This is a genomic window from Cryobacterium adonitolivorans, from assembly GCF_004402695.1.
Taxonomy (GTDB): Bacteria; Actinomycetota; Actinomycetes; order Actinomycetales; family Microbacteriaceae; genus Cryobacterium; species Cryobacterium adonitolivorans.
Genome location: NZ_SOFL01000043.1, coordinates 56,516 through 112,002, shown reverse-complemented (window position 1 = coordinate 112,002; position 55,487 = coordinate 56,516). Strand labels below are relative to the sequence as shown.

At 68.4% G+C, this 55,487-nt stretch carries 48 protein-coding genes (1 of these 48 cut by a window edge); 35 read left to right on the top strand and 13 right to left on the bottom strand.

Annotated elements, in window-relative coordinates:
* A partial coding sequence (locus tag E3O42_RS13270; RefSeq protein ID WP_241984826.1) for a 13E12 repeat family protein occupies window positions 1-660 on the bottom strand: 660 nt, incomplete at its 3' end.
* Between the two features lie 107 nt (window positions 661-767).
* A complete protein-coding gene (locus E3O42_RS13265) occupies window positions 768-1,409 on the bottom strand; it encodes an iron ABC transporter ATP-binding protein (RefSeq protein WP_134454381.1) in 642 nt (213 codons plus the stop codon).
* A 58-nt stretch (window positions 1,410-1,467) separates the two neighbouring features.
* Here E3O42_RS13265 and argS point away from each other — a divergent pair, with 58 nt between their 5' ends.
* From argS to E3O42_RS13220, 9 genes are all read left to right on the top strand, one after another.
* Window positions 1,468-3,144: an arginine--tRNA ligase gene (argS, locus tag E3O42_RS13260; protein WP_134454380.1), complete on the top strand. Its 1,677-nt coding sequence runs from the start codon at window positions 1,468-1,470 to the stop codon at window positions 3,142-3,144.
* A gap of 16 nt (window positions 3,145-3,160) precedes the next feature.
* Window positions 3,161-3,955, top strand: coding sequence for an LmeA family phospholipid-binding protein (locus E3O42_RS13255; RefSeq protein ID WP_134454379.1), 795 nt, complete (start codon window positions 3,161-3,163; stop codon window positions 3,953-3,955).
* Between the two features lie 145 nt (window positions 3,956-4,100).
* Window positions 4,101-5,537 (top strand): diaminopimelate decarboxylase, encoded by a 1,437-nt coding sequence (gene lysA / locus E3O42_RS13250; RefSeq protein WP_134454378.1) that lies wholly within the window; start codon window positions 4,101-4,103, stop codon window positions 5,535-5,537.
* The gene (locus E3O42_RS13245) at window positions 5,534-6,871 is read left to right on the top strand and encodes a homoserine dehydrogenase (RefSeq protein WP_134454377.1); all 1,338 of its coding nucleotides are present in this window, start codon (window positions 5,534-5,536) and stop codon (window positions 6,869-6,871) included. The genes lysA and E3O42_RS13245 overlap by 4 nt, the downstream gene beginning before the upstream one ends.
* A complete protein-coding gene (gene thrC / locus E3O42_RS13240; RefSeq protein ID WP_134454376.1) occupies window positions 6,871-7,992 on the top strand; it encodes a threonine synthase in 1,122 nt (373 codons plus the stop codon). The genes E3O42_RS13245 and thrC overlap by 1 nt, the downstream gene beginning before the upstream one ends.
* Window positions 7,989-8,942, top strand: a complete 954-nt coding sequence (thrB, locus tag E3O42_RS13235) for a homoserine kinase (RefSeq protein WP_134454375.1) — start codon at window positions 7,989-7,991, stop codon at window positions 8,940-8,942. The genes thrC and thrB overlap by 4 nt, the downstream gene beginning before the upstream one ends.
* Before the next feature lie 297 nt (window positions 8,943-9,239).
* Complete coding sequence (gene rho, locus E3O42_RS13230) at window positions 9,240-11,879, top strand: transcription termination factor Rho (RefSeq protein WP_166787995.1); 2,640 nt, start codon at window positions 9,240-9,242, stop codon at window positions 11,877-11,879.
* Entirely contained in the window at window positions 11,879-12,958 is a 1,080-nt protein-coding gene (gene prfA, locus E3O42_RS13225; RefSeq protein WP_134454374.1) for a peptide chain release factor 1, read from the top strand. The genes rho and prfA overlap by 1 nt, the downstream gene beginning before the upstream one ends.
* Before the next feature lie 83 nt (window positions 12,959-13,041).
* Complete coding sequence (locus E3O42_RS13220; RefSeq protein WP_134454373.1) at window positions 13,042-13,524, top strand: GNAT family N-acetyltransferase; 483 nt, start codon at window positions 13,042-13,044, stop codon at window positions 13,522-13,524.
* A 7-nt stretch (window positions 13,525-13,531) separates the two neighbouring features.
* Here E3O42_RS13220 and E3O42_RS13215 read toward each other — a convergent pair whose 3' ends face one another.
* The 3 genes from E3O42_RS13215 to cysK all read right to left on the bottom strand — a co-directional run bounded on the left by E3O42_RS13215 (window position 13,532) and on the right by cysK (window position 16,240).
* Entirely contained in the window at window positions 13,532-14,554 is a 1,023-nt protein-coding gene (locus tag E3O42_RS13215; RefSeq protein WP_134454372.1) for an isopenicillin N synthase family dioxygenase, read from the bottom strand.
* A gap of 127 nt (window positions 14,555-14,681) precedes the next feature.
* Window positions 14,682-15,260: a serine O-acetyltransferase EpsC gene (gene epsC / locus E3O42_RS13210; protein WP_134454371.1), complete on the bottom strand. Its 579-nt coding sequence runs from the start codon at window positions 15,258-15,260 to the stop codon at window positions 14,682-14,684.
* 41 nt (window positions 15,261-15,301) lie between these two features.
* The gene (cysK, locus tag E3O42_RS13205) at window positions 15,302-16,240 is read right to left on the bottom strand and encodes a cysteine synthase A (RefSeq protein ID WP_134454370.1); all 939 of its coding nucleotides are present in this window, start codon (window positions 16,238-16,240) and stop codon (window positions 15,302-15,304) included.
* A gap of 218 nt (window positions 16,241-16,458) precedes the next feature.
* Between cysK and prmC the strand changes: the two genes are divergently transcribed.
* Window positions 16,459-17,319 carry a peptide chain release factor N(5)-glutamine methyltransferase gene (gene prmC, locus E3O42_RS13200; protein WP_134454397.1) on the top strand — a complete coding sequence of 287 codons (861 nt, stop codon included), beginning with the start codon at window positions 16,459-16,461 and terminating at the stop codon, window positions 17,317-17,319.
* A gap of 81 nt (window positions 17,320-17,400) precedes the next feature.
* Here the strand turns inward: prmC and E3O42_RS13195 are convergent, their stop codons facing one another.
* Window positions 17,401-17,883, bottom strand: a complete 483-nt coding sequence (locus tag E3O42_RS13195) for a hypothetical protein (RefSeq protein WP_134454369.1) — start codon at window positions 17,881-17,883, stop codon at window positions 17,401-17,403.
* A 71-nt stretch (window positions 17,884-17,954) separates the two neighbouring features.
* Between E3O42_RS13195 and E3O42_RS13190 the strand changes: the two genes are divergently transcribed.
* From E3O42_RS13190 to E3O42_RS13130, 13 genes are all read left to right on the top strand, one after another.
* Window positions 17,955-18,656, top strand: a complete 702-nt coding sequence (locus E3O42_RS13190) for an L-threonylcarbamoyladenylate synthase (RefSeq protein ID WP_134454368.1) — start codon at window positions 17,955-17,957, stop codon at window positions 18,654-18,656.
* Window positions 18,653-19,879, top strand: a complete 1,227-nt coding sequence (locus E3O42_RS13185) for an MraY family glycosyltransferase (RefSeq protein ID WP_134454367.1) — start codon at window positions 18,653-18,655, stop codon at window positions 19,877-19,879. The genes E3O42_RS13190 and E3O42_RS13185 overlap by 4 nt, the downstream gene beginning before the upstream one ends.
* Window positions 19,876-20,367 carry a Cg1360 family ATP-synthase-associated protein gene (locus E3O42_RS13180; protein ID WP_134454366.1) on the top strand — a complete coding sequence of 164 codons (492 nt, stop codon included), beginning with the start codon at window positions 19,876-19,878 and terminating at the stop codon, window positions 20,365-20,367. Before E3O42_RS13185 ends, E3O42_RS13180 begins: the two co-directional genes overlap by 4 nt.
* A gap of 180 nt (window positions 20,368-20,547) precedes the next feature.
* Window positions 20,548-21,330, top strand: a complete 783-nt coding sequence (gene atpB, locus E3O42_RS13175) for a F0F1 ATP synthase subunit A (protein ID WP_134454365.1) — start codon at window positions 20,548-20,550, stop codon at window positions 21,328-21,330.
* 57 nt (window positions 21,331-21,387) lie between these two features.
* The gene (gene atpE, locus E3O42_RS13170) at window positions 21,388-21,618 is read left to right on the top strand and encodes an ATP synthase F0 subunit C (protein ID WP_088455448.1); all 231 of its coding nucleotides are present in this window, start codon (window positions 21,388-21,390) and stop codon (window positions 21,616-21,618) included.
* Between the two features lie 11 nt (window positions 21,619-21,629).
* Window positions 21,630-22,187, top strand: a complete 558-nt coding sequence (locus E3O42_RS13165; RefSeq protein ID WP_134454364.1) for a F0F1 ATP synthase subunit B — start codon at window positions 21,630-21,632, stop codon at window positions 22,185-22,187.
* A 5-nt stretch (window positions 22,188-22,192) separates the two neighbouring features.
* A complete protein-coding gene (locus E3O42_RS13160) occupies window positions 22,193-22,990 on the top strand; it encodes a F0F1 ATP synthase subunit delta (RefSeq protein ID WP_134454363.1) in 798 nt (265 codons plus the stop codon).
* 87 nt (window positions 22,991-23,077) lie between these two features.
* The gene (gene atpA, locus E3O42_RS13155) at window positions 23,078-24,715 is read left to right on the top strand and encodes a F0F1 ATP synthase subunit alpha (RefSeq protein WP_134454362.1); all 1,638 of its coding nucleotides are present in this window, start codon (window positions 23,078-23,080) and stop codon (window positions 24,713-24,715) included.
* 88 nt (window positions 24,716-24,803) lie between these two features.
* Window positions 24,804-25,703, top strand: a complete 900-nt coding sequence (locus E3O42_RS13150) for a F0F1 ATP synthase subunit gamma (RefSeq protein WP_134454361.1) — start codon at window positions 24,804-24,806, stop codon at window positions 25,701-25,703.
* A gap of 18 nt (window positions 25,704-25,721) precedes the next feature.
* A complete protein-coding gene (atpD, locus tag E3O42_RS13145) occupies window positions 25,722-27,185 on the top strand; it encodes a F0F1 ATP synthase subunit beta (RefSeq protein WP_104163241.1) in 1,464 nt (487 codons plus the stop codon).
* Between the two features lie 2 nt (window positions 27,186-27,187).
* Complete coding sequence (locus E3O42_RS13140) at window positions 27,188-27,454, top strand: F0F1 ATP synthase subunit epsilon (protein ID WP_103431195.1); 267 nt, start codon at window positions 27,188-27,190, stop codon at window positions 27,452-27,454.
* 23 nt (window positions 27,455-27,477) lie between these two features.
* Window positions 27,478-28,248: a YaaA family protein gene (locus E3O42_RS13135; protein ID WP_134454360.1), complete on the top strand. Its 771-nt coding sequence runs from the start codon at window positions 27,478-27,480 to the stop codon at window positions 28,246-28,248.
* 9 nt (window positions 28,249-28,257) lie between these two features.
* Window positions 28,258-29,259 (top strand): malate dehydrogenase, encoded by a 1,002-nt coding sequence (locus tag E3O42_RS13130; protein ID WP_134454359.1) that lies wholly within the window; start codon window positions 28,258-28,260, stop codon window positions 29,257-29,259.
* Window positions 29,260-29,265: 6 nt separating this feature from the next.
* Here the strand turns inward: E3O42_RS13130 and E3O42_RS13125 are convergent, their stop codons facing one another.
* Both E3O42_RS13125 and E3O42_RS13120 read right to left on the bottom strand, forming a co-directional pair.
* A complete protein-coding gene (locus tag E3O42_RS13125; RefSeq protein WP_134454358.1) occupies window positions 29,266-29,880 on the bottom strand; it encodes a DNA-3-methyladenine glycosylase I in 615 nt (204 codons plus the stop codon).
* The gene (locus tag E3O42_RS13120; RefSeq protein WP_241984824.1) at window positions 29,877-30,404 is read right to left on the bottom strand and encodes a methylated-DNA--[protein]-cysteine S-methyltransferase; all 528 of its coding nucleotides are present in this window, start codon (window positions 30,402-30,404) and stop codon (window positions 29,877-29,879) included. The genes E3O42_RS13125 and E3O42_RS13120 overlap by 4 nt, the downstream gene beginning before the upstream one ends.
* A gap of 132 nt (window positions 30,405-30,536) precedes the next feature.
* On the opposite strand from E3O42_RS13120, the gene E3O42_RS13115 reads away from it, so the two are divergent.
* The 3 genes from E3O42_RS13115 to E3O42_RS13105 are packed head-to-tail and all read left to right on the top strand — an operon-like array spanning window position 30,537 to window position 35,187.
* Window positions 30,537-31,499, top strand: coding sequence for an aldo/keto reductase (locus tag E3O42_RS13115; protein ID WP_134454357.1), 963 nt, complete (start codon window positions 30,537-30,539; stop codon window positions 31,497-31,499).
* Window positions 31,499-33,232, top strand: a complete 1,734-nt coding sequence (locus E3O42_RS13110; protein ID WP_134454356.1) for an ABC transporter ATP-binding protein — start codon at window positions 31,499-31,501, stop codon at window positions 33,230-33,232. The genes E3O42_RS13115 and E3O42_RS13110 overlap by 1 nt, the downstream gene beginning before the upstream one ends.
* Window positions 33,229-35,187 carry an ABC transporter ATP-binding protein gene (locus E3O42_RS13105; protein WP_134454355.1) on the top strand — a complete coding sequence of 653 codons (1,959 nt, stop codon included), beginning with the start codon at window positions 33,229-33,231 and terminating at the stop codon, window positions 35,185-35,187. Before E3O42_RS13110 ends, E3O42_RS13105 begins: the two co-directional genes overlap by 4 nt.
* 81 nt (window positions 35,188-35,268) lie before the next feature.
* Here the strand turns inward: E3O42_RS13105 and E3O42_RS13100 are convergent, their stop codons facing one another.
* A complete protein-coding gene (locus tag E3O42_RS13100; protein WP_241984823.1) occupies window positions 35,269-35,910 on the bottom strand; it encodes an acetate uptake transporter in 642 nt (213 codons plus the stop codon).
* A 133-nt stretch (window positions 35,911-36,043) separates the two neighbouring features.
* Between E3O42_RS13100 and E3O42_RS13095 the strand changes: the two genes are divergently transcribed.
* The gene (locus tag E3O42_RS13095; protein ID WP_134454354.1) at window positions 36,044-37,273 is read left to right on the top strand and encodes a DUF4192 family protein; all 1,230 of its coding nucleotides are present in this window, start codon (window positions 36,044-36,046) and stop codon (window positions 37,271-37,273) included.
* A 6-nt stretch (window positions 37,274-37,279) separates the two neighbouring features.
* Here the strand turns inward: E3O42_RS13095 and E3O42_RS13090 are convergent, their stop codons facing one another.
* From E3O42_RS13090 to E3O42_RS13075, 4 genes are read right to left on the bottom strand one after another with little or no spacing between them, the layout of a single operon-like run.
* On the bottom strand, window positions 37,280-37,696 hold the full coding sequence (locus E3O42_RS13090; RefSeq protein WP_134454353.1) for a VOC family protein: 417 nt from the start codon (window positions 37,694-37,696) through the stop codon (window positions 37,280-37,282).
* Window positions 37,697-37,705: 9 nt separating this feature from the next.
* Window positions 37,706-38,164 (bottom strand): helix-turn-helix transcriptional regulator, encoded by a 459-nt coding sequence (locus E3O42_RS13085; RefSeq protein ID WP_134454352.1) that lies wholly within the window; start codon window positions 38,162-38,164, stop codon window positions 37,706-37,708.
* Between the two features lie 32 nt (window positions 38,165-38,196).
* Window positions 38,197-39,621: an aspartate aminotransferase family protein gene (locus E3O42_RS13080; protein WP_134454351.1), complete on the bottom strand. Its 1,425-nt coding sequence runs from the start codon at window positions 39,619-39,621 to the stop codon at window positions 38,197-38,199.
* Window positions 39,622-39,626: 5 nt separating this feature from the next.
* Complete coding sequence (locus E3O42_RS13075; protein ID WP_134454350.1) at window positions 39,627-40,109, bottom strand: Lrp/AsnC family transcriptional regulator; 483 nt, start codon at window positions 40,107-40,109, stop codon at window positions 39,627-39,629.
* Between the two features lie 122 nt (window positions 40,110-40,231).
* Between E3O42_RS13075 and E3O42_RS13070 the strand changes: the two genes are divergently transcribed.
* From E3O42_RS13070 to E3O42_RS13035, 8 genes are all read left to right on the top strand, one after another.
* Window positions 40,232-41,659 (top strand): gamma-aminobutyraldehyde dehydrogenase, encoded by a 1,428-nt coding sequence (locus E3O42_RS13070; protein WP_134454349.1) that lies wholly within the window; start codon window positions 40,232-40,234, stop codon window positions 41,657-41,659.
* A 48-nt stretch (window positions 41,660-41,707) separates the two neighbouring features.
* A complete protein-coding gene (locus E3O42_RS13065) occupies window positions 41,708-42,778 on the top strand; it encodes an FHA domain-containing protein (RefSeq protein WP_134454348.1) in 1,071 nt (356 codons plus the stop codon).
* A 48-nt stretch (window positions 42,779-42,826) separates the two neighbouring features.
* Window positions 42,827-43,672, top strand: a complete 846-nt coding sequence (locus E3O42_RS13060) for a PP2C family protein-serine/threonine phosphatase (RefSeq protein WP_134454347.1) — start codon at window positions 42,827-42,829, stop codon at window positions 43,670-43,672.
* Window positions 43,673-43,805: 133 nt separating this feature from the next.
* Complete coding sequence (locus E3O42_RS13055; RefSeq protein WP_134454346.1) at window positions 43,806-45,299, top strand: serine/threonine-protein kinase; 1,494 nt, start codon at window positions 43,806-43,808, stop codon at window positions 45,297-45,299.
* Window positions 45,296-51,232 (top strand): Ig-like domain-containing protein, encoded by a 5,937-nt coding sequence (locus E3O42_RS13050; protein WP_134454345.1) that lies wholly within the window; start codon window positions 45,296-45,298, stop codon window positions 51,230-51,232. The genes E3O42_RS13055 and E3O42_RS13050 overlap by 4 nt, the downstream gene beginning before the upstream one ends.
* A 59-nt stretch (window positions 51,233-51,291) precedes the next feature.
* Window positions 51,292-52,272 (top strand): AAA family ATPase, encoded by a 981-nt coding sequence (locus E3O42_RS13045; protein WP_134454394.1) that lies wholly within the window; start codon window positions 51,292-51,294, stop codon window positions 52,270-52,272.
* Window positions 52,262-53,431 (top strand): DUF58 domain-containing protein, encoded by a 1,170-nt coding sequence (locus tag E3O42_RS13040; protein ID WP_134454344.1) that lies wholly within the window; start codon window positions 52,262-52,264, stop codon window positions 53,429-53,431. The genes E3O42_RS13045 and E3O42_RS13040 overlap by 11 nt, the downstream gene beginning before the upstream one ends.
* Window positions 53,428-55,487, top strand: partial view of a transglutaminase-like domain-containing protein gene (locus E3O42_RS13035; RefSeq protein ID WP_134454343.1) — the 5' portion only. 277 nt of this gene lie beyond the right edge of the window; only the first 2,060 of its 2,337 coding nucleotides appear in the window; it begins with the start codon at window positions 53,428-53,430; its stop codon lies beyond the right edge, outside the window. Before E3O42_RS13040 ends, E3O42_RS13035 begins: the two co-directional genes overlap by 4 nt.

The window sequence follows — 55,487 nt, the reverse complement described above, 5'->3', positions numbered from 1 at the left end:
GCCGTCGACGTCGGGCCGCACCACCAGTCGGCGCTTGGCGAAGCCGGCGTCGGCGCGCTCCTGCAGCGGAACCGGGTGCATCCGCTCGAGGATCCGGCCGGCGACTCGGGCGAACTGGGTGGAGGTGAGCTTCTCCGCGGCGGGCAGTACCTTCGCTTCGAACGCGGGCAGGATTACCTCGGGAACGCCCTCGGTGAGATCAAGCATCTTCAGGGCGTGGCCCCAGGTGATGCTGCCGCGGCTGAGCGCCGCGTGGAAGGCGGGGAGCTGGCGGGTGAACCGGGCGGCGTTGAAGATCATGATGCCCGCCGTGGTGGCTGTCAGACGCAGTGCACCGCCGGCTTCGGCGGCCATGCACCGGCGGGCGAGTTCGTCGTCGTCCCAGGCCGGGCCGTGCGCGCCGGTGTCGGGATCGTTCCGGCCGGACTCGACAGGGTCACCGCCCAGGCCCGCGATAATGCGCGGCTCATGGCCGAGGCGGTCCAGCTCCGCCAGCAGGCGGGTGCGCTCGGCGTAGCAGGCGGCCAGCGCCTTTTCGTTGGTGATCAGCGGGTTGATGACGGCGCTGATCGCCGCCGCGACAGGATCCACCGCGGGATCCACCGCGGGGTCCGCGGCGTCATCTGGGGTGTCTCCGGGTGTGGCAGCTGAGGTGGCCATCGGGACAGTGAACCACCCACCACCGACACTCCCAGGCCCCACAAACCAGCTGTGGAAAGGTCGTAAAAGACCGGCCTGTGGAGGAGGGGCAGTCCTGGAGGGCAGCGCTACAGGTTGCCGAGAACCGTGCTCACGATGCGCTCGGCGTCGCCGGGCTCGATCATGTCGGGCGAGGTGACGGCCACCCAATACCCCCCAGTGAAGACCTGGGCGGTGCCGGTGTCGGCGGTGAAGTAGCCCTCCACGTCGGGGGCGCTGCCGTAGGTCGGCACGATCTCGCCGCCGGCCAGGGCCGCATCCTTCAGAGTGTTGGCGAGCGCCTCATTCGGCATGGCCAGCGCAACCTCGATGACCTCGCCGCTGGACTGGTTGAGCCAGCCGCAGGAGATGCCGTTATAGGTGGTCGCCGTGACAGCCGCGTCACTCGACGCGGAATAGCCCGGGTCGACGCCCATATTGGGGTTGAGGTCGTAGACGTCGTCCGCCGAGAGGACCTGGTCGCAGGTCTTGTCGACGGCGGTGCCTTCGGCGACGGGCTCGGGGGTGGCTGACGCTGTGGGCTCCTCGGTGGCAGTGGGCTCTGACGTGGCCGCGCCGGACGGCTTGGCCGTGGCCGAGGCGGTGGGCTCGGCGTCGCCTGCGGGTGCGCATCCAGCCAGGGCGATCAGAGCGAGCGAAGCGCCGGTGAGGGCGAATGCGGCGCGCAGTCGGCGGCCGGTGGCGAACGAGGACGAGCTGGAGTGGGTCACGCGTTGACCTTACCAACTGGGATGCCACTAGCTGGGACGCCGGGTAAGCTTGATCGCCGTGACCCCTGCCGAACTCTCCCAATCCCTGCTCGACCTCGTCAACTCCCTGGTCGAGCGCCGACGTGGCGAGGGGGCGGAGATCGCAGACCTCGGTCTGGTCGTCGCCGACATGTCGCTGGAGCGCCCGCGCAACCGCGACCACGGTGACTGGGCGTCGAGCGTCTCGATGAAGATCGCCAAGCCGCTGGGTACCAACCCCCGCGCCGTGGCCGCCGAGCTCGCCGCCGGCCTCGAAGCCATGCCAGAGGTTGCCTCCGTGGAGATCGCCGGCCCCGGCTTCATCAACATCCGTCTCGAGGCATCCGCCGCAGGCGCCCTCGCCCAGACCATCGTGAACGCCGGCCCGGTCTATGGCACCGGCCACCTGTACGACGGCATCAAGATCAACCTCGAGTTCGTCTCGGCCAACCCCACCGGCCCCATCCACATGGGTGGCGTGCGCTGGGCGGCCGTTGGCGACAGCCTCGCCCGCGTGCTGATCGCTGAGGGCGCGGATGTGACCCGCGAGTACTACTTCAATGACCACGGCTCGCAGATCGACCGGTTCGCCCGCAGCGTGCTGGCCGCCTACCTCGGCGAGCCCACCCCCGAAGACGGCTACGGCGGAGCGTACATCGGCGACATCGCCGACAAGGTCGTGGAGATCTACGAGGGCGACATCGCGAGCCTGCCCCGCGATGATCAACAGGAGATCTTCCGCTCCATCGGCGTGGACCTCATGTTCACCGAGATCAAGGAGAAGCTGCACGGCTTCGGCGTGGACTTCGACGTGTTCTTCCACGAAGACTCCCTGCACGAATCCGGCGCCGTCAACCGCGCCATCGATCGTCTGCGAGAGCAGGGCCACATCTTCGAACAGGATGGTGCCATCTGGCTGCGCACCACCACCTTCGGCGACGACCGCGACCGGGTCATCATCCGCTCGAACGGTGAGCCGGCCTACATCTCGGGCGACCTGGGCTACTACCTCGACAAGCGCGAGCGTGGCTTCGACCAGAACCTGATCATGCTCGGCGCGGACCACCACGGTTACATCGGCCGCATGATGGCCATGGTCGAGGCGTTCGGCGACGTGCCAGGGGTGAACCTGCAGATCCTCATCGGCCAGATGGTCAACCTGCTCAAGGGCGGCGAGCCCGTGCGGATGTCCAAGCGCGCCGGCACCATCGTCACCCTCGATGACCTCGTCGACGCTGTCGGCGTGGACGCCGGCCGGTACTCGCTGGTGCGCTCCTCGAGCGACTCGCAGCTGGACATCGACCTGGACCTTCTCGGTAAGCGCACCAACGAGAACCCCGTGTTTTACGTGCAGTACGCACACGCCCGCACCTGCTCGGTCGGCCGCAACGCCGTCGACTCCGGCGTGACCCATAGCGCCTTCGCCCCCGAACTGCTCACCCACGATAGTGAATCCGCCCTGCTCGGTGTGCTGCAGGAGTACCCGCGGGTGGTGGCCCAGGCCGCCGAACTGCGCGAGCCCCACCGGGTGGCCCGCTACATCGAAGAGGTCGCCGGCTACTACCACCGCTGGTACGACAACTGCCGGGTCATCCCGCTCGGCGACGAGCCGGTGACCGACCTGCACCGCACCCGGCTGTGGCTGAACGACGCCACCGGCCAGGTCATCCGCAACGGCCTCGGCCTGCTCGGCGTCTCGGCGCCGGAGCGCATGTAGGCCGGAGCGATCTTTCGTGACGAGCCCGACTCTGCCGAAACGCCGCCGACCCGCTCGCGGGCTGCTGGTGACGCTGATCGCGCTGATCGCGCTCGTGGGCATCTTCTTCGCCGTCGACGCGGGGCTGCGCGGCTACGCCCAGAATCGCGTCGCGAGCGAGATCGACGCCGGCCTGCCCGCGGGTGTCACCGGCGACGTCGACGTAGCCATCGGCGGTGCCTCGGTTATCGTGCAGTACCTCACCGGCAGCTTCGAGCGGGTGGAGCTGACCGCGCCGGCACTGTCCGTCAACGATGTGCCGGCATCCGTCTCGGTCGTCGCCACCGGCGTGCCCACCGACACGACCCAGCCCATCGGCCACGTCGATGGCACCGTCGACCTCGATCAGGCCGCCCTCAACGCATTGCTGCAGATCGCGCTGGCCGAAGCGGATGCCGACCCGGCCGCCCGCGACGCCGAATTCGAGCTCGGCACCAACGAGATCACCTATACCGGGGAGCTGAGCGTCTTCGGGCTGCCGATCGGCTATCAGGCCACCGCGACTCCCAGTGTCACCGCCGACTCTCTCGTGCTCACCCCCACCGACGCGCAGGTCACCTCCGGGGCCGGCAGTCTCGACGTGAGCAGACTCGTTGAGCTGGCGCTCGGCACCCAGCCGATCAGCCTGTGCGTGGCCGAATACCTGCCGCAGGGCGTCACACTCACTGACGTGCAGACCACAGCCGAGCGCGCACGCATTACGCTGGAGTCGAGCACATTGACGCTCACCGAACAGTCGCTCACCACCCTGGGCAGCTGTTCCACCGCTTGATTCGGCGCGCGCAACTCGCAGTCGCTAGAATTCCGGTAGATTCCCGCGCCTCTTTCGGCGCGTCTCTTTGCTGGCTTCAGGGACCAATCCGGGTTCGCTCGCCACTTCGTGAGACACCCACTTGACTCCTGTGAGGTTTTCACCCGTGGCCCATAATCCACTCGCCCCCGAGTGGCTCAGCTCCCCAGCTGATGCCAACACGCTCGCCGACGGCCTCTGGCCGGCCTCCGCGCAGCGCTCCGACGCCGGTACCATCACGATCGGCGGCGTCAGCGCCCCCGAGCTCGCGGCCCAATTCGGCACCCCGCTCTACGTGATCGACGAGACAGATGCCCGCAGCCGCGCCGCCGGGCTACGCGCCGCGTTCGACACCGAGTTCGCCCGCATCGGCACCACGGTGCGGGTGTACTACGCCGCCAAGGCCTTCCTTTCCACCGAGGTCGCCCGCTGGATGGTCGACGCGGGCCTCAACATCGACGTGTGCAGCGGCGGCGAACTCGCCGTGGCCCTGGCCGCCGGCGTCGAGCCCGGCCGGATCGGCTTTCACGGCAACAACAAGTCGCGCACCGAGATCGACGACGCCACCCGCGTGGGCGTGGGCACCATCATCATCGACAGCCCCATCGAGATCGACCGGGTCGCCGAGGCCGCCGGCCGGCACGGGGTCGTGCAGAACGTGCGCCTGCGCGTGAACAGCGGCGTGCACGCGCACACCCACGAGTTCCTGGCCACCTCGCACGAAGACCAGAAGTTCGGCGTGGTCTTCGAAGACGCCCCGGCCCTGGTCGCCGCGATCCGGGCCCGGCCGAGCCTCAACTTCCTCGGCCTGCACTGCCACATCGGCTCGCAGATCTTCGGCGTCGACGGCTTCGCCGAATCGGCATCGCGCCTGCTCAGCCTGCATGCCGAGCTTCTGACGAGCGGCCCGGTGCCCGAACTCAACCTCGGTGGCGGCTTCGGCATCGCCTACACGAGCGCCGACGACCCCAGCCCGATCGCCGACCTGGCCGCTGGCCTGGCCGACATTGTCGCCGCTGAATGCGCCCGCCGCGACATCCCGCTGCCCGTGATCGCCATCGAACCGGGCCGCGTCATCGTCGGACCGGCCGGCGTGACCCTCTATGAAGTGGGCACCATCAAGCCCGTGCAGATCGGCGAGCACACCAGGCTCTACGTGAGCATCGACGGCGGCATGAGCGACAACGCCCGCCCGGCGCTCTACGGCGCCGAGTTCTCCGTGCGGCTGGCCGACCGGGTGTCGCATGCTGCGCCCGCGTTGGTGCGCATCGCCGGCAAGCACTGCGAAAGCGGCGACATCGTCGTGGACGCCGACTACCTGCCCGGCGATGTGGCGCCGGGAGATTTGGTAATGGTGCCCGCGACCGGCGCGTATTGCTGGTCGCTGGCGAGTAACTACAACTATGTGGGACGGCCTCCTGTCGTGGCCGTGGCGGGTGGGGCCGCCAGGGTGATTGTTCGGGGGGAGACGATCGAGGATCTGCTGGCCAGGGACGTGGGGGTCTCGACAGGCTCGACCAGCGGACTGCGCTCGACAAACGAAATGAAGGAAACAACCCGATGATCGAATACCGCAATCTGCGCGTCGCCCTGCTCGGCGGTGGTTCGGTCGGTGCCCAGGTGGCCCGCCTGCTGCTTGAGCACCGCGACGAGCTCGCCAACCGGGTGGGCGCGAGCCTCGAGCTCGTCGGCATCCTGGTGCGCGATCTCGACGCCCCGCGCACCGTCGACCTGCCCCGCGAGCTGTTCACCACCGACGCCGACTCGCTGATTCTCGGCGCAGACATCGTCATCGAGCTGATGGGCGGCATCGAGCCCGCCCGCAGCTACATCCTCGAGGCGATCAACTCCGGCGCCGACGTGGTCACCGCGAACAAGGCGCTGCTCGCCCAGCACGGCGCGGAGCTGTTCGAAGCCGCCGACCAGGTGGGCGCCCAGCTCAACTACGAGGCCGCCGTGGCCGGCGCCATCCCCATCGTGCGGCCGCTCCGCGACAGCCTCGCCGGCGACACCGTCAACCGGATCCTCGGCATCGTGAACGGAACCACCAACTTCATCCTCGACCGGATGGATGTGGCCGGCGACAGCCTCGAGGATGCCCTGGCCACCGCCACCGACCTCGGCTACGCCGAAGCCGACCCCACCGCCGACATCGAAGGCTACGACGCCGCGCAGAAGGCCGCCCTGCTGGCCAGCCTGGCATTCCACACCAATGTCCCCCTCGAGAAGGTCTACCGGGAGGGCATCACCAAGGTCACCCCGCAGCAGATCGAGTCGGCGCGGAAGGCCGGTTACGTCGTGAAGCTGCTCGCCATCTGTGAACGCCTCACCGACCCCGAGACCGGCGAACAGGGCGTCTCTGCCCGCGTCTACCCGGCCATGGTGCACCGCGGCCACCCGCTCGCCGCCGTGCACGGCGCCAACAACGCCGTCTTCGTCGAGGCCGAGGCCGCTGGCCCGCTGATGTTCTACGGCGCAGGCGCCGGGGGAGTGCAGACCGCCTCCGCAGTGCTCGGCGACCTCGTCTCCGTCGCCCGCCGCCACGTGATGGGCGGCCCGGGCTACGCGGCGTCCAGCCACGCCGACCTGCCGGTGCTCGACATCGGCAAGGTCACCACACGCTACGCCGTGACCCTCGAGGTCACGGACGAGCCCGGCGTGCTCGCCACCATCGCCGGGGTGTTCAGCAAGAACCACGTCTCGCTCGCGCAGGTCGAACAGTCGATGACGCTCGAGCAGCCCGGAACCGCCAGTCACGAGCCCGTGTCGGGCACAGCTACCCTAGTCATTGGAACCCACGAGGCCACGGAGGCTGCGCTTGCCGCGACCGTGAACGACCTTGCCGCCAACAGTGTCGTCACCAATGTCGAATCCGTTTTGAGAGTTGAAGGAGTCTGATGTCCAGCGAACGAGAGACCGGTCAGCACCAGTTGGTTAAGACCCAGTCCCGTCAGTGGCGCGGTGTGCTGCGCGAGTATGCCGACAGACTGAACGTCAGCGACGCCACCCCGATCATCACGCTCGGCGAGGGCGGCACCCCGCTGATCCCCGCCGCGGCGCTGTCCGCACGCACCGGCGCCAAGGTGTGGGTCAAGTACGAGGGCATGAACCCCACCGGGTCGTTCAAGGACCGCGGCATGACGATGGCCATCTCCAAGGCCGTCGAAGACGGTGCCAAGGCCGTCATCTGCGCCTCTACGGGCAACACTTCCGCGTCGGCGGCCGCCTACGCCACCCACGCCGGCATCAAGGCCGTCGTGCTGGTGCCGGAGGGCAAGATCGCCATGGGCAAGCTCAGCCAGGCCATCGCGCACAACGCGCAGCTGCTGCAGGTGCAGGGCAACTTCGACGACTGCCTCGACATCGCCCGCGACCTCAGCAAGAACTACCCCGTGCACCTGGTCAACTCGGTCAACCCCGACCGCATCGAGGGCCAGAAGACCGCCGCGTTCGAGGTCGTCGAGGTGCTCGAAGACGCGCCGGACATCCACATCGTCCCGGTCGGCAACGCCGGCAACTACACGGCGTACTTCCGTGGCTACAGCGAAGAACTTGCTCGCGGCGCCACCACGAAACTGCCCCGGATGTTCGGGTTCCAGGCCGCGGGCAGTGCCCCGATCGTGCTCGGCCACCGTGTCGAGCACCCGGAGACCATCGCCAGCGCCATCCGCATCGGCAACCCGGCCTCGTGGGACCTCGCTTTGAACGCCCGCGAGGTGAGCGACGGCTACTTCGGTGCCATCAGCGACGAGAAGATCCTCGAGGCCTACCGCATCCTTTCCGCCGAGGTGGGCATCTTCGTGGAGCCGGCCTCCGCGATCAGCGTCGCCGGCCTGCTCGAACGTGCCGACGCCGGCCAGATCCCCGCCGGCGCCACCGTGGTACTCACGGTCACCGGCCACGGTCTGAAGGACCCGCAGTGGGCGCTTCGCACCGCGGACGGAAGCGACGTGAAGCCCACGATCGTGCCCGTCGACACCGTCGCCATCGCCGAGCTGCTGGGTCTGGGCCAGAAATGACCACGGCGCTCCCCGTCGTGGGACGCAATGCGCTGGCGGGCCGTTCGGTCGTCGTGAAGGTTCCGGCCACCACCGCGAACCTCGGCCCCGGCTTCGACACCCTCGGCCTGGCCCTGGCTCACTACGACCACCTGCAGGTTGAGGTGACCGACGAGTCCGGCGTGTTCGTCGAGGTGCACGGCGTCGGCGCCGGAGAGGTGCCCACCGACGAGACCAACCTCGTCGTGCGCGCCATCGCGCACACCTTCGCCGCCTACGGGATTCCACTGCCGGGACTCAAGCTGGTCGCCGAGAACGTGATCCCGCACGGCCGCGGGATGGGGTCATCCGGTGCCGCCATCGTCTCAGGGATCATGGCCGCCAAGGGCCTGCTCGAGGGCATCGTGGAGATCGACTCCGACGCGCTGCTGGTGCTCGCCACCGAGATGGAGGGGCACCCGGACAACGTGGCGCCCGCCCTGTTCGGCGGCCTGACCATCGCCTGGATGACGCCGGAGGGCCCGAAGCACAAGAAGCTGATGGTGCACCGCGGCGTGTCGCCGATGGTCTTCGTGCCAGTGCACGCCATGTCCACCGCGTTGGCCCGCAGCCTGCAGCCGGAGTCGGTGCCGCACGAGGATGCCGTCTTCAACCTCTCGCGTTCCGCACTGCTGATCGCCGCTCTCATCCAGAGCCCGGAACTATTGCTCGCCGCCACCGAGGACAAGCTTCACCAGAGCTACCGGGCAGCGGCCATGCCGGAGACCAATCGCCTGATCACCCTGCTGCGCGCGCACGGCTTTGCGGCTGTCGTCTCCGGCGCCGGCCCGTCGATCCTGGTCCTGGCCAGCGATCCCGGGCAACGCCTGGTGGCCGCCGACCTGGTGACCGAGACGAGTGAGACGCCCTGGCAGACACTGATGCTGGCCGTCGATTTCAAGGGTGCCACGGTCATTCGCACCGACGCCTAGCTTTCGAGCTGAGACCAGAGCCCCTTCCCGACGTTCGGGAAGGGGCTCTTCTTGCGTGTCGGCGAACAAGAGTTACCGACCGAACCTGCTAGAGTGGTTGCGCACCCGATAGAAACCGCCTCCGCGGATCTGTTCTCTGGTGTATTCCCTGTAACTCACTGCTATCGCGTTTTCGTGCGTGGCTGTGTGTGTTCATTCCAATCCGCCATTGCGTGGGACTGGATCACCCGCAGCCCACCGGCGCTGCAACATCTTCTCTGGCCAATTCGTAAGAGCCAGAGGGAAGGACAAAACTTCGTGACCAACGTCAACCTCCATGCCAACGGCGTGGACATCTCACGCCTGACCACCCTTCGCGTCGCCGAGCTTCAGGCTCTGGCGGGCGAACTGGGTATCCAGGGCGCATCCAAACTTCGTAAAGGAGAGCTCGTGGACGCAATCACCGCGAACCAGTCCAACACGACCGAGTCGGCTGCATCCGCTGACGCCGCCGTCATCGACGCCGCCGTCACTGACGCACCGGCGCAGGCCGCACCCGTAGAGGCCGTCGCTGTCGTCGCCGACGCGCCAACCGAGGCCGCACCCAAGAAGCGGGTCTCCCGCCGGGTGAGCACCAGCGCGTCGGCACCCGCCGTCGCACATGTCAACGCCGACGGTGACCTGGGCCTCGGCCTGATCGTCCCGGAGACCGCGAAGACCCGCAAGACCACGGCTCCCGCCACCTACGCCGGTGCCACCGACAACATCGTTGCCGACGCACCCGTCGTGGAGAAGCCGGTTCGCCAGGCCCGGAAGCGCGCCAGCACCGCCACGATCACCGAGGCCGCTATCTCCGAGGCCGTCGCCAAGGCGAACGCCGCCGAGGCCGCTGCTCCGGTCGCCGAGGCGCCCGCGCCCGCCGCAGAGCCCGCCGCCGAGACCCAGGCTGGTGCCGGCCGCAACCGTCGCGGCAACGGTCGTAGCGAGAACCGCAACGAGAACCGCAATGAGTCGCGCAACGACGGACGCAACGGTGGACGCAACGGCGGCAACAACCGCAACAACAACAACAACAACGCCACCACCGCCCGCAACGCCTTTGACGCGCGCAGCATGATCGACGCCCAGAACGCCGAAGACGGCTTTGAGGCTCCCGAGACGATCGAAGCCGCACCGGCCGAGACCGACTCTGCTGACACCACCGAGAGCACCGAGTCCCGCATCCAGCGTCCGGAGGGCGTCGTTCGCGCCGAGCGCGCCGAGCGCGGCGGACGCCAGCGCAACCAGCGCGGTGCACGCGCCGAGCAGGCCGAGCCGACCGAGCAGGCCGAGCAGACCAAGCAGGTTGAACCGACCGAGCAGGTTGAACCGGCCGAGCAGGCCGAAACGACTGAGCAGGCCGACACCAGCACCACCGAGCAGTCCGACGAGCAGGCCGAGCAGCCCCGCCAGGGTCGCAGCCGCAACCGCAGCCGCGGCGGCGACCGCAACCAGCAGGGCGACCGTGCTCAGGGCGACCGTGCCCCGCAGGCCTCGGATGACCGTGGCGCCGAGCGTGGTGACGACCGCCAGCAGAACCAGCGCCAGGCCGGCAACCGCGGCCAGGACCGCCAGCAGCAGGACCGCCAGCAGAGCGACCGCGCCCAGCAGGAGCGCCAGGGCCAGGACCGCAACCAGGGCCTGGACCGCAGCTCCGGCCCAGAGGACGAACTGAACGGCCGCAACAACCGCAGCCGTTTTCGTGACCGCAAGCGTCGCGGCGCCACCGCCAACGACGACTTCGAGCCCGAGCTGACCGACGATGACGTGCTCATCCCGGTTGCCGGTATCCTCGACGTGCTCGACAACTACGCCTTCGTGCGCACCTCCGGCTACCTGCCCGGTGCCAGCGACGTCTACGTCTCGCTCGGCCAGGTCAAGAAGTACAACCTGCGCAAGGGTGACGCCGTCGTCGGCTCGATCCGTCAGCCGCACGAGGGTGACCAGAGCGGCCGCCAGAAGTACAACGCGATCGTCAAGGTCGACTCCATCAACGGCCTGACCGTTGAGGAAGCCGCCACCCGCGTCGAGTTCCAGAAGCTGACCCCGCTCTACCCGCAGGAGCGTCTGCGCCTCGAGACCGAGCCGGGCAAGCTGACCCAGCGCATCATCGACCTTGTCGCCCCGATCGGCAAGGGCCAGCGCGGCCTGATCGTCGCGCCGCCCAAGGCCGGCAAGACCATCGTCATGCAGCAGATCGCCAACGCCATCGCCACCAACAACCCCGAGGTCCACCTCATGGTCGTCCTGGTCGACGAGCGTCCCGAGGAGGTCACCGACATGCAGCGCACGGTGAAGGGTGAGGTCATCGCCTCAACCTTCGACCGTCCCGCCGAAGACCACACCACCGTCGCCGAACTCGCCATCGAGCGCGCCAAGCGTCTCGTGGAGCTCGGCCACGACGTCGTCGTGCTGCTCGACTCCATCACCCGCCTCGGCCGCGCCTACAACCTGACGGCCCCGCCGAGCGGCCGGATCCTCTCCGGTGGCGTCGACGCATCCGCGCTGTACCCGCCCAAGCGGTTCTTCGGTGCTGCCCGCAACATCGAGAACGGCGGCTCGCTCACCATCCTCGCCTCCGCGCTGGTGGAGACCGGGTCCAAGATGGACGAGGTCATCTTCGAGGAGTTCAAGGGCACCGGCAACATGGAGCTGCGCCTGTCGCGCCACCTGGCCGACAAGCGGATCTTCCCGGCCGTCGACGTCAACGCATCCGGCACGCGCCGCGAAGAAATGCTGATGAGCGCCGATGAGGTCAAGATCACCTGGAAGCTGCGCCGCGCGCTGGCCGGGCTCGAGCAGCAGCAGGCGCTCGAGGTCATCCTGGGCCGGCTCAAGGAGACCTCGTCCAACGTCGAGTTCCTGATGCAGGTTCAGAAGTCGATGCCGACCCCGAACGGGTCAGACAAGGATCACTGATGTTCGAGTCTGTCCTGACTCTGCAGGCTGAGCACGACGAGCTGCAGTCCCAGCTGGCGGACCCGGAGTTGCACGCGAATCCGGCCCGTTCCAAGAAAGTCAACCGTCGTTACGCCGAGCTCAGCCGCATTATCGCGGCATGGAACGAGTGGAAAGAGATTGGCGACAATCTCGACGCCGCTCGTGAGCTCGCCGACGAGGATGACTCGTTCGCCGACGAGATTCCCGGTCTCACCGACCAGCTGGAGGACGCAGCCGAAAAGCTGCGCCGCCTGCTGATCCCGCGCGACCCGCTGGACGCCCGTGACGTGATCATGGAGATCAAGATGGGGGAGGGCGGTGCGGAATCCGCACTGTTCGCCGCCGATCTCCTGCGCATGTACCTGCACTACGCAGAGTCCAAGCGCTGGAAAACCGAGATCATCGAGCAGACCACGAGCGACCTCGGCGGAATCAAGGACATCCAGTTGGCCATCAAGGGCAACTCGGCTGACCCCGCCGAGGGCGTCTGGGCGCACCTCAAGTACGAGGGTGGCGTGCACCGTGTTCAGCGGGTGCCGGCCACCGAGTCGCAGGGACGCATCCACACCTCGGCGGCGGGCGTTCTCGTCTTCCCCGAGGTTGATGAGCCCGAAGAGGTCGAACTGCACCCGAACGACCTCAAGATCGACGTCTATCGCTCCAGCGGACCCGGCGGCCAGTCGGTGAACACCACCGACTCCGCCGTACGGATCACCCACCTTCCCACCGGGATCGTGGTGGCCATGCAGAACGAGAAGAGCCAGCTGCAGAACAAGGAAGCGGGTATGCGCGTGCTGCGCGCCCGCGTCCTCGCCCGGCAGCAGGAAGAGATCGACGAGGCCGCCTCGTTGGTGCGTAAGGGCCAGATCCGCACCATGGACCGGTCGGAGCGCATCCGCACGTACAACTTCCCGGAGAACCGCATCGCGGACCACCGCACCGGGTACAAGGCATACAACCTGGACACCGTGATGAACGGCGCCCTGGATGCTGTGATTGACTCGTGCATCACCGCCGACGAGGCCACCCGCCTCGCTGAGATCGGTGACCACGACTAGCTTTGAGCACCGTGTTCTGAACCAGACAAGGGCGCCCCGGCTTCGGCCGGGGCGCCCTTTCTCGTCCAACTAGGCTGAGCGTCATGCCCGGCCTCACCTTCGTCACCACCGACCCGGGCTCGCCCGCTGCCGCTGCCACGCTGTGGGCCTACTACGACGACATCGTCGGCCGGTATTGGGGCCGTGCCCCGTTGCCGGGCGAGACCGACTCGGCCGTGGCGGATGAACCCAGCGGCGACCTGCAGGGTGACACCGGTGTGCTTGTGCTCGGAATGCTGGATGGCGAACCGGTCGCCTGTGGCGGGGTGCGTTTCGTCGGCGGTGGAGTCGGCGAGTTGACCCGCGTCTACGTGGCCAGTGCGGCGCGGGGGATCGGCGCCGGCGCCGGCTTGCTGGCCCATCTGGATGTGCTCGCCGCGCGCGCCGGAATCACCCGGCTGCGGCTCACCGTGCGCAGCGATCTCGTGGAAGCGCGCCGCCTGTACGCCCGGTGTGGCTACCTGGAGGTCGCCCCATTCAACACCGAACCGTATGCGGAGCATTGGTTCGCGAAGGAGCTGCGCTGACCGCCGTCTACGTGAGCAGGTCGGCGTGGTGGATGGCCGCGACGTCCGGGTGGGCGCGCATGCGGCTCTTCAACGAGTTCTCGCCGTAGGTGGTGAAGATCGGGTTCTCCGGGTCGACGGTGATGCCGGGGGCGTGCAACTCCTCCGGCAGCGTGAGCACCGGGATGGTGGCGTCCAGCGCCGGGCTGTAGAAGAACGGGATCGAGATCCGGTCGGTGCCGATCAGGGGGGAGATCACCCTGTGCACCGTCGCCTTGAGGTAGCCATCCGTCGCCACTTCGAGCAGTTCGCCGATGTTCACCACGAAGGCGCCGTCGAGCGGGGGAGCGTCGATCCACTCGCCGTCCTTCTCCACCTGCAGCCCTCCCTTGCCCGGCTCGACGAACAACAGCGTGAGCACGCCGGAGTCCTTGTGGGCGCCGACGCCCTGCTTGGGGGTGGGGTCTGACTTGCCCGGGTAGCGCACGATCTTGATCAGCGTCGACGGCTTCTGGGCGAACGCCGCATCGAAGACGTGCTCGTCGGCGCCGAGTGACAGGGCCCACGCCTGCATCAGGCGCAGTGCGACGGCGTTGAGCTCTTCGCGCCAGGAGGTCATGACCTCTTCAAGGGCGGGCAGGTTCACCGGCCACTGGTTGGGGCCCTCCAGCCGGAGGTAGTCCGCGCTCTCCGGGGTGAGCTGCAGGGCGGGGCGTTCCGGTCCGATGTCGATCTGCTCGCGCCAGTCCACCTTGCCCTGGGTGAGTTCGCCGCCCACGCGGGTGTAGCCGCGGAAGTGCGGGCTCTGCAGGTTCTCGATGGCCATCTTGTCGTCCTCGGGCAGGTTAAAGAAGGCCCGCGAGGTGGTTATCACCCGCTCGATGAGGTCGGCCGGCACGCCATGCCCGGTGAGGTAGAAGAACCCGTACTCGTGGGTTGCCTCGCGCAACTGGGCCCGGAACGCCTCGGCCTCCTCCGGTCCGGCGTCGAGGCGGGACAGGTCGAGGATCGGGAGCGACGGGGCGGCTGCGGCGGCGGCTGAGGTTGTCATGACAACTATTCTGCCAACAATTTCACGATATCCGGCCGGTGTTACACCGGATTGCCAAGGTCGAAGATTCTGCGGGTGACTATCCGTGCCAGCGGCCGCGTTCGAAGAAACCCTCGGTGAACCGGGTTCAGCTGCCGGATTTGAGCAGGCCGCGCGCTGCCTTGATCTCCTCGGCGGTGCCGCGCTGGGCGCGAGCGGGGATGCCGAGCAGGATGGATCGGGCCGGAGCGTCCCTGGTGACGACGGCGTTGGCACCCACGGTGCTCCACTCGCCCAGGGTGATGGGGCCGAGGATCTTGGCGCCGGCGCCCACGGTCACGCCGTCGTTCAGTCGGGGGTGGCGCCGGGCACCCGGCACGTTCCCGTGCCGGCTCTTCCCGCCGAGGGTGACCCCGTGGTACAGCATCACGTCGTCGCCCACCACGGCGGTTTCGCCGATCACGACGCCCATGCCGTGGTCGATGAACAGGCGCCGGCCAATGGTGGCGCCGGGGTGGATTTCCACTCCGGTGAGGAACCTGGTCACCTGGGACAACAGCCGGGCCGGCAGGCGCAGGCCTGCCAGCCACAGCCGGTGCGTGACGCGATAGGCCCACACGGCATGCACACCGCTATAGGCGAGCACAACCTCCGCCTTGCTGTGCGCGGCAGGGTCGTGCCTTTGCGCCATCGCGATGTCCTCGCGAACGCGTGCGAACACTCCCATGCCGGGCACCTGTCTGTAGTTTGTCGAGCAGCGGATGGTGCCTAGTCCACGAGGTCTTCGTACAGGACGGTGCTGATGTACCGCTCGCCGAAGCCGGGCACGATCACGACGATGGTCTTGCCGGCGTTCTCGGGCAGCTTGGCCTGTTCGAGTGCTGCCCATACCGCGGCGCCTCCAGAGATACCGGCGAGGATGCCCTCCTCTGTGGCCAGGGCACGAGCTGTGGCGACGGAGTCGGCGAGGGTCACATCGGTGACCTCGTCGTAGACGTGGGTGTCGAGAACCGTCGGCACGAAGTTGGCGCCGATGCCCTGGATCTTGTGCGGGCCGGGAGCGCCGCCGTTGAGGATGGGGGAGTCCTTGGGCTCGACGCCGATCACGCGGACGGAGGGCTTGCGCTCCTTGAGCAGCTGCCCGGCGCCGGTGATGGTGCCGCCGGTGCCGATACCGGCCACCAGCAGGTCCACGGCGCCGTCGGTGTCGTCCCAGATCTCCACTCCGGTGGTGGCCTTGTGGATGGCCGGGTTCGCCGGGTTGTCGAACTGGCGGGCCCAGATCGCACCGGGGGTGGCCGCGGCGATTTCCTTGGCCTTCTCGACCGCGCCGCGCATGCCCTCGGAGCCGGGCGTGAGTACGAGCTCGGCGCCGTAGGCGCGCAGGAGGATCTTGCGCTCCTTGCTCATGGTCTCCGGCATCGCCAGGATGACCGAGTAGCCGCGGGCGGCGCCGACCATGGCCAGGGCGATGCCGGTGTTCCCGCTGGTGCCCTCCACGATGGTGCCGCCGGGCTTGAGTTCTCCCGAGGCTTCGGCGGCGTCGACGATGGCGATGCCGATGCGGTCCTTGACACTGCTGGAGGGATTGTAGAACTCGAGCTTGGCGAGCACAGTCGCGCTGGAGGCGCCGGGCAGGCGATTCAGCTTCACCAGCGGGGTACCGCCGACGGTTTCGGTAATGTCTGAGTAAATCCGTGCGGACATCGGTAGACCTTTCCTGAGGCTCTCCTGGAGCCGACTGGTGCGGATGCTCCGCAGGTGGGTAGTGCCGTAACGAAAGCGGGTGCTCGAGCACGCGTCGTTAAGCCTAGAGCCATGACGATACCCAGTGAGGCCTAGAGAGTTGCGTAAGATTCCAGTTTGTGACGCCTTCCCATAGCAACTCCGGCTCCCTGTCCGAAATTCCAACCACGCTCGAGCGGATGCGGGCCTTCGCCGCCGCCGCCCTGGCCGGAGCGGGAATCGACGGCGCCGAGATCGACGCCGACCTGTTGATCGGGCACGTGCTCGGTCAGAGCCGCGGGCAGGTGCAGGCCGGCGCCATCATGGGCAGCGTCCTCAGCGACACCGATGCGGCGGCCATCCTCGCCCTCGTTCAGCGCCGTGAGAAGCGCGAACCCCTGCAGCACATCACCGGCCGGGCGCCGTTCCGTGGTCTCGAACTCAACGTGGGACCCGGCGTTTTCGTGCCGCGCCCCGAAACAGAGGGTGTCGCCCAGCTGGCCATCGACGCCCTGCGTTCAATGGCCGATCCCGAGCCGATCGGGGTGGACCTCGGCACCGGCAGCGGCGCCATCGCCCTGGCCCTGGCCACCGAGGTGCCGCACGCCCGCGTCTACGCCTGCGAGAATTCGGCCGACGCGTTCCCGTGGACCAGCCGCAACTTCACCGAGGTGGCCGCCGACAACGCCACCCTGGTGTTCGCCGACCTCGCCGGCGCCTTCACCGAGCTGAACGGCACCGTCTCCGTGGTGGTGTCGAACCCGCCATACATCCCGGCCGACGCCATCCCCCGCGACCCCGAGGTGCGCCTATTCGACCCGGCCCACGCCCTCTTCGGCGGGCCGGATGGCCTGGACATCGTGCGGCTGGTGTCGCAGACGGGCCTGCGACTGCTGCGCGCCGGGGGCGTGCTCGTGATCGAGCACGGCGAACTGCAGGGCGCCGAGATCCGCGCTCTCCTCGACGCCGACGGCTGGCGAGCCACCGCCACCCACCGCGACCTCACCACCCGCGACCGCAGCACCACGGCCCTGCGCGCGCCCGTCGACCCCGCGAACTGAGAGAAAAGCCCCGAAAAGTCGCCCGAATTGGGGCTCAACTCACGGTTCGCGGGAGGTTCGCCACGTCGAAACCCGAGGGTGTCATCGATCAGGATCGCGTTCTCCGGGAGCACCCCGAACTTGCTCAGGGCTCTCGTGAACGCCCCGCCGCTCGGGTTTCGAGGCGCCGAGCACCGCGCTGGTGAGGTCGTTGCCCTGCAGGATCTCCGAGACGTCCGGCGCCAGCAGCGGAAGCGAATCCCGGAACGGCACCGGGTTGTTCGACAGCAGTGACACGGTGCCACGGGAGGCGACCCTGGACAGGGCATCGATGGCGCCCTGCATCGGACCCATCGCCGCCGCCCTGGCCTGCTGCCACTGATCGCGGGTGAGGGCGGTGCCGGTGAGCTCGTGCCAGGCCTCGAGATACTCCTCGCTCGAGTGGTATTCGCCCTCCACGGCGGCCCGCTCGTGGCCGCCCACCCAACACGTGGACGCCAGGTGATACTGGCTGGCCCCGGTCAACCGGGCCAACGCCGGCAGGCGCTCGCGGAAGTCATACTCGAAGAGCGTGGTGTCACACACCTCCAGTATTGCCCCGTGCACCGGCTCCGTCGCCGGGCCCTCACAGGATGGCTGCACTAGAATCGTGCCCGATGACACGTATCTATGATTGCTCGGTCGACGAGGAACGCTCGACCGGCATGCGACTGGCACGCTCGGCGATCGGCCGCGGCGCGCTCGTCGTCATCCCCACCGACACCGTCTACGGCCTCGCCGCTGACGCCTTCAACCCCGAGGCCGTGCAGAAACTGCTGGATGCCAAGGGCCGCGGCCGCCAGTCGCCTCCGCCGGTGCTCATCCCGGGTATCCCCACCCTTGACGCCCTCGCCCAGGACGTGCCGGAGCCCGTGCGCGCCCTGGTCGCCGAGTTCTGGCCCGGCGGTCTCACCGTGGTGCTGACGGCACAGTCGTCCCTGGTCTGGGACCTCGGCGACACCCGCGGCACAGTGGCCCTGCGGATGCCGCGCAACCAGGTAGCCCTTGACCTCCTGGCGGAGACCGGCCCGCTTGCCGTCTCGAGCGCCAACACCAGCGGCATGCCCTCGGCCATCGACGTGATCGGCGCAGAGGACATGCTGGGGATCAGCGTCGCTGTCTACCTCGACGGGGGAGTCGCGGGAATGGACTATGAGCCGATCGGTGACCGCGCCGGCGACACCTCCTCCACGATCGTGGACGCCACCGCTTTCGCCACCAACGGCGGCAAGCTGGTCATCGTGCGGAACGGTGTGATCTCCCGAGCCGCGATCGAGGCCGTCATCGGCGACGCCCTCGCCCCGGTGGCCGAACAATGACCCTTTTCATCCTGTTGGCGCTTGTTTCGGCGGTCGTGACCTTTCTCATGTCGATAGTCGTGCTCAAGCTCACCCACAAGTACCGGCTGTACCCCAAGATCCGTGAACGCGATGTGCACACCCGGCCCACACCGCGGCTGGGCGGCATCGCCATGTTCCTCGGCATCCTGGTGGCCTTCGGGGTGTCTTACCTGGTGGCGTCCCAGTTCGCGCCGTTGCGGTTGATCTTCGCCGACCCGCACCAGATCATGGCCATCCTCGGCGCGGCCCTGCTGATCGTGCTGCTCGGTGTCGCCGACGACATCTGGGACCTCGACTGGATGACCAAGCTGCTGGGCCAGTTCATCGCCGCCGGCCTGGTCGCCTGGCAGGGCGTGCAGGTCTTCTCCCTGCCCATCGGCGGCCTCACCGTCGGATCCTCCTGGATGTCGATCGTGATCACGGTCATGGCCATCGTCATCGTGATGAACATGATCAACTTCATCGACGGGCTCGACGGGCTGGTCGCCGGGGTCGCGCTCATCGCCAACGGCGTGTTCTTCATCTACAGCTACCTGCTGGTGCGCGACACCTCGCCCACCAACTACTTCAACCTCGCCTCCCTGATTGCCGCGATCCTCGTCGGCGCCTGCGTGGGCTTCCTTCCAGTGAACTGGCGGCCTGCCAAAATGTTCATGGGCGACGCCGGCGCCCTGCTGGTCGGGCTGCTGATGGCCACCTCGGCCATCGCGATCACCGGCCAGGTCGACCCCACGGCCGTCAACCGCTCACAGCTGTTCCCGGCTTTCATCCCGCTCATCCTGCCGGTGGCGATCCTCATCATCCCGCTGCTCGACTTCGGCCTGGCCGTGTTCCGGCGGGTACGCGCCGGAAAATCGCCGTTCAGTGCCGACCGGAAGCACCTGCACCACCGGCTCCTGGACATGGGGCACTCCCACCTGCACGCCGTGCTGATTTTCTACGGCTGGACCGCCGCCGCCTCGGTGGGCTGCCTGCTGTACTACGTGCTCCCGGTATTCTTCGGTCTTCCCACCTGGTGGGCCACCGTGTTCCTGGTGAGCGCCCTGGTCATCTGCACCGTCGTGACCCTTGCCCCTCTGAGCCGTCGCAAGGCCATCGAGGCCGCCAGCCAGCTCGCCCCGGCGACCGGCGCCATCGGGGTGCCCACCATTGCCCGGCTTGATCCCCTCGACGAGGCGTCTGACGCCAAGGAGCCCGTATGACCCCCGCACCCGTTCCCTCCGACAACCCCACGACCGCGCCCCTGGCGACTCCCGTGGACGCCAAGAAGATCCTCACGGAGGTCCTCAAGTACACCGGCCTGCTGGCGATCGCGATCGCCGTCATCGGCGGCGGCCTGGGTTACCTGTTCGCCGGAACTGACGGCCTCATCAGCGCCCTCATCGGCACCGCGCTGGCCGTTCTGTTCGCGTCCATCACCGCCGTCAGCATCATCGGGGCGATGCGGTTCGATATCGCCGCATTCTTCGGCATCGTGATGGGCGCCTGGCTGCTGAAGATCGTTGTCTTCATCGTCATCCTCGCCCTTCTGCGCGACGCCCCCTTCGTTCACACGATGGTGCTCTTCCTCACCGTGATCGCCGGCGCCGTCGGAACCATGCTGATCGACGTGATCGTGGTGTTCCGATCCAAGTTGGGCTACGCGAGCAACGTCACGCTGCCCAGCTCGCCGGACGAGACCGCACCCTGACTCTTCGGCCCTTGTCGTCGATTAGGTCACCCAGAGCGATTGTTGGTAAAGTGAAAACACTCTCAGGTGGCAGTGTTCGCCCCCGAGCCGCTGACCGAATTCCCACACTGTCGCCTATGTGCGTCCGCACAGAAACAGGAGATAGCGCTGTTGTATAACGCTGCGTACTTGCTGATTCCCATGGAATCCGAAGGCGAATTCCACGCTCCCGGGATCGGCGAATTCCTCGGCCTGCCGGCGCTGTTTTTCGCTGACACGCCCTTCGAGATCAACCGCATCATTCTGGTTCGCCTGCTGGCCATCGCGCTCATGCTGTTCCTGTTCTGGTTCGCGCTGCGCAAGCCCACCCGGGTCCCGGGTCGCAACCAGAGCATCGCCGAACTCGCGCTGGGCTTCGTCCAGGTTCAGATTGCCGACCAGATCCTCGGCAAGGACCTGGGTCGGCGCTACCTGCCGCTGCTGGCCGGATTGTTCTTCGGCATCCTCGCGATGAATATCACCGGTGTCGTGCCGTTCCTCAATATCTCGGGCACGTCGATCATCGCCATGCCGCTCGTGCTCGGCCTCGTCGCGTACGTGGTGTTCATCTACGCCGGCATCAAGGCGCTGGGCCCGGGCAAGTTCTTCAAGAACTCGCTCTTCCCCGCCGGTGTGCCGTGGCCGATCTACATCCTGCTCGCGCCGATCGAGTTCATCAACATCTTCATCGTGCGGCCGCTCTCGCTGGCCCTGCGACTCCTGCTCAACATGATGGTCGGGCACCTGCTGCTCGTGCTGTGCTTCAGCGCCACGAACTTCTTCTTCTTCACCGCCGGTGGATGGGCTGGACTCTTCGGCGTGGGAACGCTCGCGTTCGGGTTCATCTTCACCTTCGTTGAATTCGCCGTGTACATCCTCCAGGCGTATATCTTCACCCTTCTGACCGCCGTGTACGTGCAACAAGCTGTGGCTGAAGAGCACTGACACAACTGAACTGGCTACGTCGACCGACGTCGTTTTTCGATTGAAAGGAAACACCTAGTGGAACCCACCATCCTCGCCGAGATCACCGGCAACATCGCGACCGTAGGTTACGGACTTGCTGCGATCGGCCCGGGTATCGGTATCGGTATCGTCGCCGGAAAGACCGTTGAAGCCATGGCTCGCCAGCCTGAGCTCGCCGGCCGTCTCCAGGTCACCATGTTCCTCGGCATCGCCTTCACCGAGCTCCTCGCGTTCATCGGTGTTGCCGTATTCTTCATCTTCGTCTAGGGACTACCACAATGCCTGAGCTTGTTCTCGCAGCAGAAGCGGAAGCGAATCCGTTTCTTCCTGCCATCTACGACATCACCTGGTCGCTAGTTGTCCTCCTGGTCGTCATGGTCTTCTTTGTACGCTTCGCGATCCCGCGTTTCCGTCAGATCCTTGACGACCGTGCGGAGGCCATCGAGGGGAACATCGCCAAGGCAGACGACGCCCAGCGCAAAGCCGAAGCTGCTCTCGAGCAGTACACGGCCCAGCTGGCCGAAGCACGTGTCGAAGCCGGTCAGATCCGCGAGCAGGCGCGCGCCGACGGCCAGCGCATCCTCGCCGAGCTCCGGGAACAGGCAACTGCTGAGGCCAACCGCGTCACGGCCACCGCGAAGGCTCAGATCGAGGCCGAACGTCAGGCCGCCGTTCTGTCCCTCCGCAGTGAAGTCGGCTCGCTGGCCATCGACCTCGCCTCCGGTGTCATCGGTGAGAGCCTGAACGACGATGCGCGTGCAAGCGCCATGGTCGAACGGTTCCTCGCCGACATCGAAGCCACCGAGAACACGGCCCCTTCGGCCGGAAAGAACTAAGACACATGGGAAGCGCCACCAGAGAAGCCTTGGCCACGTCGCGGGCGGCACTCGCCGCCCACGCCGAGTGGGCTGATCTGGCGACGGGTGAGAACCTGTTCGACGCCGGCCGGGTCATCGGGAACTCCTCGCAGCTGCTCGCCGCACTCAGCGACGCGTCTGCGGATTCGTCCCAGAAGGTCGCGCTGGTTCGCGCAGTCTTCGGTGCCACGGTCACGCCCGCCGCACTCGAGCTTCTGCTGTCGATCGCGGCTGGCCGCTGGTCGAGCCACCAGGACCTGCTGGCCGCCATCGAGGAACTCGCGTTGCGGGTGACGGCGGATTCGGCCGACCGGAGCGTGTCGATCCGATCCGAGCTGTTCCTGTTCGGTGCGGCGGTGTCCTCGGATGCCGAGCTCGAACTGGCGCTGACCAGCAAGCTGGGTAAGTCCTCAGCCAAGGTCGGACTCATCCAGGCGCTCCTGGCGGACAAGGTGTCCCCACAGACCCTCGTCATTGTGCGCCACCTGGTGCAGCAGCCTCGCGGCCGCCGCATCGGCGAATTGCTCAGCGATGCGGCCAGGATCGTCGCCGATCAGGCCGATAGCATCATCGCGACGGTCACCGTTGCGGCAGCGCTGCAGCAGGGGCAGCTTGACCGCCTCGCCGCGTCATTGTCGACCCGATACGGACGCAGCGTCGCCCTCAACGTGGTCATCGACGCATCCGTCGTCGGCGGCCTGAAAGTACAGATCGGCGACGACGTCATCGACGGCAGCGTCGCCACCCGTCTCAAGGACTTGAGACTGCAGCTTGCTGGCTAACCTTCGGGTTGCCAGAACACACAAATCTCGAGACGGTAACGTGTCGAAAAGACAAAGCCTGTACTGCTGTACAGAAAAGGGAAGATGATGGCAGAACTAACGATCAGCCCCGATGAGATCCGGAACGCTCTCCAGGACTTCGTCAAGTCCTACGAGCCGAACAAGGTCGCCACGACCGAGGTCGGCTACGTCTCCACCGCAGGCGATGGCATCGCCCACGTGCAGGGTCTCCCCGGCGTGATGGCCAACGAGCTCATCAAGTTCGCGGATGGCACCCTCGGCCTCGCGCTGAACCTCGACGAAGACGAGATCGGTGTTGTCGTCCTCGGCGAGTTCGCCGGCATCGTTGAAGGCATGGAGGTGTACCGCACCGGCGAGGTCCTCTCCGTTCCCGTCGGCGACGGCTACCTCGGCCGTGTCGTCGACCCGCTCGGCGCCCCCATCGACGGTCTCGGTGAGATCGCAACGGACGGCCGCCGGGCCCTCGAGCTGCAGGCTCCCGGCGTCATGCACCGCAAGTCGGTGCACGAGCCGATGCAGACCGGCATCAAGGCCATTGACGCGATGATCCCGATCGGCCGTGGCCAGCGCCAGCTGATCATCGGTGACCGCCAGACCGGCAAGACCGCCATCGCCGTCGACACCATCATCAACCAGAAGGCCAACTGGGAGTCCGGCGACGCCAACAAGCAGGTTCGCTGCATCTACGTCGCCATCGGCCAGAAGGGCTCCACCATCGCTTCGGTGAAGGGTGCGCTCGAGGATGCCGGAGCGATGGAGTACACGACCATCGTCGCCGCCCCCGCCTCCGACCCGGCCGGCTTCAAGTACCTCGCCCCGTACACCGGCTCGGCCATCGGCCAGCACTGGATGTACGCCGGCAAGCACGTCCTCATCGTTTTCGACGACCTGTCCAAGCAGGCCGAGGCCTACCGTGCGGTATCGCTGCTGCTGCGTCGCCCGCCGGGACGCGAAGCGTACCCCGGCGACGTGTTCTACCTGCACTCCCGCCTGCTTGAGCGTTGCGCCAAGCTCTCCGACGAGCTCGGCAAGGGATCGATGACCGGCCTGCCGATCATCGAGACCAAGGCCAACGACGTTGCCGCGTACATCCCGACCAACGTGATCTCGATCACCGACGGCCAGATCTTCCTGCAGTCCGACCTCTTCAACGCCAACCAGCGTCCCGCGGTCGACGTGGGAATCTCGGTCTCCCGTGTTGGTGGCGACGCCCAGGTCAAGTCGATCAAGAAGGTCTCCGGTACCCTCAAGCTCGAACTGGCCCAGTACCGTTCGCTGGAGGCGTTCTCGATGTTCGCGTCCGACCTCGACCCGGCCAGCCGTCGCCAGCTGGCTCGTGGCGCCCGCCTGACCGAACTGCTCAAGCAGCCGCAGTACTCGCCGTACCCCGTCGAAGACCAGGTTGTTTCGATCTGGGCCGGCACGAACGGCAAGCTCGACGAGGTTCCCCTCGAGGACATCCTTCGTTTCGAGCGCGAACTGCTCGACTTCCTCGGCCGCACCACGAGCATCCTCGCGACGCTGCGCGACACCAACGTGCTCAGCGACGACACCGTCGTAGAGCTGACGACCGCGGTGGACACCTTCAAGCGTGAATTCCAGACCGGTGAGGGCAAGCCGCTGGCTTCCGTCGGCCGCGAAGAGTTCGTCGCGACCAAGGCAGAAGACGTCAACCAGGAAAAGATCGTCAAGCACAAGCGCTAATCGCGCATCCGGTTCGAGCCGCCCCAGGCGGCTCGGACCGGGTTCTTGACACTCATCGACACGATATCTAAGCAAGCACAGGAGACACATGGGAGCGCAACTTCGGGTCTACCGGCAGAAGATCAAGTCTGCCCAGACGACCAAGAAGATCACTCGGGCCATGGAGTTGATCTCCGCTTCGCGCATCCAGAAGGCGCAGGCGCGAGTCGCGGCTTCCACCCCATATTCGCGTGCGATCACGCAGGCAGTGTCGGCGGTCGCCACGTACTCGAACGTTGAGCACGTGCTGACTACCGAACCCGAGGTCATCAACCGCGCCGCAGTGGTCATCTTCGCCTCCGACCGTGGACTTGCCGGCGCCTTCAGTTCCCAGGTCCTGCGCGAGGCTGAGCAGCTCAGCGAGCTGCTGCGCAACCAGGGCAAGGACGTCGTCTATTACCTCGTCGGCCGCAAGGCCCTGGCGTACTTCAGCTTCCGCCGTCGCGTGTCCGAGCAGTCCTGGACCGGCGGCACTGACCGTCCCGAGTTCGACACCGCCCAGGAAATCGGCAACGCGCTCCTGTCGGCCTTCCTGCGTGAAGCCGATGATGGTGGCGTCGACGAGATCCACATCGTCTACAACCGTTTCGTGAGCATGGTCACCCAGGTTCCCCAGGTCGTGCGCCTGCTGCCCCTGGAGGTCGTCGAGGGTGAATCCGGCGACGTGCCCTCCACGCTGCCGCTCTACGAGTTCGAACCGGACCCCGAGACCGTGCTCGACGCCCTGCTGCCGGTCTACATCGAAAGCCGCATCTTCAACGCCATGTTGCAGTCCGCGGCCTCGGAGCACGCCAGCCGCCAGAAGGCGATGAAGTCCGCCAGCGACAACGCTGACAAGCTCATCAAGGACTTCACCCGGCTGTCGAACAATGCGCGCCAGACCGAGATCACGCAGCAGATTTCCGAGATCGTGGGTGGAGCCGACGCGCTCTCATCCGCCAAGAACTAATCCAGAGAAGAGAGAGCAATGACTGACACCGCAATCGCGCCAGTCCTCGAAGAGGGCACAGCCGGCGCTGTGGGCCGCATCGCACGCGTCACGGGCCCCGTCGTGGACATCGAGTTCCCGCACGACTCGATCCCTGGCATGTACAACGCGCTCAAGACGACCATCGTCATCGGCGACGAGTCGACCGAGATTACCCTCGAGGTTGCCCTGCACCTCGGCGACGACTTGGTGCGCGCCATCGCCCTGAACCCGACCGACGGCCTCGTCCGCGGCCAGGAGGTCCGGGACACCGGCTCGCCCATCATGGTTCCGGTCGGCAACGTCACCAAGGGCCGCGTCTTCAACGTCATCGGCGAGGTCCTCAACGCCAAGCCCGGTGAGAAGATCGAGATCACCGAGCGCTGGCCCATCCACCGCAAGCCGCCGCCCTTCGACCAGCTGGAGTCCAAGACCCAGCTGTTCGAGACCGGCATCAAGGTCATCGACCTGCTCACGCCGTACGTGCTCGGTGGAAAGATCGGTCTCTTCGGTGGTGCCGGTGTCGGCAAGACCGTGCTGATCCAGGAAATGATCCAGCGCGTCGCGCAGGACCACGGTGGTGTGTCGGTGTTCGCCGGAGTCGGCGAGCGTACCCGTGAGGGCAACGACCTCATCGCCGAGATGGAAGAGGCGGGCGTCTTCGACAAGACCGCCCTCGTGTTCGGCCAGATGGACGAGCCGCCGGGAACGCGTCTGCGCGTCGCGCTCTCCGCGCTGACCATGGCGGAGTACTTCCGCGACGTCGCCAAGCAGGACGTGTTGCTCTTCATCGACAACATCTTCCGCTTCACCCAGGCCGGTTCCGAGGTGTCGACCCTGCTGGGCCGCATGCCCTCCGCTGTGGGCTACCAGCCGAACCTGGCCGACGAGATGGGCATCCTGCAGGAGCGCATCACCTCGACCCGTGGCCACTCGATCACCTCGCTGCAGGCCATCTACGTGCCCGCTGACGACTACACCGACCCGGCCCCGGCGACCACCTTCGCGCACCTCGACGCCACAACCGAGCTCTCCCGTGAGATCGCGTCGAAGGGCCTCTACCCGGCCGTCGACCCGCTCACCTCGTCCAGCCGTATCCTCGACCCCCGTTACTTGGGCGCCGACCACTACAACACGGCCGTTCGCGTCAAGGCGATCCTGCAGAAGAACAAGGAACTCCAGGAGATCATCGCGATCCTCGGTGTTGACGAGCTTTCTGAGGAAGACAAGGTCACCGTCTCCCGCGCACGACGCATCCAGCAGTTCCTGTCGCAGAACACCTACATGGCCAAGAAGTTCACCGGCGTCGAGGGTTCCACCGTTCCGCTCAAGGACACCATCGAGTCGTTCACGGCCATCGCCAACGGTGACTTCGACCACGTGGCCGAGCAGGCCTTCTTCAACGTAGGTGGCATCAACGACGTTGAAGAGAAGTGGGCTCAGATCCAGAAGGAGAACGGCTAAGCATGGCTTCGGCTTCGCTTACCGTGACCCTCGTCTCGGCGGACCAGCAGGTCTGGTCCGGCGAGGCGTCCATGGTTGTCGCGCGCACGGTGGAAGGCGAGATCGGTATTCTCGTCGGCCACGAGCCGCTGCTGGCCATCCTGTCCAGCGGCGAGGTGCGCATCACGCTGCTGGACGGAACGAAGGTCGTCGCCGAGGCTGACGACGGGTTCCTGTCGGTGGACAACGACATCATTTCCGTCGTCGCCCGTCGCGCCGCACTCGTTTAGGCGCCGCTTCACTGAGGACATCTGTGTTTGTACTGCTACCGCCGTCGGAGACTAAACGCTCCGGCGGCGGTTTCGTGCCCCTGGCGTTGGATTCCCTGGCCTTTCCGGCGCTGACCGGGCGCCGCAGCGTGCTCGCCGGCGCCCTTGCAGCGCTGGCCGCCGACCAGGATGCCACGGTGCGCGCGCTCAAGCTCGGCCGCACCCAACTCGCCGAGATCGACCGCAACGCCGCCCTGCTGTCCTCCCCGACGACGCCGGTCATCGACAGGTACACCGGGGTGCTTTATGACGCGCTTGCCGCCGACACCCTGTCGCCGGCGGCCCGCACCTTCGCCGGCAGCCACCTGCTCGTGCACTCCGCCCTGCTCGGACCCGTCGGCGGGCTCGACCTCGTGCCCGCCTACAGGCTCTCGCACGACTCCCGGCTGCCGGGGCTGCCCCTCAAGAAGCACTGGGCCGCCGACGTGTCCGCGGCACTCGAGGCCTCGGCGTTCGATGGTTCGGGCGGGCTGCTGCTCGACCTGCGCTCGGAAGGGTATGTGTCTCTCGGACCGGCCGCGGAACATCCGCGGCGCTTCTTCCTGCGCGTCGTCACCGAGGGCGCCGATGGCCGCACCCGCGCCCTCAACCACTTCAATAAGAAGGCCAAGGGCGAATTCACCCGGGCCCTGCTGCAGAACTCTCAGGCCTTCGACTCCGTCGACGAACTGCTCGCCTGGGCGCCGACGGCCGGTTTCACCCTGCGCCCTGGAGCCGAAGGGGAACTCGAACTAGTCGTAGCCGGCCACCTCTAGGATGAATTCGTGCAGAGACAACGAGTAAACGTCACCGTCACCGGCGCCGGGGGCAACATCGGCTACGCGCTGATGTTCCGCATTGCTTCGGGCCAGTTGCTCGGGCCCAACGTTCCGGTCGCGCTTCGCCTGCTGGAGATCCCGAGCGGTCTCCGGGCGGCGGAGGGTAGCGCCTTCGAGCTGCAGGACAGCGCCTTCCCGCTGCTGCGCGACGTGCTCGTGACGGATGACCCGGTGCGGGCCTTCGACGGAGCCAATGTGGCCGTCCTGGTGGGCTCGCGGCCCCGCGGACCCGGCCAGCAGCGCGCGGACCTGCTCGCGGGCAACGCCCGCATCTTCGGTCCGCAGGGCGCCGCCATCAACGCGGGTGCCGCCGACGACATCCGAGTGGTCGTGGTGGGCAACCCGGCCAACACCAACGCCCTCGTCACGGCCAGCCACGCGCCGGATGTTCCCGCCGACCGCTTCACCGCTCTCACCAGGCTCGACCACAATCGTGCGGTCGCACAACTCGCCGCGCACCTGTCGGTCCCGGTCACCTCGGTGAGCGGTGTTGCCATCTGGGGTAACCACTCGGCCCTGCAGTACCCCGACGTGTCCAACGCCACCGTCGACGGACGCGCGGTGCGGGAGCTCGTCGACGAGGCCTGGCTGGTGAACGAGTTCATACCGCGGGTGGCCAACCGCGGCGCCGAGATCATCGCCGTGCGCGGGGCATCTTCGATGGGGTCTGCCGCCAGCGCCACCGTCGACCATGTCTACGACTGGGTGAACGGCACCGGCCACGATTGGACCAGCGCTGGAGTGTTCTCCGACGGATCGTACGGTGTGCCGGCCGGCCTGGTGTCGTCCTACCCCGTGCGATCCCTGGACGGCCGCTGGGCGATTGAGCCCGGGCTGGCTGTTGACGACTTCTCCCGCGCCCGGATCGACGCATCGGTGGCCGAACTGAAAGCGGAGCGGGCCGCCGTCAGCGCGCTGGGGCTGCTCGGACCGCGGGCATCCGCTTAAAACCGCCTAAACCGGCGCGCGGTGGCAGCCGACGACGTGGTCGTTCACGAGGCCGCTGGACTGCATCAGGGCGTACATGGTGGTCGGGCCCACGAACCTGTAGCCGCGGGCTCTGAGCGCCTTGCTGAGCGCGGTGGACTCCGGCGTGATCGCCGGCACCTCGGCCAGGTCGGTGAGCGGCGCGGGCCGCGGTTCCGGCGCGAAGCTCCAGATCAACTCGGCCAGGCTTTCGCCCAGGGCTTGGGTGGTTCGGGCGTTGTCGATGGTGGCGGTGATCTTGCCCCGGTGCCGGATGATCCGCTCATCATTGAGCAGTCGCTCCACATCCGCTTCGGTGAAGGCGGCAACGGCGTCGACGTCGAAGCCCGCGAACGCGGCCCGGAAGGCCGGCCGGCGGCGCAGGATCGTGATCCAGGACAGCCCGGCCTGGAATCCCTCCAGGCAGAGCTTCTCGAACAGGCGCTGCTCGTCGCGGAGCGGCCGGCCCCACTCCTCGTCGTGGTAACGCCGGTATTCGGCATCGTTCGCGGCCCAACCGCACCGGGCGACTCCGTCGTCGCCGACGACGACGGAGGGACGCGGCACCGGGCCGGGGTCTGGCGGGGGAGCGACCGCGGTCATCCGACGTACTCGATGCCCTCGTGCCGCAGCAGCCACTGCTTGGTGGGGATGCCCTCACCGGCGCTGAAACCGGTGATGCGCCCGTTGGAGGCGAGCACCCGGTGGCAGCCCACCAGAATCGGCGCCGGGTTCGCGCCCACCGCACCGCCGATGGCCCGGCCGGCACCACTCTTGCCGATCGAACGGCCCAGCTCACCATAGGAGAGGTGATCGCCGAAGGGGATCGCGGCCAGCCCCCGCCAGACGCTCTGCTGGAACTCGGTGCCGCGGTTCAGCCGCACCGGCACGTCGAACGTGACCCTCGCGCCGGCGAAGTACTCGGCCAGTTCAGCCGCGGCGCGCCGGAGCAGGGCGTTGGGGGCCTCCGGCAGGCCCTCCAGGGGAAGGTGGCCGTCCCTGATGATGGCCAGCGACCAGACGTCGTCGTCGTCGCCCGTGAGCTCGAGGTCGCCGAGGGGGCTTTGCACGCGGATCAGGTTGGGGGGAAGAAGCGGGGCTGGGCTGTTCATGATGCGGCTGTCCATATTGCGACTGTAGTCGGCGCTCCCGGCCGGTTCCGGCGGTTTTCGGACAGGGGAATGTGCAGCCGGTCCGAGCCCTGTGAAGGAGGGGCAACAGGTGGCCAATTCGCGGCCGTACAGGAATAGTCTGTAGCAATGGCTCAGATCGACTATCGCGCTCTCGGTAACTCCGGCCTCGTCGTCTCGACGATCGGGCTGGGCTGCAACAACTTCGGCCGGAACGGCACCAGCACCGAGACCCAGGCGGGCACCTCCCTGGTGATCGACGCGGCCATCGACACCGGCGTGACCCTGTTCGACACAGCAGACATCTACGGCGCGGAACGTGGCCTCAGCGAAACCCTGATGGGCAACGCCCTGCGCGGCAAGCGCGACCGGATCGTGCTCGCCACCAAGTTCGGCATGGACATGGCCGGCGCGAACGGCCCCGACTGGGACGCCCGCGGCTCCCGCCGCTACATCCGTCTGGCCGTCGAAGCGTCGCTCACCCGGCTGCAGACCGACTGGATCGACCTGTACCAGCTGCACCGGCCGGACGCCAACACCCCCATCGAAGAGACCCTCGACACCCTGGACGACCTCATCCGTGAGGGCAAGATCCGCTACATCGGCCACTCCAACCTTGCCGGTTGGCAGATCGCCGAAGCAGAATTCACGGCCAGGATCAACCGTCATCCGGCCTTCATCTCCTCGCAGAACGAGTACAGCCTGCTCGTGCGCGACGCCGAAGAGGAGGTCCTGCCCGCCGTGAACGCATACGGCCTGGGCTTCCTGCCGTTCTTCCCGCTCTACAACGGCCTGTTCACCGGCAAGTTCAGTCGTGAGGGCGGCCCGGCCGACAGCCGGATCATGACCATCCGGCGGCACCTGCTCGACGACGCGCCCTGGGACACCATCGAGCGCTATCAGCAGTTCTGCGACGACCGCGGCGTGAGCATGCTCGCCGCGACCCTGGCATGGCTCCTGGCCCAACCCGGTCTGACCAGCGTCATCGCCGGTGCCACCAAGCCGGAGCAGATCGTGCAGAACGCGGAGGCCGCCACCACTTGGCGGCCCACCGCTGAGGACGTCGCCTACATCTCCGCCCTCTTCGCCTGATGCTCTGGACCCTGCTCGTTCGCTACCTCCGGCCGCACTGGCGGCTGTTGGTGGCCGTCGTCGTCTTCCAGCTGGCGCAGTCGATCGCCTCGCTCTACCTGCCGTCACTGAACGCCGACATCATCGACGAGGGCGTGGCCACCGGTGACACCGGCTACATCCTCCGCGTCGGCGGGATGATGCTGATGATCACCCTCGGCCAGATCATCTGCGCCATCATCGCCGTCTACTTCGGTGCGAAGGCAGCCATGGCGCTCGGCCGCGACCTGCGCGGGGCCGTCTTCACCAGGGTCGGCGAATTCTCCGAGCAGGAGGTCAGCCGTTTCGGCGCCCCCTCGCTGATCACTCGCTCCACCAACGACGTGCAACAGGTGCAGATGCTTGTGCTCACCACCTGCACCCTGCTGGTCTCCGCGCCCATCCTCTGCATCGGCGGGGTGATCATGGCGATGCGCCAGGACCTCGAACTGTCCTGGCTGATCGCCGTGAGCGTTCCCGTGCTGCTCGTGGCCGTCGGCATGATCATCGTGCGGATGGTGCCGCTGTTCCGTGTGATGCAGGTGCGCATCGACACTGTCAACCGGGTGCTGCGCGAACAGCTCACCGGTATCCGCGTGATTCGCGCGTTCGTGCGCGAGAACGTGGAGACCCGCCGATTCAGCCAGGCCAACACGGACGTCACCCACACCGCGCTGCAGGCCGGCCGGCTGATGGCGCTGATGTTCCCGGTGGTGATGCTGGTGCTGAACGTCTCCAGCGTCGCCGTGATCTGGTTCGGCGCGTTCCGCATCGAAGACGGCTCGATGCAGGTGGGCACCTTGATCGCGTTCCTCAGCTACCTCATGCAGATCCTGATGGCCGTGATGATGGCCACCTTCATGGCCGTGATGATCCCGCGCGCCACGGTCTCGGCCGACCGTATCGGCGAGGTCCTCGACACCGCATCGAGCGTGCGCCCGCCGGTGAACCCCGTGAACCAGACGCACGGCCACGGCGAGCTGGAGCTTAGGGGCGTGGGTTTCGCTTACCCCGGCGCCGAGCAGCCCGTGCTCAGCGACATCAGCTTCGTGGCCAGGCCCGGGTTCACCACGGCCATCATCGGCAGCACCGGCTCAGGCAAGTCCACCCTGATCAACCTGCTGCCGCGCCTGTTCGACGCTACCAGCGGCACCGTGCTGTTCGGGGGCGTTGACGTGCGCGAGCTGAACCCCGACCTGCTCTGGGGCCACATCGGCCTGGTGCCGCAGAAGCCGTACCTGTTCTCCGGCACCGTGCGCAGCAACCTGCTCTACGGCAAACCGGATGCCACCGAGGCCGAGATCTGGCAGGCGCTGGACACCGCCCAGGCCCGCGACTTCGTCGAACGGCTCGACGGCGGCCTCGACGCGGCCATCTCCCAGGGCGGCACCAACGTCTCCGGCGGCCAGCGGCAACGCCTCGCGATCGCCAGGGCGCTGGTGAAACGGCCGGAGCTGTACATCTTCGACGACTCGTTCTCGGCGCTCGACCTCGCCACGGATGCCCGCCTCCGGGCGGCCCTGGCCGCGGACGTCGCCGACGCCACCATGATCATCGTGGCCCAGCGGGTGTCCACGATCCTCGACGCCGACCAGATCCTCGTCGTCGAAGACGGCCGGATCGCCGGCGGCGGCACCCACGAACACCTGCTGGCGACGTCGTCGACCTACCGGGAGATTGCGGCATCCCAGCTGGCAGCGGAGGCCACCTCATGAGCGACACCGAAACCGACGACGACAAGGTACCGGCCCGCCCACCGCGCGGCGGCGGACCGTTCGGCGGCATGAACATGCCGGCCGAGAAGGCGATGGACTTCGGGCAGAGCGCCAAGCGCCTGATCGGCACGCTGCATCCGGAACGGATGTGGCTGACGCTGGTGCTGGTACTCGCGGTGATCAGCGTCACGTTCTCGGTGATCGGCCCGCGCCTGCTCGGCGAGGGCACCAACCTGATCTTCTCGGGCATCGTGAGCAAGACCCTGCCGGCCGGGGCCAGCCAGGCGGAGGTCATCGCGAGCCTGCGGGCATCCGGCGACACCGCCAGGGCCGACATGCTCAGCGCCATGACCCTCACTCCGGGCCTGGGCATCGACTTCGCGGCGCTGTCTACCGTGCTGTTCTGGGTGCTGGCGCTGTACATCCTGGCCTCGGTGTTCAGCTGGCTGCAGGCGCTGGTGCTCAACGCCGTCGTACAGCGCACCGTGTTCCGGCTGCGCGAGGAGATCGAAGCGAAGATCAACCGGCTGCCGCTCGGGTACTTCGACACCGTCAAGCGCGGCGAACTGCTCAGCCGGGTGACCAACGACGTCGACAACATCTCGCAGAGCCTGCAGCAGTCGCTCAGCCAGGTGGTCACGTCATTGCTCACCGTGATCGGCGTGATCGTGATGATGCTGCTGCTCTCGCCGCTGCTCGCCGTGATCGCGCTGGTCACCGTGCCACTGACCCTGGTCACCACGGTGATGATCGCCAGGCGGTCGCAGAGGCTCTTCGTGGCGCAGTGGGCGCACACCGGGGAGCTGAACGGCCAGATCGAGGAGACCTTCTCCGGGCACGCCCTGGTCAAGGTCTTCGGCCGCCAGAAGGAGGTGGAGCAGCGCTTCGCCGCGAAGAACACCGAACTCTACGAGGCCAGCTTCGGCGCCCAGTTCGTCAGCGGCATGATCATGCCCGCCATGACGTTCATCGGCAACCTCGTTTACGTGGCCATCGCCGTTGTCGGCGGCCTGCAGGTGGCCTCTGGGGCCATGCAGCTCGGTGACGTGCAGGCGTTCATCCAGTACTCCAGGCAGTTCACCCAGCCGCTGGCGCAGCTCGGCTCGATGGCCAACCTGCTGCAGTCCGGCGTCGCCAGTGCCGAGCGGGTCTTCGAGCTGCTGGATGCCGACGAGCAGACCCCCGACGCGGACCCGGCCGAAACACCCGCCGAGACGCACGGGCGGCTGGTGTTCGAGGACGTGTCGTTCAGCTACAGTGCCGACAAACCGCTCATCGAGGGCCTGAACCTGGTGGCCGAACCCGGCCAGACCGTGGCGATCGTGGGCCCGACCGGGGCCGGCAAGACCACCCTGGTGAACCTGATGATGCGCTTCTACGAGCTCGACGGAGGCCGGATCACACTGGACGGAGTCGACATCGCCCGGATGACGCGCAACGACCTGCGCGGCCGGATGGGCATGGTGCTGCAGGACACCTGGCTGTTCGGCGGCACCATCCGCGACAACATCGCCTACGGCCGGCCGGACGCCACCGAGGAACAGATCCTCGAGGCCGCGACCGCCACCTACGTGGACAGGTTCGTGCACTCGCTGCCGGAGGGCTACGACACCGTGCTGGACGACGAGGGCGGCAACGTCAGCGCGGGGGAGAAGCAGCTGCTCACCATCGCGCGGGCGTTCCTGGCCCGGCCCAGCGTGCTGATCCTCGACGAGGCCACCAGCTCCGTCGACACCCGCACCGAGGTGCTCGTGCAGCACGCGATGAAAGCGCTCCGCGCCGATCGCACCAGCTTCGTGATCGCGCACCGCCTGTCGACCATCCGCGACGCCGACCTGATCCTGGTGATGGAGGCCGGCAAGATCGTGGAGCAGGGCAGCCACGAAGAGTTGCTCGTCGCCGACGGCGCCTACCGTGCCCTCTACGACTCCCAATTCGCAGCCGCCATCGAGTAGCCCCGGCCCGCGAGCTGTGAGAAAAGCCCCAGAAACGTCGAGTTTCTGGGGCTTTTCTCTCAGTTCGCGGAGGGGGTGAGGTTACTTGGCGGGCCAGACGGGAAGGACGGCGCGACCGGCGGTGGAGTTGTAGACCACGGCGAACGAGCCGTACCAGGCCAGCAGTGCGGTGAGGATGCCGAACCAGCCACCGAGCTGGTGGATCGCGGTGATCCCGGTGTACGCGCCGATAGCGAGTAGTGCGAAGGTAATCGAGAGTGCGACGAAGACGATGAAGATCGAGCCGTTGGTCTTCTTGGCGGCCACGGTCATGTACAGCGTGAAGATCGTCCAGGCGAGCAGGAACGTGCCCATGCCGGCGGCGCCGGCTTCCACGTTGCCGCCGGTGCTTTCCAGGTACCAGAACGCGAGCCAGAACGCGCCGAACGAGGTGAACGCCGTGGCGCCGAACGTGTTGCCGCTGCGCAGCTCCCAGATGCCGGCGATGACCTGGGCGATTCCGCCGTAGAACAGGGCGAGGCCGAGGACGGCGACGCTGGAGGGAACGATGCCGGTGTTGGACATGCTCAGCACGAAGGTGGTGAGGGCGAAGGCACCCAGGCCCAGGGCGCCCGGATCGGCGAGGGGGCCGTGGGACGAGGCGGGGGCTGCGGACACGGGTGCGGCGGGTGCTGTCGCGGAGACCACGGGGGCCTCCGGGTACGTCGTAGTCATCTGATTCATTTGTCTTGAGATTATCAGTCGCGCCCGGCCGCGCCCGGCCGGCTGCGTTGTGCACAGACCGCCGGCCGGGCGGGTTCTGCACAGGTCGACGGGTGCCCGGTCGATCGGGCCGGTTCCGGCGCACTGTCGGTGCATGCAGAAGACAATCGTGAAGACCCCGACTCCCCAGGATTTCCTCGCCCTCGTGCCCCAGCTGGTGGGATTCCTCCCCGCCCAGAGCCTGGTGCTCGTCGCGTTCCGCGGCAACCGCACCTGCGGTGCCCTACGGTTCAACCTCCCCACCCCGGACGCCGGCCCGCAGGAACTGCGGCGCATCGCCGGCGCCCTGCTCGGCACCCTGTGCAAGATTCCCGGCGTTGACGCCCTCGTGCCGGTGACCTACACCGACGAGTCCATCGGCGACGACCCGGCGGTCGACGTGGCCGACCTGCCGCAGGGTGCGTTCCTGCGGGCTATCCTCACCCGCGCCGAGCAGTCCGGCTTCCTCGCGCGCGATGCGCTGTGCGTGGCCGCGGACGGCTGGGCCTCCTACCTGGACGCCGCAGCCACCCGGGGCCGGCCCCGCCGGGAACCGCTCCGGCATCCGCTCAGCGAGATCGCGGACTCCAGCGTCAGCGAGGGCATCCCGCGCGACGCCCGCCGTGAACTCGGCCGGTTGCATACCGGCGCCGAGTTGCCCCGGGTGGACCTCGCCACCCGGGAACGCTGCGCCAGACGGCTCGCTCGCTACCAGCGGCTCGGCCCCGACCTGGGGCCGATCCCGGAGCTGATCGAGATGGTCGGCGACATGCTCGACCCGGTGGGCACCGCGGAGTCCGCGCTGAGCGTGAACCCCGCGGAGCTCAGCATCGACGAGGCCGCAGCGCTGCTGTTCCTGCTGCAGGGCCCGGCCACCCGGGACCAGATGATGCTGCAGTTCGCCTTCGGCGAGGCCGAAGGGCACCGCAGCCTGGCCCTGAACCGGCACTACGCCCACAGGCAGCGGGAGACCGGCCTCAGCATGGACGACGTCGTCGAGGCCGAAATGGCGGCCGGCCGGGCCATGCAGGAGGACTCGCCGACCACCGGGGACCTGATGCTCGGCATGAGCCGGGATCGGCCGGATCCGGAGCGGGTCGGCCGGGGAATCAGGCTACTCAAACTGCTCGTGGCGATGGCGCCCAGGTCGGCCAGGCCGGCGCCTTTGTGCATGCTGGCCTGGCTGAGTTGGACGCTGGGCCAGGGGTCGGTCGCAGGCATCTACATCGACACGGCCCTGGACATCGACGGCGAGTACGGCATGGCGCGACTGCTGTTGCAGCTGATCGGCAGCGGGCACCTGCCGGAGTGGGCGTTCGCCGTGCCAGACGAGGTCGACCTCTGAGCGTGTTTAGGTCGCCGGGGCCTGCGCGATGCGCACGGTGTTGCCTGACGGATCCCGGAAGGCGCAGTCGCGCGGGCCCCAGGGCTGGTCGGTGGGCTCCTGGAGCACTTCGGCGCCGGAGGCACGCACGGTTTCGAAGGTCGCGTCGACGTCGTTGGAGCGGAACACGAGCATCGGCAGGACGCCCTTGGTGAGCAGCTCCTGGAGCGCGTCGCCGTCGGCCGGTGACCGGCCGGCGTGCGGCTCCGACAGCACGATCTCGAGGCCGGGCTGCGCATCACTGCCCAGCGTGACCCAGCGGAACCTTCCGGAGGGCACATCGCTCTGCACCCGAAGCCCGAGCGCGTCCTGATAGAACCCGATCGCCTCGTCGACGTCGTTGACGGTGATGTTGCAGTACTGAAGTGAGATTGTCGTTGTCATGCCACGAATCTAGGCCGCCACAGAGCCGCTCGCTTCTTGGATCCTGCTCGCTTCGCGGACCCTGCCCGGCGGGTGCCGATCCGGGCGGGTGCGCGACTGGGCGACACAGGCAGGCATCGCCGTGACGGAGTCGTGGGTGCGAGACCGATAGGCACTCGGAGTCTCGCCCACGATCTCGGCGAACCGGGTACTGAACGAGCCCAGCGAGGTACAGCCGACTCTCATGCAAGCGTCCGTGACGTTCGCGCCGCCGCGGAGCAACGCCATCGCCCGCTCGATCCTGCGGGTCATCAGATAGCTGTACGGCGTTTCGCCATACGCCGCCCGGAACCGGCGCGAGAAGTGCGCGGGCGACATCAGCGCCCGGCGCGCCATGGTGGGGACGTCGAGCGGGTTGGCGTACTCCCGGTCGATCAGGTCCCGGGCCCGGCGCAGGCAGGCGAGGATTTCGAGTTCCTGCGGAGTCACTATTTCACGCTAGCACCGGGCCGAGCGGGCGGCTAGAGATGCTTCGGCGCCTCCGACAGCACGCCGTGCAGGATGTCGCCGATCTCGCGGATCTCGGCCGCGCCGATGGTCAGCGGCGGCGCGAGCTGCACGACGGGGTCGCCCCGGTCATCCGCCCGGCAGTACAGCCCGGCCTCGAACAGCGCGCCGGACAGGTATCCGCGCAGCAACCGCTCGGACTCCTCGGCGTTGAAGGTCTCCCTGGTGGCCTTGTCCTTGACCAGCTCGATGCCGAAGAAGTAGCCCTCGCCGCGCACGTCGCCCACGATCGGCAGCTCGAGCAGTTTCTCCAGCTCCGCCCGGAACACCGGCGAGTTCTCCCGCACGTTCTCGTTGAGCTTCTCCTCGTCGAAGATGTCGAGGTTGGCCAGCGCGACCGCCGCGGACACCGGATGGCCGCCGAAGGTGTAGCCGTGGTAGAACGCCGTGTCTCCGTGTTTGAACGGTTCGTAGATGCGGTCGCTGATGATGGTCGCGCCGATCGGCGAGTACCCGCTCGTCATGCCCTTGGCGCAGGTGATCATGTCGGGTTCAATGCCGAAGGTCGTCGAGGCGAACATGTTGCCGATCCGGCCGAACGCCGTGATGACCTCGTCGGCCACCAGCAGCACGTCGTAGGTGTCGCAGATCTCCCGCACCCGCTTGAAGTAGCCGGGCGGCGGCGGGAAACAGCCGCCGGAGTTCTGCACGGGCTCCAGGAACACCGCCGCGACGGTCTCCGGGCCCTCGAACTGGATCATCTCTTCGATGCGGTTCGCCGCCCACAGGCCGAACGCTTCCACGTCGTCGCCGTGACCGGAGCCCATCTCGTCGGCCCGGTAGAAGTTGGTGTTGGGCACCCTGAAGCCGCCGGGGGTGACCGGCTCGAACATCTCCTTGAGCGCGGGGATGCCCGTGATCGCCAGGGCGCCCTGGGTGGTGCCGTGATAGGCAACGGAGCGGGAGATGACCTTGTGCTTGGTGGGCCGGCCCTGCAGCTTCCAGTAGTACTTCGCCAGCTTGAACGCGGTCTCCACGGCCTCGCCGCCGCCGGTGGAGAAGAACACCCTGTTAAGGTCGCCCGGCGCATGCTCGGCGAGCCTGTCGGCGAGCTCGATGGCGCTCGGGTGCGCGTACGACCAGAGCGGGAAGAACGCGAGTTCCTCGGCCTGCGTCGCGGCGGCCTGCGCGAGGCGCTTCCGCCCGTGCCCGGCGTTCACCACGAACAGCCCGCTCAGGCCGTCGATGTACTTCTTGCCGGTGGAGTCCCAGATGTGGTGGCCCAGCCCCTTGGTGATGACCGGAACTCCGGCACCGGATTCCAGCACCGACTGGCGGGCGAAGTGCATCCAGAGGTGGTCCTTCGCCTTCTGCTGCAGGTCGGCGTTCTCGGCGTCGCTGTAGACGCGCGGGCCGGTGGTGGTTTCTGTGATGGTCATCTCGGTTACCGTGTTCCCCAGTTGTACAACTGTTTGTGAAGCTTGAGGTAGACGAAGGTCTCGGTCGAAGCGACCCCCTCAAGAGCGCGGATCTGTGAATTGAGCAGGGTGATCAGTTCGTCGTCGTTCTCGCAGACGACCTCGGCCAGGATGTCGAAGGAACCGGCGGTGAGCACGACGTAGTCGACGGCGGCGATCTCGGCGAGCTGGTCGGCCAGGACCCGGGTGTCTCCGCTGGCGCGGATGCCGATCATGGCCTGCCGGTAGAAGCCCAGCTGCATCGGGTCGGTCACCGCGACGATCTGCATGACCCCGGCCTCGGTGAGCTTCTGGACCCGCTGGCGCACCGCAGCCTCACTCAGGCCGACCGCCTTGCCGATCTCGGCGTAGGAGCGCCGACCGTCGACCTGCAGCTGCTCGATGATCTTCTTGGACACATCGTCCAGTTGCGCGGGTCGGCCCGCACTGCCGCGTCCATTGCTGCTCATCACCCGATTGTGACAGTGAAGATGCCATGCTGCATGCGAATCAGTCGTGATGTACGGGTTTCACAACGGATTCCCACTGCCCGTGCTGGTTCGACGAATTCCCGGCGGCTAGGCTGACGCGCATGAGCGCTCTCCGCAACTTCATCAACGGCGACCACGTCGAGTCCACCTCAGCGACCACGATCGACCTCATCGACCCGGCCACAGAGCAGAGCTACGGCACCAGCCCGGTGTCGACCGCCGCTGATGTGGATTCCGCCTATCGGGCCGCCTCGGCCGCGTTCGATGGGTGGGGCGAGTCCACCCCGGCCGAACGCCAGCTGGCCCTGTTCCGCATCGCGGACGCCGTCGAGGCGCGCGCCGAGGAGTTCGCCGACGCGGAATCCCGGGACACGGGCAAACCGCGCAGCACCCTCGTCGACGACGAGATCCTGGTGTCGGTGGACCAGATCCGCTTCTTCGCCGGCGCTGCCAGGGTGCTCGAGGGCAGAAGCGGTGGCGAGTACCTGAAGGACCACACCTCCTTCATCCGCCGGGAACCGATCGGCGTCGTCGGCCAGGTGACGCCGTGGAACTACCCGCTGAACATGGCGGTCTGGAAGTTCGCCCCGGCGCTCGCCGCCGGCAACACCACGGTGCTCAAGCCCTCCGACACCACCCCGAGCGCCACCCTGCTGCTGGCGGAAGTGGCGGCGGAGTTCCTGCCGCCCGGGGTGCTCAACGTGGTGATGGGGGACCGCAGCACCGGAGCGGCGATGATCGACCACGCCACCCCGCAACTGGTCTCGATCACCGGTTCGGTGCGCGCCGGCATGGAGGTGGCCAGGGCCGCCGCCACCGACCTCAAACGGGTGCACCTCGAGCTCGGTGGTAAGGCCCCGGTCATCGTCTTCGATGACGCCGACATCGATCAGGCCGTCGAGGGCATCAGCGCGGCGGGCTTTTTCAACGCCGGCCAGGACTGCACCGCCGCCACCCGGGTGCTCGTGCAGGCCGGCATCCACGACGAGTTCGTGGCGGCGCTCGCCGCCCACGCCGCCCAGACCGCGCGCACCGGGCCGCCGAGCGAAGCCGGGATCCTGTTCGGCCCGGTGAACAATCAGAACCAGCTGGCCCAGGTGACCGGGTTCATCGACCGGCTGCCGGACCACGCCGTGCTCGAGCTCGGCGGCCACCGGCAGGGCAGCACAGGCTACTTCCACGAAGCCACCGTGGTGAGCGGGCTGCGACAGACCGACGAGGCCGTACAGCGCGAGATCTTCGGCCCGGTGATCACCGTGCAGCGCTTCGATGATGAGGCCCAGGCCCTGGCCTGGGCCAACGACGTGCAGTACGGGCTGGCCTCGTCGGTGTGGACCACGAACCACGGGCGGGCCATGCGGATGGCCAAGCGCCTCGACTTCGGCTGCGTCTGGATCAACACCCACATCCCGATAGTCGCCGAGATGCCGCATGGCGGGTTCAAGCACTCCGGCTACGGCAAGGACCTGTCGATGTACGGCTTCGAGGACTACACCCGGATCAAGCACGTGATGAGCTACATCGGCTGAGCCCACGCGGCTCCGTCGGGTTTAGCATCGAAGGAAAGAGGGGGCCTGATGCAACAAGGACGGGTCGGCAGCGAGACCGCACCGTTGGAGAACGCGGAATGGACGTTCGTGGTAGGCAGCGGGTTCCTGGCCGTCGTACCCGCGAGCACCGCAACCCCCGTTGTGGCGGCCCTGCACGACTTGGCCGCTGACCCCGGCGTCACGCTCGAGGCGCTCGTGTCGCTGATCCCGCTTGGCGGGCCCGGAGAACCGGACGCGTTCGCGGTGATCGTGCCCGGCATCCGCCGCGCCGGCGACAGAGTCGACGATGACGCACCGGCGCAGGACGGCATCCCCGTGCACGCCGTCGTGCGCGGGGCCATCGCCGTCGACGTCTTCTCGATCGGCGGCTCCCGCCGATTCACCGACCGCAACATCAGGCCCTGGCTGTTGGCGGAGTTCCAGTCTGTGACCGGGCTGGTGATCGGTTCGCCGTTGGCCGCCGTCGTCCGATCCGACCGGCTCGGTGCAGGACGGATGCTCGGCACCGGCATCGACGCCGGCGACACCCTGTTCTGGTCGGTCGCCGGCGGACCGGACGACACCGCCGACACTACTGCCGACACCGTGCTGCGCCCCCGGCGGATCGTGGACGACACCGTCGTGCTTGATCGCCGGATGCGCGACAGCATTGTCGTTGCGGCGGCTGTCGCCGAAGCCGCCATTGAGTCCGCCGCCGAACCGGCTGCCGAATCCGCCGCCGCCGACGACGCCGTCGACGACACCGCCGACCGGCCGGGGCGGTACGGGTTCAGGTTGGCCACCGGCGAAGAGGTTCGGCTGGGCATGGTGTACCGGATCGGCCGGAGCCCCAGGCCCCGGCGCACCCAGTCCGGCGAGCTGCTGGAGCTGATCTCGGTGGCCTCACCGACCGCGTTAGTGTCCGCCAGCCACCTCGAAATCCGTCAGGAAGGCGACGCCGTCGTCCTCACCGACCTCGGTTCGACGAACGGCACGCTGGTGCGTTTTTCCCTCGGTCGCACCCAACGGTTGCGCTCCGGGGCCTCTCTCACGGTGCTGCCCGGTACGACGGTGGACATCGGGGACGGTAACCTGATCGAGATACTGCCAGCGGACTGACCGTCGTTCGTTGCGTTGCCGCACGTTTGTATTCGGAAGGCACCACCCGTGACCCAGATAGGTCAAGGCTCACCCAGCCACACGATCGCGCTCCCCGCGGTGAAGAAATCCGTCACCCTGGCCTGGTCCGCGCTCACTGATGTTGGTCACCGCCGCGAAGTCAATGAAGACAGCCTGGTAACCCAATCACCGGTTTTCGCGGTGGCCGACGGCATGGGCGGCCACTCCGCCGGCGATGTCGCCAGCAAGGCCGTGGTGACCCGGCTCGCCGAGCTGGGCAGCGACTCTGACACCACGGCCGAGGCGATCAATCGGGCCCTCGCCCATGCCGTGGACGATATGAAGGCCGGCGAGGGGGTTACCGATCTGGGCACGGGCACCACCGTCACCGGCGTAGCCGTGGCCATCGTTTCGGATGTCCCGCAGTTCATCGCCTACAACATCGGCGACTCGCGCGTCTATCAGCTCAGCTCCGGGGTGCTGGAGCAGGTCACGGTCGACCATTCGGTGGTGCAGGAACTCGTCGACGCCGGCCGGATCACCCGCGAGGAAGCCGATGTGCATCCGCACGGAAACGTGATCACCCGCGCCGTCGGATTCCATGAACCACCGGTCCCCGACTATCGTGTCCTGCCGCTCACGGCGGGCCTGCGCATCCTGGTCTGTTCGGACGGGCTCACCAAGGAGCTGACCGCCTACGGCATCCGGCACTTCCTCCTGTCGAATCCGAAGGCAGAGGATGCCGTCGCGGCGCTGGTGAACGCGGCGCTGGAGAACGGTGGTCGCGACAACGTGACCGCGATCGTCCTGGACGTGCTCAGCGTCGACGATATCGACGGTATTGATGTCGACGGTGTTGATGTCGACGCGGCCGACGCCGCTGCCGGCGCCTGACGACCCGCAGCCGTAGAATTACGCAGGTCGTCGATACCCGTGACGACGACCACAGCCTGCGATCTGGCAGGGTTATGAGGCAGGCAATCCGGTCGGTTCCTTCGACCGGTCGAGACGATTCGCGGGAGGCGCCATGGCGGTACGACTGCCGTCGACGCCCCCGGCCCTGCCGGGATTCTCCTACCTGAGGCCGTTGGGCTCCGGCGGCTTCGCCGATGTGTTCCTGTACGAGCAGAACCTGCCGCGGCGTCAGGTGGCCATCAAGGTGCTGCTCGCCGAGGTGGTCAGCGACCCGGTTCGGCGTCTGTTCCAGGCCGAGGCGAACCTGATGGCGCAGCTGTCCGCCCACCCGTCGGTGCTCACGGTCTTCCAGGCTGGGGTGTCCGCCGACGGTCGCCCGTACCTGGTGATGGAGTACTGCTCCAACGCCCTCGACCGGCGCTACCGGTCGGGACGCCTGCCGGTGTCCGAACTGCTCCGGATCGGGGTGACCATCGCCAGCGCCGTGGAGACCGCCCACCGGGCCGGCGTGTTGCACCGTGACATCAAGCCGTCGAACATCCTGATCACCGCATACGGGCATCCGGTCCTGGCCGACTTCGGCATCGCGGCCACCCTCGGCGAGGTGGAGGAGACCGACCAGGTCGGCCTCTCCATCCCGTGGTCGGCGCCCGAAGTGCTGCTCGACCAGAGTCCGGGCTCGGTGGCCGCCGAGGTGTGGTCCCTCGGGGCGACGCTCTACACGCTGCTGGCCGGCCGATCGCCGTTCGAACTGCCCGGCGACCGTAACGGCCCCGCCCAGCTGATGGCCCGGATCCAGAAGTCGGCCCTGCCGGCCATCGGGCGCCCGGACGTGCCGGCCCGCCTGGAGCTGGTGTTGGCCCGGGCGCTCTCCAAACGCCCCGAGCGTCGCCAGGCCAGTGCGCTCGAACTGATCCGGGAGCTCCAGGCCGTCGAGGCCGAGCTCGGGCTGGCCCAAACCCCGCTCGAGCTCGCGACAGCCGAGTGGGAAGCCCAGGCGGCCGGGGACGCCGACGACCAGACCCGGATCACCGGCCTGGTCTCCGTGGACGCGCAGCCGGCCCGCCGGCAACGCCGTGAGCCCGGCGCGGGCAGCGCCGGTGCCGCCCTGGCCCGCACCGCCCTGGCCCGTGCTGACCTCCCCCGTGCCGACAGGCCCCGTGCTGACCGGCCCCACGGCGACCGGCCCCACCCCGCCCAGCGTCGACGCACTCTCGTGGCCGTTGTCACCGGCGGGCTGCTGGTTGTCGGGCTCGGCGTCGTCGCCGGCGCCCTGCTGCTCGGCCCGGTGCTCTCCGGCGCTCCCGAGCGCCCCGGGGACTCCGCGCTGCCGAGGGTCAGCGATGTGGACGGCCGCACCGGCGACGGCACCATCGTGTTCAGCTGGGCCGACCCCGGCATCGACGACGGCGACAGCTACGTGGTCAGCCTGCGCAGCGGCGAGAGCAGCATTCAGCGCGGCACCCAGTTCATCGTTCAAACCGGCGCCGTTCAGACCGGCGCAGAGCAGCCGGCCGTCTGCGTCACCGTGAGTGTGAACCGCGACGGACGCACCGGCGCCGCCAGCACCGAGAAATGCGTCGACCCGGCCACGGGAGCGCAATGATCCGCCGTTGGCTGGGAGCGCACCGCTCCGTCGTGGCCTCGGTCACCGGCGGAACCCTCGTCACCGCACTGGTGGTCACCGTCGCGGTGGTCTCCGGCGGCTACACCGCGGAGAAGGTCGACCTGGGTGACGCCGCCGTCTGGGTGGGCAGCGAAACCCGTCAGCTGGTGGGCCGGGTCAATACCGAGATCGCCGAACTGAACACGGTGGTCCCCGTCCCGTCCGAGGGCACCACCGTGGTGCAGCAGGGGGCAACAGTGCTGATGGTCGACGGCGGCAACGGCACCATGGACATCCTCGACCCGGCCACCGCGACGGTCACCGACAGCGTGGCCCTGCCTCCGGATGCCCCCGAGGTGCGCCTGGCGGGCGGCCTCGCCGCGATCTCGGCCGACGGCGACCTCTGGAGGGCGAACAGCGCCGACCTGGCGACGTTCGACAGCACCACAGACCCTGCGCTCGCGCTGGGCACCGGCACCCTGTTCAGCCTCGACGACACCGGCGTCCTGTTCGGGTTCACCCCGGCCACGCAGACCCTCGTGAGGATTGACCCCGACCTCCCGGACACCGTGGCAGAGACGACCACGGTGCCGGCCGGAGACCCCGCCGACGGCTACCAGCTCAGCCAGGTGAACGGCAGCTGGGCGCTGCTCAACACGACCACCGGCATCCTGCACCTGCCCCAGCGCACCGTCGACCTCACCGGCAGCCTGACGGCCATGCCCCGACTGCAGGAGCCGGCCGTAACCGGCGACCGGGTCCTCATCGCGCACAGCACCGGCCTGATCAGCGTGCCCCTCGACCGCGGGGCCGCCACCGAACTGCTCGCCGACAACACGGCAGCAGGCAGCCCGGCCGCTCCCGTCCAGGACGGCCGCTGCGCCTACGCGGCGTGGGCCGACGGCACCGCCTGGCAGGCCTGCGGCATCGGCTCACCGGCGGGAATCACCGCAACCCTCGCCGGACTCGCCGGCGACGCACGCCTGGAATACCGGCAAAACGGCTCCCGACTGCTGCTCAACGACGCCCGCAACGGCGCCACCTGGAACGTGCAGCGCGACAACGAGCTCATCGACAACTGGGACGACCTCATCGACCCGGTCTCCGACCAGCAGGAGGAAACCGGCGCCACCGACGACATCCCGCCGGACAACGAAGACACCCAGGTGCCGCCGGTCGCGATCGACGACGCGTTCGGCGCCCGCCCGGGCCGCACGGTCACCCTGCCGGTGCTCCTGAACGACTACGACCCCAACGGCGACGTGCTGGTCATCGACACCGCAGAGCCGCCGCCGGCCGATCAGGGCCGCCTCGACCTGGTCTCCGGCAACCAGCAGCTGCAGCTCACCCTCACCCCGGAGGCGTCCGGCAGCCTCAGCTTCGACTACTCGGTCAGCGACGGGCGCGGCGGTGTCGCCGACGCCACCGTCACGGTCACGGTGCGCAGCCCGGATGAGAACTCCGCGCCCCACCAGGCCCGCCAGACCCGGGCCAGCGTCGCCGCCGGCGGCAGCGTTGAGAGCCAGGTGCTCGGCGACTGGATCGACCCGGACGGCGACCCGTTCTATCTCACCGCCGCCACGGCCTCGGCCCCGGACACCGCGACCTCGACGCCGGCCGGCGCCGTGCTGTTCACGGATGCCGGAGACGGCGGCGACGCCGCCCAGGTCGGCCTCGCCGTCTCGGACGGCAGTCTCACCGGGGCGGGGACCCTGGACATCTCGGTGCGTCCCGCCGGGACCGTGCCCATCGTCGCCGACGCGTTCGCCGTGCGCACGACGGCGGGCAGCGAGGTCACCGTCGCCCCACTCACGCACGTGCGCGGCGGCTCCGGCCCGCTGCGGTTGGGCGCGGTCCCAGATAAGCCCGGCGTCAGCATCGCTGCGGACTTCGCGGGCGGAACATTCAGGTTCGTCAGCGCTACCGTCGGCGTGCACTACCTGGACTACGCGGTGACCGACGGTGCGACCACCGTGACCGGGCTGATCCGTGTGGACGTCGACCCAGCGCCGGACAGCCCCGGCCGACCCATCACGGTGCCGCACACGGCCTTCCTGCGCTCCCAGCAGCCCACGGTCGTCGACGTGCTCGCGACAGACTTCGACCCCGCCGGGGGAGTGCTTCTGGTCACCGCAACCTCCAATGTGTCCTCCGGCAGCGGCCTGACTGTCGAGGTCCTCGACCAGCACCTCCTGAGGGTCACCCTGACCCGGCCGCTCGAATCGGGCACCACCAGCTTCGGTTACACCGTGAGCAACGGCCTGGCCGAGGCCACCGGCACCGTCACGGTGATCGAGATCCCCGCGGCGACCATCAGGCAGCCGCCCGTCGCGGCCGCAGACTCGGTATCGGTGCGGGTGGGCGACACCATCGACATCCCGGTGCTCGCCAACGACGAACATCCCAACGGCGACGCCCTCATGCTCGACCCGGTGCTCTCGACCCCGCTACCCGCCGGCGCCGGACTGCTCTTCGCCTCCGGCCGAGTGCTGCGCTACCTCGCACCGGCGAGCACCGGCAACTTCACCGCCGTGTACAGGGTGAGCGCCCCTGATGGGCAGTTCGCCAACGCCGAGGTGCGCATCTCGGTACGCGAGACCGACGCCGCCACCAACAACCCGCCACTGCCGCCCACCGTCACCGCCAGGGTGCTGGCGGGCGACACCGTGCGCATCCAGATCCCTCGGACCGGGATCGACCCCGACGGCGACTCCGTGCAGCTGCTCGGCCAGGAGACCAACCCCGAAAAGGGCACCGTCACGGCCGTCGACGCCGACTCGCTCAGCTACAGGGCAGGCGACTACTCCGCGGGCACCGACACCTTCACCTACGCCGTCATCGACGCCCTCGGCGCCCGGGCCACCGGCACGGTGCGGGTAGGCATCAGCCCCCGCCCTGATGGGGCCCGCAACCCCGTCGCCGTGCCGGACGAGGTCACCGTGCGACCCGGATCCCGGGTGTCGGTGCGGGTGCTCGGCAACGACTCAGACCCCGACGGCGGCACACTGAGCATCACCGCTGTCGAGGCGACCGCAGAGGGTGCCGCCGACGGCGCCGCGGGCACCGCCGCGGGCACCGCCGCGGTTGACGGCGACGTCGTCGTGGTGCGCGCCCCGAACGTCGGCGGCCGGTACGGCTTCGTCTACCAGATCCAGAACGAGCGGGGCGGCACCGGCTCGGCCTTCCTCACCGTCGTCGTGGCAGCGGACGCACCCCGCGCCCATCCCGAGGCCGACGACACCCGGCTGAGGCTCTCCGATGTGCTCGGCCGGGACACCGTCGACGTCGATGTGCTCGCCAGGGTGTTCTTCGCCGAAGGGTCGGCCCGGGACCTGAAGCTGGCCGTCTTGCCCGGCTATGACGGTGCCGCGACGGTCACCGACACAGCCCACATCCGCGTCACCGTCGCCAAGACCAGCCAGATCATCCCGTTCAGCGTCAGTCACCCCCAGGACCCCGGCATCGTGGCCTACGCGTTCGTCTGGGTGCCGGGAACCAACGACGCCCTTCCGCAGCTGCGGGCCGGCGCCGCCAAACTCGTCGTGGCCAGCGAAGCCACCGTGGACATCGACATTAACGATTACGTGGTGGCCGTCGGCGGCAAGCCCGTGCAACTCACCGACCGCAACACGGTGCGCGCCACGCACGCCAACGGCGCCGAACTCAGCACGGGTTCCCAGACCCTCTCCTTCACCAGCGCCGACCGGTATTTCGGGCCCGCCTCCATCTCGTTCGAGGTGACAGACGGCGCGGGCGCCACCGACCCGGCCGGACGCACCGCCACGATTGTGCTGCCGATCACCGTGACGCCGCGGGAGAACCAGCCGCCCGCCTTCGACGGGGCGGGAATCGACTTCGAACCCGGTCAGAGCAAGGTCATCGACCTGGCCAAGCTCACCGCCTATCCCTACCCGGAGGACCGCGACGAACTCGCCTTCACGGTACTCGACCCGCTGCCGACCGGCTTCGGGCAGACGCTGGACGGCAGCCTGCTCACCGTGACCGCTCTGGAGGGCACCCCGAAGGGCAGCACCAGCTCGGTGACGATCGGGGTGCGCGACGACCTCAGCGCCGGCTCGGCCGGGCGAATCGAGCTGCGCGTCGTGGCCTCCACCAGACCCCTCGCGCTGCCTGCGACGGATGCGGCCGTCGCGCCCCGCGGGCGCAGCACCGTCATCGATGTGCTCGCCAACGACGGCGCCACCAACCCGTTCCCCGCGGTGGGGCTGCGGGTGCTCGCGGTGCGCGGGCTCGATTCGGCCGCACTGCCCGCCGGGGTGTCGATCACGCCCAGCGCCGACAACAGCAGGCTCACCGTGCGGGTGTCCGCCGACGCTCAGCCCACGGACAGCACCCTGCAGTACCAGGTGGCGGATGCCACCAACGACCCTGACCGGTACACCTGGGGCACCGTGCGGGTGTCGGTGCAGGACGTCCCCGACGCCGTCACCGGGCTGCGGGCCACGGGCTTCGCCGACGGGCGTATCACCGTGGCGTTCAACCCCGGCGCCGCCAACAACTCACCCATCACCGGTTACCGGGTGACCACCCTCGACGCCTCCTCCGGCCGCACCCTCGGCAGCACGGTGTGCGCGGCCACCTCCTGCACCCTGGCCACGCCGGGCAACGGTCAGGCGAACGCCGTGCGGGTCAGCGTGGCCGCGCAGAACGGCATCGGCACGGCCACGGCCGGCACCCTCGCCGCGTCGGTCTGGTCCGACGTGATCCCGGCAGCACCGACAGGGCTGACCGCCGTACCCGAAGACGGCGCCATGCTGCTCGGCTGGGACGTCGTCCAGGCGACGGGCGGCGGCACGGACATCCGCGGCTACCAGGTCAGCGTGGCCGGGGTCGCCCAACCGGAGGTGAGCGCCACCGGAGCGCTCTGCGACAACGCCCGCTGCACCCTGCGGGTGGACGGCCTGGCCAACGGGACCGGCGTGGGCTTTGCCGTCAGCGCCCGCAATGACGCCTACCCCGCCCTGTCGAGCTGGAACAGCACCGCCGCCACCGGAACGCCCTACGGCGCGCCGGTCGCCGGCGGGATCACGGCGACGGCGACCGATGTCAGCGGCGCCGTCACCGTGACCTGGGACGGTTTCGCCGACCGCGGCGACGCCGTTGCGGGCTACGTCGTGCAGCGGATCAGCGGCGCCGGCGTGCCCACCGGCGCGCAGGCCTGCTCGGTGTCGGCCCCCGCGCCCGGCTCCCTGACCGCACCCCGCGCCGGCGGTGTGGTGCTGGAACAGCAGAGCGTGGCAGCCGGCGGGCGCAGCGCCGTGTTCGACGGCCTGCTCGTCGACGACGGCAGCTACTCGTTCGTGGTCTGGGGCCACAACCGGGCCGGCTGCGTCCCGAGCACGGTTGCCACGGTCCTCGTGCGGCCGGCCCCCGGCGCAATCAGCCAGGTGCAGGGTGCGATGGAACAGCAGGGCGACGCCTGGGATTACCACCTCACCGGCGTGAGCCCGTCCGCCGGCGTCGACCACTACAACATCCGGGCCGCGGATGGCTCCGGCTCCGGGGCGAGGTTCAGCGGCAGCGCCTGGCCGCGCGACCTGCTCGACCTGCCATTCGGCTCCGCCGTGGCCTTCCAACTGCAGGCGTGCACGGTGTGGGGCTCCTGCGGGCCCTGGTCGGGCACCACCACAGCGCCGGAGGCATCCGTCACCTTCACCGCGACCGGTCTGGCCTACGACGGCGCGGCCGGCCGGTTCTCCTGGACCGGCGCGCCGCAGAACGGATCCCTCGCGGCGACCTTCGCGTGCACGGTCGCCGGATCGACATCGACGCCGACCCCGGCCGACAGCGCCACCACCTGTACCCTGCCCGGCCCGCTGCCCGACTCGGGCACCGTGCTGCTCACCGTCACAGTGGACGGCCACACCTTCGACTTCTCCCGCCCGATCCCGAAGAAAGCGATCACCCCATGACCCTGACCCCCGATCGTGTGAGCCCAGGCCAGCCGGGCGCCCGCCGCGACGCCGAGCAGATGAGTATCGAGGAGGCCGGCCAGTTCGCGACCCTCTTCGACAGGCTGGTGCGTGGCGTTGAGGAGGTCGTGCTGGGCAAGCAGCACGTCATCAGGCTCGCGTTCACGGCCTTGTTCAGCGAGGGCCACCTGCTCCTGGAGGATGTTCCCGGGACCGGGAAGACCTCGCTGGCCCGCGCCATCGCGCAGAGCGTTCGCGGCACCAACAACCGGGTGCAGTTCACCCCCGACCTGCTGCCTGGGGACATCACCGGGGTGAGCATCTTCGACCAGCGCACGGCCACCTTCGAGTTCCACCGCGGACCGGTATTCGCCAACATCGTGCTGGCCGACGAGATCAACCGGGCCAGCCCCAAGACCCAGGCCGCGCTGCTCGAGGTGATGGAGGAGGGTCAGGTCACTGCCGACGGCGTCACCCACCGGGTGGCGGGCCCGTTCATGGTGATCGCGACCCAGAACCCGATCGAACAGGCCGGCACCTACAGGCTTCCTGAGGCCCAGCTGGACAGGTTCCTGATGAAGACCTCGATCGGCTACCCCGACCAGGCGGCCACGGTGCGCATTCTGGAAGGCGCCGGTCGGCGGGCCCACGACAACCGCGTGGCACCGGTGCTCTCGGCGGAGTCCGTCGTCGAGGTGGCATCGCTGGCCCGCACCGTATTCGTCGACGCGACCATCAACGACTACGTCGCCCGGCTCGTCGACGCCACCCGCAGCAGCCCGGAGGTGCGCTTGGGCGCCAGTGTGCGCGGAGCCCTCGCGCTCATCCGCACGGCCAAGACCTACGCGGCCTCCCAAGGCCGGCACTACGTGACCCCCGACGACGTGAAGGCGCTCGCCGAACCCGTGCTCGCGCACCGGCTGCTGCTGGACGCCGAGGCCGAATTCGACGGCGTCAGCGCCTCGAGTGTGATCGGCCGGATCCTGGTCGAGACGCCGCCGCCGCGCAGCGGGGAGGACCAGCGGGCGGATGTCAGCTAGAACCCGGATGCTCGGCGCGGTCACGCCGCTCGGCTGGAGCGTCGCCGGCTGCGCGGCCGCGCTGCTCGCCGCCGGCTACGGCCTGGGCTGGGCCGAACTCACCGCGATCGGTTGGGCGGCCGCCGTCCTGGTGGCCGGCGCGCTCGCGCACCTGCTCGGTCAGAGCGCCCACCACATCACGTTGACCCTGCCCGTCGACAGGGTTGTCGCGGGGGAGCGGGTGCCCGGGCAGGTCGACGTGCACAACTCGACCAGCCGGCGCCTGGCCGCCGTGACGGTGCAGGTGCCGGTGGGAGCCGGGTTGGCCGAGTTCCCGATGCCGTCTCTGGCCGCGCGCACCGGCATCGACGAGGTGTTCGTGGTTCCCGCCGAGCGCCGGGGCATCATCCCGATCGGGCCCGTGCACACGGTGCGGGCCGATCCGGTGGGGCTGGTGCGGCTGGAGACCGTGCTCGCGCAGCGGATCGATCTCTACGTGCATCCGCGCACCATCGCCATCCCCAGCATGAGCCAGGGCTTCGTGCGCGACCTCGAAGGTCAACCCACCCGGGACCTCACCGCCAGCGACGTGGCGTTCCACGCCCTGCGCGAATATCAGAGCGGCGACGAGAGGCGCAGTATCCACTGGAAGAGCAGCGCCAAGACCGGCCGCCTGATGGTGCGCCAGTACGAGCAGACCCGGCGCAGCCACCTGCTCGTGGCCCTCAGCCTGGCCACGAGCGACTTCGCCGACGACGATGAATTCGAGCTCGCCGTCAGCGCGGCCGGTTCCCTGGGAATCCGGGCGATCCGTGATGCGCGCACGGTGTCGGTCCTGGCCAGCTCACGCCCGCTCAGCACCCTCACCCCCACCCGGCTGCTCGACGACCTCAGCGGAGTGGACCTGGCACCCGGCGCCGCCGACCTGCGCGCGCTGTCCAGGAAGGCCGCCGCCGCGGTCGACGGGCTGTCGGTGGCCTTCCTGCTCTGCGGGTCGGCGACACCATTGGCCGCACTGCGCGCCTCGGCGGCGGGATTCCCCGTCGGGGTCGAGGCCGTCGCCGTCGTCTGCGACCCCGGCGCCCGCCCGGGCCTGCGCCGCGCCGGCGGTATGAGCCTGCTCACCATCGGCTTCCTCGATGACTTGCAGCACAGCCTGGCCCGGGGGGCCGCCGCATGAGCGGGCGCTTCATCGTCGGCAACACCGTGGCCCTGATGTCGGCCACCGGCGTCGCCGCCGCCGCCCTGTGGCCGGTCTACCAGACCGGCGCCTTCGTGCTGCTCGTCGCCGTCGCAGCGTTGCTGGGGTGTGGCATCGCCATCGTCGGCGCCGTGTTCCGCTGGCCCGCCTGGCTGGTCGGCCTCACGACCATCGGCGGCTATCTCCTCGTCGGGGTTCCTCTGGCCGTGCCCGGCCGCGCCCTGTACGGCGTTCTACCGAGCCCGGCCGGCCTCGCCGAGCTGGTGCCGGCCACGGCGCTCGGCTGGAAGCAGCTGGTGACCATCGTGCTGCCGGTCGGGTCGTACCAGGCCCTTCTGGTTCCCGCGCTGATCCTCGTGCTGCTCAGCAGCGTCGTCGGGCTCTCGGTGGCGCTCCGCAGCCAGGCGGCGGAACTGGCGCTGCCGGCGCCGGTGCTGCTTTTGTTGGCCGGCATCGCCCTCGGCCCGGTTCAGGCCACGGCACCCACCCTGCTGGGCCTCGCGTTGTTCACTGTGCTGGTGCTCTGGCTGCTGTGGCTCAACCTGGAACGCCGCCGGGGCCGCCTGCTCGTGTCGGCGACCGCGGCGCGGCCGCCGGTGGCCGACCGGCGGATGGGCGCGGCCCGCTCCGTCGTCGTCGCGGCCCTTGCGCTGACCATGGCGGTCCTGGCCGGCACGGTCGCCGCCGTCGCCCTGCCGCCCACCGCGGCCAGGGACGTGCTGCGCACCAGGGTGGCTGCACCTTTCGACGCCCGCGCCTACCCGAGTCCGCTGTCCGGGTTCCGCAACTACCTGCAGCCGGACCTCGCCGACACCGTGCTCTTCGAGGTCGAGGGGCTGCCCGCCGGCGGGCGCATCCGGCTGGCGACCCTCGACGACTACGACGGCGTGGTGTATTCGGTGGGCAGCGCGGATGCCGCGGCGTCGCGGCCGGACTCCGGCACCTTCACCCGGCTGCCCTACCGCCTCGACCAGAGTGCGGTGCGCGGCGACAAGGTCTCCCTGACGGTGTCGATCCGGGAGTACGACGGTGTGTGGGTGCCCGGCGTCGGTGCGCTGGAGCGCATTGAGTTCATCGGCTCCACCGCGGCCGCCCGCCAGGAGTCGTTCGTGTACAACGACCTCGGCGGCACCGCCGCCATTGTCACCGGCCTGGAGCAGGGCGACAGCTACACCAGCACCGCTGTCGTGCCGGCGCTGGCCGGAGACCTGGCCGACGCCCTGCCCGGCTCCGCGGTCTTACCGCAGGTCGACGTGCTGCCCGACGGCCTCGAGAAAACCCTGGCCGGTATTCTGCGGCCGGGCGACACGCCGGGCCAGAGGCTGCAGGCCGTGCTCGACTTCCTGGCCACGACCGGCTACGTCAGCCACGGCACCGCGGGGGAACCCGTCAGCCGGTCCGGGCACGGCGTCGACCGCATCGATGAGCTCCTCGAGGACCAGCCGATGCTCGGCGATGCCGAGCAGTACGCGGTGACGGCGGCCCTGATGGCCCGGCAGATCGGCTTTCCGGCCCGGGTTGTGGTGGGCTTCGTGCCCGCCGCGGAGGGCGATACCGCACCGGTGACCGGAGCCGATGCCTCGGCGTGGATCGAGGTGCAGACCCAGGCCGACGGCTGGGTGGCGCTGGATCCCAACCCGCCGGTCCGGGAGATCCCGGCACGCCAACCCGACGACGCCACTCCCATCTCCCGACCGCAGACCGTGCTGCCCCCGCCGGCACCGGATGCCGCTGAGCAGTCCGAACCCAGCCAGCCCGAGAGCCAGACCGTCGACCCGCCCGACGCCGCCGACCCGTTCTGGGCCGCGATTCGGCTGGTCGTGACCATAGCGGCCTGGTCGATACTCGGCGTCGGCCTCCTCACCGCACCGTTTGTGGGCATCGTTCTCGCCAAGTGGCGGCGTCGGCGACGCCGCCGTCTGGCACACCGGCCGATCGACCGCATCGTCGGTGGCTGGCGGGAATTCGCCGACAGCGTGACCGATCACGGTCTGGCCATTGCGCCCCAGGCGACCCGCACCGAGCTGGCCCGGTC

Excerpts from the sequence above, each read along its gene's own strand:
- E3O42_RS13245 (WP_134454377.1), top strand. The coding sequence starts at position 5,534 with ATGATCGAATACCGCAATCTGCGCGTCGCCCTGCTCGGCGGTGGTTCG.
- thrC (WP_134454376.1), top strand. The coding sequence starts at position 6,871 with ATGTCCAGCGAACGAGAGACCGGTCAGCACCAGTTGGTTAAGACCCAG.
- thrB (WP_134454375.1), top strand. The coding sequence starts at position 7,989 with ATGACCACGGCGCTCCCCGTCGTGGGACGCAATGCGCTGGCGGGCCGT.
- prfA (WP_134454374.1), top strand. The coding sequence starts at position 11,879 with ATGTTCGAGTCTGTCCTGACTCTGCAGGCTGAGCACGACGAGCTGCAG.
- E3O42_RS13220 (WP_134454373.1), top strand. The coding sequence starts at position 13,042 with ATGCCCGGCCTCACCTTCGTCACCACCGACCCGGGCTCGCCCGCTGCC.
- E3O42_RS13215 (WP_134454372.1), bottom strand. The coding sequence starts at position 14,554 with ATGACAACCTCAGCCGCCGCCGCAGCCGCCCCGTCGCTCCCGATCCTC.
- epsC (WP_134454371.1), bottom strand. The coding sequence starts at position 15,260 with ATGGGAGTGTTCGCACGCGTTCGCGAGGACATCGCGATGGCGCAAAGG.
- cysK (WP_134454370.1), bottom strand. The coding sequence starts at position 16,240 with ATGTCCGCACGGATTTACTCAGACATTACCGAAACCGTCGGCGGTACC.
- prmC (WP_134454397.1), top strand. The coding sequence starts at position 16,459 with ATGCGGGCCTTCGCCGCCGCCGCCCTGGCCGGAGCGGGAATCGACGGC.
- E3O42_RS13190 (WP_134454368.1), top strand. The coding sequence starts at position 17,955 with ATGACACGTATCTATGATTGCTCGGTCGACGAGGAACGCTCGACCGGC.
- E3O42_RS13185 (WP_134454367.1), top strand. The coding sequence starts at position 18,653 with ATGACCCTTTTCATCCTGTTGGCGCTTGTTTCGGCGGTCGTGACCTTT.
- E3O42_RS13180 (WP_134454366.1), top strand. The coding sequence starts at position 19,876 with ATGACCCCCGCACCCGTTCCCTCCGACAACCCCACGACCGCGCCCCTG.
- atpB (WP_134454365.1), top strand. The coding sequence starts at position 20,548 with ATGGAATCCGAAGGCGAATTCCACGCTCCCGGGATCGGCGAATTCCTC.
- E3O42_RS13165 (WP_134454364.1), top strand. The coding sequence starts at position 21,630 with ATGCCTGAGCTTGTTCTCGCAGCAGAAGCGGAAGCGAATCCGTTTCTT.
- E3O42_RS13160 (WP_134454363.1), top strand. The coding sequence starts at position 22,193 with ATGGGAAGCGCCACCAGAGAAGCCTTGGCCACGTCGCGGGCGGCACTC.
- atpA (WP_134454362.1), top strand. The coding sequence starts at position 23,078 with ATGGCAGAACTAACGATCAGCCCCGATGAGATCCGGAACGCTCTCCAG.
- E3O42_RS13150 (WP_134454361.1), top strand. The coding sequence starts at position 24,804 with ATGGGAGCGCAACTTCGGGTCTACCGGCAGAAGATCAAGTCTGCCCAG.
- atpD (WP_104163241.1), top strand. The coding sequence starts at position 25,722 with ATGACTGACACCGCAATCGCGCCAGTCCTCGAAGAGGGCACAGCCGGC.
- E3O42_RS13140 (WP_103431195.1), top strand. The coding sequence starts at position 27,188 with ATGGCTTCGGCTTCGCTTACCGTGACCCTCGTCTCGGCGGACCAGCAG.
- E3O42_RS13125 (WP_134454358.1), bottom strand. The coding sequence starts at position 29,880 with ATGACCGCGGTCGCTCCCCCGCCAGACCCCGGCCCGGTGCCGCGTCCC.
- E3O42_RS13120 (WP_241984824.1), bottom strand. The coding sequence starts at position 30,404 with ATGGACAGCCGCATCATGAACAGCCCAGCCCCGCTTCTTCCCCCCAAC.
- E3O42_RS13115 (WP_134454357.1), top strand. The coding sequence starts at position 30,537 with ATGGCTCAGATCGACTATCGCGCTCTCGGTAACTCCGGCCTCGTCGTC.
- E3O42_RS13110 (WP_134454356.1), top strand. The coding sequence starts at position 31,499 with ATGCTCTGGACCCTGCTCGTTCGCTACCTCCGGCCGCACTGGCGGCTG.
- E3O42_RS13105 (WP_134454355.1), top strand. The coding sequence starts at position 33,229 with ATGAGCGACACCGAAACCGACGACGACAAGGTACCGGCCCGCCCACCG.
- E3O42_RS13100 (WP_241984823.1), bottom strand. The coding sequence starts at position 35,910 with ATGAATCAGATGACTACGACGTACCCGGAGGCCCCCGTGGTCTCCGCG.
- E3O42_RS13095 (WP_134454354.1), top strand. The coding sequence starts at position 36,044 with ATGCAGAAGACAATCGTGAAGACCCCGACTCCCCAGGATTTCCTCGCC.
- E3O42_RS13090 (WP_134454353.1), bottom strand. The coding sequence starts at position 37,696 with ATGACAACGACAATCTCACTTCAGTACTGCAACATCACCGTCAACGAC.
- E3O42_RS13080 (WP_134454351.1), bottom strand. The coding sequence starts at position 39,621 with ATGACCATCACAGAAACCACCACCGGCCCGCGCGTCTACAGCGACGCC.
- E3O42_RS13075 (WP_134454350.1), bottom strand. The coding sequence starts at position 40,109 with ATGAGCAGCAATGGACGCGGCAGTGCGGGCCGACCCGCGCAACTGGAC.
- E3O42_RS13070 (WP_134454349.1), top strand. The coding sequence starts at position 40,232 with ATGAGCGCTCTCCGCAACTTCATCAACGGCGACCACGTCGAGTCCACC.
- E3O42_RS13065 (WP_134454348.1), top strand. The coding sequence starts at position 41,708 with ATGCAACAAGGACGGGTCGGCAGCGAGACCGCACCGTTGGAGAACGCG.
- E3O42_RS13055 (WP_134454346.1), top strand. The coding sequence starts at position 43,806 with ATGGCGGTACGACTGCCGTCGACGCCCCCGGCCCTGCCGGGATTCTCC.
- E3O42_RS13050 (WP_134454345.1), top strand. The coding sequence starts at position 45,296 with ATGATCCGCCGTTGGCTGGGAGCGCACCGCTCCGTCGTGGCCTCGGTC.
- E3O42_RS13045 (WP_134454394.1), top strand. The coding sequence starts at position 51,292 with ATGAGTATCGAGGAGGCCGGCCAGTTCGCGACCCTCTTCGACAGGCTG.
- E3O42_RS13040 (WP_134454344.1), top strand. The coding sequence starts at position 52,262 with ATGTCAGCTAGAACCCGGATGCTCGGCGCGGTCACGCCGCTCGGCTGG.